Annotated in this window: 57 protein-coding genes and 6 pseudogenes (1 of these 63 cut by a window edge); 35 read left to right on the plus strand and 28 right to left on the minus strand. The window is 57.8% G+C overall.

The features are described from left to right. Positions 1–812 precede the first annotated feature (812 nt). Positions 813–1133 carry a PepSY domain-containing protein gene (locus QO002_RS05650; RefSeq protein WP_307227525.1) on the plus strand — a complete coding sequence of 107 codons (321 nt, stop codon included), beginning with the start codon at positions 813–815 and terminating at the stop codon, positions 1131–1133. A gap of 33 nt (positions 1134–1166) precedes the next feature. After that, positions 1167–1775 (plus strand): general stress protein, encoded by a 609-nt coding sequence (locus tag QO002_RS05655; RefSeq protein ID WP_307227527.1) that lies wholly within the window; start codon positions 1167–1169, stop codon positions 1773–1775. 58 nt (positions 1776–1833) lie between these two features. Here QO002_RS05655 and QO002_RS05660 read toward each other — a convergent pair whose 3' ends face one another. Then, positions 1834–2220, minus strand: coding sequence for a response regulator (locus QO002_RS05660; protein WP_307227529.1), 387 nt, complete (start codon positions 2218–2220; stop codon positions 1834–1836). Between the two features lie 92 nt (positions 2221–2312). Between QO002_RS05660 and QO002_RS05665 the strand changes: the two genes are divergently transcribed. Both QO002_RS05665 and QO002_RS05670 read left to right on the plus strand, forming a co-directional pair. Continuing rightward, a complete protein-coding gene (locus QO002_RS05665; RefSeq protein WP_307227531.1) occupies positions 2313–2507 on the plus strand; it encodes a response regulator in 195 nt (64 codons plus the stop codon). Next, entirely contained in the window at positions 2508–2702 is a 195-nt protein-coding gene (locus QO002_RS05670; protein ID WP_307227533.1) for a hypothetical protein, read from the plus strand. 72 nt (positions 2703–2774) lie between these two features. On the opposite strand, the gene QO002_RS05675 is transcribed toward QO002_RS05670, so the two are convergent. Further along, positions 2775–3116, minus strand: a complete 342-nt coding sequence (locus QO002_RS05675; RefSeq protein WP_307227535.1) for a hypothetical protein — start codon at positions 3114–3116, stop codon at positions 2775–2777. A 189-nt stretch (positions 3117–3305) separates the two neighbouring features. Here QO002_RS05675 and QO002_RS05680 point away from each other — a divergent pair. The 5 genes and pseudogenes from QO002_RS05680 to QO002_RS05695 form a co-directional block, all read left to right on the plus strand. After that, a pseudogene (locus tag QO002_RS05680) lies at positions 3306–3501 on the plus strand (hypothetical protein); the annotation flags it as partial. 76 nt (positions 3502–3577) lie between these two features. Then, the gene (locus QO002_RS05685; RefSeq protein WP_307227537.1) at positions 3578–3850 is read left to right on the plus strand and encodes a hypothetical protein; all 273 of its coding nucleotides are present in this window, start codon (positions 3578–3580) and stop codon (positions 3848–3850) included. 130 nt (positions 3851–3980) lie between these two features. Next, a complete protein-coding gene (locus tag QO002_RS30870) occupies positions 3981–4283 on the plus strand; it encodes a DUF982 domain-containing protein (protein WP_370878456.1) in 303 nt (100 codons plus the stop codon). Beyond that, a pseudogene (locus tag QO002_RS05690) lies at positions 4240–4434 on the plus strand (ATP-binding protein); the annotation flags it as partial. The gene QO002_RS30870 and the pseudogene QO002_RS05690, both read left to right, overlap by 44 nt. 314 nt (positions 4435–4748) lie before the next feature. Then, positions 4749–4952 (plus strand): hypothetical protein, encoded by a 204-nt coding sequence (locus tag QO002_RS05695; protein WP_307227539.1) that lies wholly within the window; start codon positions 4749–4751, stop codon positions 4950–4952. A gap of 164 nt (positions 4953–5116) precedes the next feature. Here the strand turns inward: QO002_RS05695 and QO002_RS05700 are convergent, their stop codons facing one another. From QO002_RS05700 to QO002_RS05715, 3 genes and pseudogenes are all read right to left on the minus strand, one after another. Continuing rightward, a complete protein-coding gene (locus tag QO002_RS05700) occupies positions 5117–5254 on the minus strand; it encodes a hypothetical protein (protein ID WP_307227541.1) in 138 nt (45 codons plus the stop codon). 448 nt (positions 5255–5702) lie between these two features. Then, positions 5703–6204: pseudogene (locus QO002_RS05710) on the minus strand (SDR family oxidoreductase); the annotation flags it as partial. A 32-nt stretch (positions 6205–6236) separates the two neighbouring features. Next, positions 6237–6584 (minus strand): annotated as a pseudogene (locus QO002_RS05715) (MFS transporter); the annotation flags it as partial. 187 nt (positions 6585–6771) lie between these two features. Here QO002_RS05715 and QO002_RS05720 point away from each other — a divergent pair. Beyond that, on the plus strand, positions 6772–7338 hold the full coding sequence (locus QO002_RS05720) for a DUF3885 domain-containing protein (protein ID WP_307227543.1): 567 nt from the start codon (positions 6772–6774) through the stop codon (positions 7336–7338). A 441-nt stretch (positions 7339–7779) separates the two neighbouring features. On the opposite strand, the gene QO002_RS05725 is transcribed toward QO002_RS05720, so the two are convergent. Beyond that, the gene (locus QO002_RS05725) at positions 7780–8067 is read right to left on the minus strand and encodes a hypothetical protein (protein ID WP_307227545.1); all 288 of its coding nucleotides are present in this window, start codon (positions 8065–8067) and stop codon (positions 7780–7782) included. Positions 8068–9022: 955 nt separating this feature from the next. Between QO002_RS05725 and QO002_RS05730 the strand changes: the two genes are divergently transcribed. The 4 genes from QO002_RS05730 to QO002_RS05745 all read left to right on the plus strand — a co-directional run bounded on the left by QO002_RS05730 (position 9023) and on the right by QO002_RS05745 (position 10739). Next, positions 9023–9358 carry an ArsR/SmtB family transcription factor gene (locus tag QO002_RS05730; RefSeq protein WP_307227547.1) on the plus strand — a complete coding sequence of 112 codons (336 nt, stop codon included), beginning with the start codon at positions 9023–9025 and terminating at the stop codon, positions 9356–9358. Then, a complete protein-coding gene (locus tag QO002_RS05735) occupies positions 9355–9786 on the plus strand; it encodes an SRPBCC family protein (RefSeq protein ID WP_307227550.1) in 432 nt (143 codons plus the stop codon). Before QO002_RS05730 ends, QO002_RS05735 begins: the two co-directional genes overlap by 4 nt. 58 nt (positions 9787–9844) lie before the next feature. Continuing rightward, on the plus strand, positions 9845–10057 hold the full coding sequence (locus tag QO002_RS05740; protein WP_307227552.1) for a hypothetical protein: 213 nt from the start codon (positions 9845–9847) through the stop codon (positions 10055–10057). A gap of 61 nt (positions 10058–10118) precedes the next feature. Then, positions 10119–10739, plus strand: a complete 621-nt coding sequence (locus tag QO002_RS05745; protein ID WP_307233186.1) for a YdeI/OmpD-associated family protein — start codon at positions 10119–10121, stop codon at positions 10737–10739. Positions 10740–10980: 241 nt separating this feature from the next. On the opposite strand, the gene QO002_RS05750 is transcribed toward QO002_RS05745, so the two are convergent. Together QO002_RS05750 and QO002_RS05755 are read right to left on the minus strand one after the other, a co-directional pair. After that, positions 10981–11148, minus strand: a complete 168-nt coding sequence (locus tag QO002_RS05750) for an alkyl sulfatase C-terminal domain-containing protein (protein WP_307233188.1) — start codon at positions 11146–11148, stop codon at positions 10981–10983. Positions 11149–11159: 11 nt separating this feature from the next. Continuing rightward, positions 11160–11999, minus strand: coding sequence for a class I SAM-dependent DNA methyltransferase (locus QO002_RS05755; protein ID WP_370878457.1), 840 nt, complete (start codon positions 11997–11999; stop codon positions 11160–11162). Positions 12000–12223: 224 nt separating this feature from the next. On the opposite strand from QO002_RS05755, the gene QO002_RS05765 reads away from it, so the two are divergent. Next, positions 12224–12658, plus strand: coding sequence for an Imm50 family immunity protein (locus tag QO002_RS05765; RefSeq protein ID WP_307227556.1), 435 nt, complete (start codon positions 12224–12226; stop codon positions 12656–12658). 82 nt (positions 12659–12740) lie between these two features. On the opposite strand, the gene QO002_RS05770 is transcribed toward QO002_RS05765, so the two are convergent. After that, the gene (locus QO002_RS05770; protein ID WP_307227558.1) at positions 12741–13235 is read right to left on the minus strand and encodes a hypothetical protein; all 495 of its coding nucleotides are present in this window, start codon (positions 13233–13235) and stop codon (positions 12741–12743) included. 117 nt (positions 13236–13352) lie between these two features. Here QO002_RS05770 and QO002_RS05775 point away from each other — a divergent pair, with 117 nt between their 5' ends. After that, positions 13353–13745, plus strand: coding sequence for a ribonuclease E inhibitor RraB (locus tag QO002_RS05775; RefSeq protein WP_307227560.1), 393 nt, complete (start codon positions 13353–13355; stop codon positions 13743–13745). A 58-nt stretch (positions 13746–13803) separates the two neighbouring features. Here the strand turns inward: QO002_RS05775 and QO002_RS05780 are convergent, their stop codons facing one another. The 4 genes from QO002_RS05780 to QO002_RS05795 form a co-directional block, all read right to left on the minus strand. Further along, entirely contained in the window at positions 13804–14205 is a 402-nt protein-coding gene (locus QO002_RS05780) for a DUF7674 family protein (protein WP_307227562.1), read from the minus strand. A 155-nt stretch (positions 14206–14360) separates the two neighbouring features. Continuing rightward, on the minus strand, positions 14361–14981 hold the full coding sequence (locus tag QO002_RS05785) for a tyrosine-type recombinase/integrase (protein ID WP_307227565.1): 621 nt from the start codon (positions 14979–14981) through the stop codon (positions 14361–14363). A gap of 183 nt (positions 14982–15164) precedes the next feature. After that, positions 15165–15851 (minus strand): B3/B4 domain-containing protein, encoded by a 687-nt coding sequence (locus tag QO002_RS05790; RefSeq protein ID WP_307227567.1) that lies wholly within the window; start codon positions 15849–15851, stop codon positions 15165–15167. Positions 15852–15874: 23 nt separating this feature from the next. Then, a complete protein-coding gene (locus QO002_RS05795) occupies positions 15875–16498 on the minus strand; it encodes an FMN-binding negative transcriptional regulator (RefSeq protein WP_307227569.1) in 624 nt (207 codons plus the stop codon). 75 nt (positions 16499–16573) lie between these two features. Here QO002_RS05795 and pdxR point away from each other — a divergent pair, with 75 nt between their 5' ends. Continuing rightward, positions 16574–18052, plus strand: coding sequence for a MocR-like pyridoxine biosynthesis transcription factor PdxR (gene pdxR / locus QO002_RS05800; protein ID WP_370878540.1), 1479 nt, complete (start codon positions 16574–16576; stop codon positions 18050–18052). Between the two features lie 60 nt (positions 18053–18112). On the opposite strand, the gene QO002_RS05805 is transcribed toward pdxR, so the two are convergent. From QO002_RS05805 to QO002_RS05835, 7 genes are all read right to left on the minus strand, one after another. Further along, positions 18113–18598 carry a DUF6644 family protein gene (locus tag QO002_RS05805; RefSeq protein ID WP_307227573.1) on the minus strand — a complete coding sequence of 162 codons (486 nt, stop codon included), beginning with the start codon at positions 18596–18598 and terminating at the stop codon, positions 18113–18115. 101 nt (positions 18599–18699) lie between these two features. Next, positions 18700–19257, minus strand: a complete 558-nt coding sequence (locus tag QO002_RS05810; protein WP_307227574.1) for a hypothetical protein — start codon at positions 19255–19257, stop codon at positions 18700–18702. A gap of 75 nt (positions 19258–19332) precedes the next feature. Further along, positions 19333–19728, minus strand: coding sequence for a (R)-mandelonitrile lyase (locus tag QO002_RS05815; RefSeq protein ID WP_307227576.1), 396 nt, complete (start codon positions 19726–19728; stop codon positions 19333–19335). A 60-nt stretch (positions 19729–19788) separates the two neighbouring features. Continuing rightward, positions 19789–20853 (minus strand): alpha/beta hydrolase, encoded by a 1065-nt coding sequence (locus QO002_RS05820; RefSeq protein WP_307227578.1) that lies wholly within the window; start codon positions 20851–20853, stop codon positions 19789–19791. Between the two features lie 157 nt (positions 20854–21010). Continuing rightward, positions 21011–22027 (minus strand): zinc-dependent alcohol dehydrogenase family protein, encoded by a 1017-nt coding sequence (locus QO002_RS05825; protein WP_307227580.1) that lies wholly within the window; start codon positions 22025–22027, stop codon positions 21011–21013. Positions 22028–22046: 19 nt separating this feature from the next. After that, positions 22047–22514: a cyclophilin-like fold protein gene (locus QO002_RS05830; RefSeq protein WP_307227582.1), complete on the minus strand. Its 468-nt coding sequence runs from the start codon at positions 22512–22514 to the stop codon at positions 22047–22049. Next, a complete protein-coding gene (locus QO002_RS05835) occupies positions 22511–23701 on the minus strand; it encodes an MFS transporter (protein WP_307227584.1) in 1191 nt (396 codons plus the stop codon). Before QO002_RS05835 ends, QO002_RS05830 begins: the two co-directional genes overlap by 4 nt. A 122-nt stretch (positions 23702–23823) precedes the next feature. On the opposite strand from QO002_RS05835, the gene QO002_RS05840 reads away from it, so the two are divergent. Continuing rightward, positions 23824–24720: a LysR family transcriptional regulator gene (locus tag QO002_RS05840; RefSeq protein ID WP_307227586.1), complete on the plus strand. Its 897-nt coding sequence runs from the start codon at positions 23824–23826 to the stop codon at positions 24718–24720. A 148-nt stretch (positions 24721–24868) separates the two neighbouring features. Here the strand turns inward: QO002_RS05840 and QO002_RS05845 are convergent, their stop codons facing one another. Next, complete coding sequence (locus QO002_RS05845; RefSeq protein ID WP_307227588.1) at positions 24869–26248, minus strand: transposase; 1380 nt, start codon at positions 26246–26248, stop codon at positions 24869–24871. A 979-nt stretch (positions 26249–27227) separates the two neighbouring features. Here QO002_RS05845 and QO002_RS05850 point away from each other — a divergent pair. Next, a complete protein-coding gene (locus QO002_RS05850) occupies positions 27228–27959 on the plus strand; it encodes a hypothetical protein (protein WP_307227591.1) in 732 nt (243 codons plus the stop codon). A gap of 44 nt (positions 27960–28003) precedes the next feature. Further along, entirely contained in the window at positions 28004–28384 is a 381-nt protein-coding gene (locus tag QO002_RS05855; protein ID WP_307227593.1) for a hypothetical protein, read from the plus strand. Between the two features lie 46 nt (positions 28385–28430). Here the strand turns inward: QO002_RS05855 and QO002_RS05860 are convergent, their stop codons facing one another. Together QO002_RS05860 and QO002_RS05865 are read right to left on the minus strand one after the other, a co-directional pair. After that, on the minus strand, positions 28431–30041 hold the full coding sequence (locus tag QO002_RS05860) for a site-specific integrase (protein WP_307227595.1): 1611 nt from the start codon (positions 30039–30041) through the stop codon (positions 28431–28433). Between the two features lie 335 nt (positions 30042–30376). Beyond that, complete coding sequence (locus tag QO002_RS05865) at positions 30377–30610, minus strand: tyrosine-type recombinase/integrase (protein WP_307227597.1); 234 nt, start codon at positions 30608–30610, stop codon at positions 30377–30379. 734 nt (positions 30611–31344) lie between these two features. On the opposite strand from QO002_RS05865, the gene QO002_RS05870 reads away from it, so the two are divergent. Both QO002_RS05870 and QO002_RS05875 read left to right on the plus strand, forming a co-directional pair. Next, positions 31345–32853, plus strand: a complete 1509-nt coding sequence (locus QO002_RS05870) for an ATPase domain-containing protein (RefSeq protein WP_307227599.1) — start codon at positions 31345–31347, stop codon at positions 32851–32853. Beyond that, on the plus strand, positions 32837–34915 hold the full coding sequence (locus QO002_RS05875) for a hybrid sensor histidine kinase/response regulator (RefSeq protein ID WP_307227601.1): 2079 nt from the start codon (positions 32837–32839) through the stop codon (positions 34913–34915). Before QO002_RS05870 ends, QO002_RS05875 begins: the two co-directional genes overlap by 17 nt. A gap of 47 nt (positions 34916–34962) precedes the next feature. Here QO002_RS05875 and QO002_RS05880 read toward each other — a convergent pair whose 3' ends face one another. Further along, positions 34963–35802, minus strand: a complete 840-nt coding sequence (locus QO002_RS05880) for a hypothetical protein (protein ID WP_307227603.1) — start codon at positions 35800–35802, stop codon at positions 34963–34965. Positions 35803–36028: 226 nt separating this feature from the next. Here QO002_RS05880 and QO002_RS05885 point away from each other — a divergent pair, with 226 nt between their 5' ends. The 3 genes from QO002_RS05885 (at position 36029) to QO002_RS05895 (ending at position 39806) form a co-directional block, all read left to right on the plus strand. Continuing rightward, positions 36029–38317, plus strand: coding sequence for a hypothetical protein (locus tag QO002_RS05885; protein WP_307227605.1), 2289 nt, complete (start codon positions 36029–36031; stop codon positions 38315–38317). A gap of 34 nt (positions 38318–38351) precedes the next feature. Beyond that, a complete protein-coding gene (locus QO002_RS05890) occupies positions 38352–39431 on the plus strand; it encodes a DUF3616 domain-containing protein (protein ID WP_307227607.1) in 1080 nt (359 codons plus the stop codon). A 186-nt stretch (positions 39432–39617) separates the two neighbouring features. Continuing rightward, a complete protein-coding gene (locus QO002_RS05895) occupies positions 39618–39806 on the plus strand; it encodes a hypothetical protein (RefSeq protein WP_307227609.1) in 189 nt (62 codons plus the stop codon). Between the two features lie 426 nt (positions 39807–40232). Here QO002_RS05895 and QO002_RS05900 read toward each other — a convergent pair whose 3' ends face one another. Together QO002_RS05900 and QO002_RS05905 are read right to left on the minus strand one after the other, a co-directional pair. Further along, positions 40233–40436 (minus strand): cold-shock protein, encoded by a 204-nt coding sequence (locus QO002_RS05900; protein WP_307227611.1) that lies wholly within the window; start codon positions 40434–40436, stop codon positions 40233–40235. Positions 40437–40642: 206 nt separating this feature from the next. Beyond that, complete coding sequence (locus tag QO002_RS05905; protein WP_307227614.1) at positions 40643–42109, minus strand: MDR family MFS transporter; 1467 nt, start codon at positions 42107–42109, stop codon at positions 40643–40645. Positions 42110–42660: 551 nt separating this feature from the next. Here QO002_RS05905 and QO002_RS05910 point away from each other — a divergent pair. From QO002_RS05910 to QO002_RS05920, 3 genes and pseudogenes are all read left to right on the plus strand, one after another. Then, positions 42661–44013: pseudogene (locus QO002_RS05910) on the plus strand (NAD(P)H-dependent oxidoreductase). Between the two features lie 13 nt (positions 44014–44026). Beyond that, a complete protein-coding gene (locus QO002_RS05915; RefSeq protein ID WP_307227616.1) occupies positions 44027–44332 on the plus strand; it encodes a putative quinol monooxygenase in 306 nt (101 codons plus the stop codon). A gap of 16 nt (positions 44333–44348) precedes the next feature. Then, positions 44349–45223, plus strand: a pseudogene (locus tag QO002_RS05920) (NAD(P)-dependent oxidoreductase). A 291-nt stretch (positions 45224–45514) separates the two neighbouring features. Here the strand turns inward: QO002_RS05920 and QO002_RS05925 are convergent. After that, positions 45515–48088, minus strand: coding sequence for an SH3 domain-containing protein (locus QO002_RS05925; protein WP_307227618.1), 2574 nt, complete (start codon positions 48086–48088; stop codon positions 45515–45517). 385 nt (positions 48089–48473) lie between these two features. Between QO002_RS05925 and QO002_RS05930 the strand changes: the two genes are divergently transcribed. Continuing rightward, positions 48474–49484, plus strand: coding sequence for an acyltransferase family protein (locus tag QO002_RS05930; protein ID WP_307227620.1), 1011 nt, complete (start codon positions 48474–48476; stop codon positions 49482–49484). A gap of 238 nt (positions 49485–49722) precedes the next feature. On the opposite strand, the gene QO002_RS05935 is transcribed toward QO002_RS05930, so the two are convergent. Further along, entirely contained in the window at positions 49723–49854 is a 132-nt protein-coding gene (locus QO002_RS05935) for a hypothetical protein (RefSeq protein ID WP_307227622.1), read from the minus strand. On the opposite strand from QO002_RS05935, the gene QO002_RS05940 reads away from it, so the two are divergent. The 6 genes from QO002_RS05940 to QO002_RS05965 form a co-directional block, all read left to right on the plus strand. Next, positions 49793–51022 (plus strand): NAD(P)/FAD-dependent oxidoreductase, encoded by a 1230-nt coding sequence (locus QO002_RS05940; protein ID WP_442417768.1) that lies wholly within the window; start codon positions 49793–49795, stop codon positions 51020–51022. The two genes, QO002_RS05935 and QO002_RS05940, sit on opposite strands and share 62 nt — an antisense overlap. 80 nt (positions 51023–51102) lie before the next feature. Then, positions 51103–51984, plus strand: a complete 882-nt coding sequence (locus QO002_RS05945; protein WP_307227626.1) for an ABC transporter permease — start codon at positions 51103–51105, stop codon at positions 51982–51984. Continuing rightward, complete coding sequence (locus QO002_RS05950) at positions 51981–52799, plus strand: ABC transporter permease (RefSeq protein WP_307227628.1); 819 nt, start codon at positions 51981–51983, stop codon at positions 52797–52799. The genes QO002_RS05945 and QO002_RS05950 overlap by 4 nt, the downstream gene beginning before the upstream one ends. Positions 52800–52885: 86 nt before the next feature. Continuing rightward, the gene (locus QO002_RS05955; protein WP_307233190.1) at positions 52886–53902 is read left to right on the plus strand and encodes an ABC transporter substrate-binding protein; all 1017 of its coding nucleotides are present in this window, start codon (positions 52886–52888) and stop codon (positions 53900–53902) included. A 66-nt stretch (positions 53903–53968) separates the two neighbouring features. After that, the gene (locus QO002_RS05960; protein ID WP_307227630.1) at positions 53969–54580 is read left to right on the plus strand and encodes a helix-turn-helix domain-containing protein; all 612 of its coding nucleotides are present in this window, start codon (positions 53969–53971) and stop codon (positions 54578–54580) included. Next, positions 54570–55583 carry the 5' portion of an ABC transporter ATP-binding protein gene (locus tag QO002_RS05965; protein ID WP_307227632.1) on the plus strand. The gene runs 72 nt beyond the window's last position, so the window shows 1014 of its 1086 coding nt (coding positions 1–1014); it begins with the start codon at positions 54570–54572; its stop codon lies off the right edge, out of view. The genes QO002_RS05960 and QO002_RS05965 overlap by 11 nt, the downstream gene beginning before the upstream one ends.

The raw sequence follows: 55583 nt of genomic DNA on the forward strand, positions 1-55583 counted from the left end.
CGGTCGCTCGGCCCGAGCTTTTGCGGCAATTTAACGACGGACTACTCAAACCATATCGGGAAACGCCAAGACGTTTGCGAAAGTTAGGATGTTCCCGACAAGTCCTTGACCATAAGTATCCATTGGCCCTCATCTGATTCCGGGAAAGGACGAAATGGGCATCTGGCCAAGTCCGATTTACTACAAAGGATGGCTGCGTCCCAACCTCTTTGCCGGGTAATCGCAGTAGCTAGTCATCGCGACAAAGAAAGGCCGCCAGAATGACAGCAAGAGATGTTCTAGCGGTCTTGGCGACAATCATATTTTTGGTTTGCCTGCTTTTAATTTACAACGCGTTCCACCGGTCGGTTTCGATAAGTGGCGCTGGATTACCTGCTTTTACAGATCAGGTTGAATGAGCCAGCTACCTATTCTGCATATGGCAGACCGGCCCTCCAAAGAGACAGCAGAAACAAAAAGCAGGCTATTCGTCGTCCTCGGAGATAATTGGACCCCCTTTTTCCGGTGAATTCTGGACGTAGAATGAACACCGAGCTGTCCGGCCTCACCGCGGAGGATTGCTGGCATGGACATCCTACCTTGCAACCGTAAGCCACGCGCCGCGAAACATGAAAAGCGCGGTAACGTTGCTGAGGGCGATCTCATATTCTCGCCACGCCATCCAAGGACACCTACTCGGTTCGCCTGCCGCTAATGTACAGGTTTCATTGAACTTTCAGGCCACCCAACCAATTCTGCGGTCGGAACAAATCGGCCCCTCGTCGGTTCTCTTCCCAAGGATCATTTGCGATCCAGGACAGGAGAGAGCCCCCATGAAGAGTTTGTTTATCACCGCAGCGGCAATCGCATTTTCGGCAACTTCGGTGTTGGCGCAGACCGCGACGCCAACGCCGAACCCTGAAGGCGATACGCCGGCAGTCGCAACACCTTCCGATCAGAACCCTACCGCGCCAGTTGAAGGCGCGAACAGCTTCACCGAGGCCCAAGCCAAGGATCGGATCGTCGAAGCCGGTTATGCCGATGTCACGGAACTAAAGCTCGACGACAAGGGCGTTTGGCAGGGAAAGGCAACCAAGGACGGCAAGCCAGTCGCCGTCTCGCTCGATTATCAGGGCAACATTGTCGCGAACTAATCACATCCAAAAAACACACCAAGGAGAAACACCATGACAAAGACAGTAACCGGACTTTTCGATCATTATTCTGATGCCACTTCCGCAGTCGCGGAGCTGAAGGCAACGGGCATTTCGGACAGCGACATCAGCATCGTCTCGAAGAATGCCGACGGCCGCTATAAGGACGGGGACAGCGATGCAGCCGAAGACGCTGGCACTGGCGCTGGGATAGGTGCCGCCGTCGGCGGTGTGGGAGGCCTACTCACGGGTTTGGGCCTCATGGCCATCCCTGGCGTTGGTCCGGTCGTCGCCGCAGGTTGGTTGGCCGCGACTGCGGCTGGAGCCGTGGCAGGCGCTGTGGTCGGCGGAGCTGCTGGCGGCCTGATCGGTGCGTTGACGGAATCCGGCGTGGATGAGCGAGACGCGCATGTATATGCGGAAGGTGTGCGTCGTGGCGGCACGCTCGTGACTGCCAAGGTTGACGAGTCGCGTGCGGCGGAAGCTGAAGCCATTCTTCAGCGATCGAACTGGGTCGACCTTTCGACGCGCCGCACGGCGTATGAGCGTGAAGGTTGGACTGCATTCGACGATGCGGCTAATCCGTACTCGCAGGCCGAAATCGAGGCCGAGCGCAACAGGTATGCAAACCGCGGTCTGTAATTCAGGACTTTACGGGGTCGTGCACGCACGGCCCCGTAAATCCAACGACCTATTTTCCCTACCCGACATTCAGTTCGTCTAATCGGTGGACCGACTTCGTTAGGTTGGAAATCAATTCAACCATCCGAGAGGGGTCGCCGGGTTTTGAATACCAGACACCTTCCAGAAAAACAGCATCGTCCACCGAGTCAGGCGTGCGGCCAGAATACACAATGAACGGAACTCCCCGTCTATTCAGCAGAGAGGCCACGCCGGCCGAATTACCGTCTTTTAGACTGACGTCTATTACCGCGGCCAAAGGCGTATGGCTCTCCAGCCACGTCAGAGCGTCAACGCAAGTCGAAACGATCAATACGTCAGAGTAGCCTCCAGCTAGGAAGCTACATTCGATGTCGAGGGAGATAAACGGCTCGTCTTCTAAGATGAGGATCGTATCAATGCACATTTGTCACTCGATGTAGTGGAATGAGACGGAAAGCGAAAAGCAAATAATTACGCGCAGTTGGAACACATTGCCGCGCCATAGATTAGTGAAACATGGATAGTGAAACCTTCGAAACCTTGCCTGGACCGATTGCTCTCGTTGTGGACGACGAGCCGCTAGTCCGTATGGACACTGCGGATATCATCGCAGAGGCGGGTTTTCATGTTATCGAAGCTGCGACGGCGGACGAAGCGTTCGAGTTCCTGAAAAAGCACAACTCGCTAAGGCTGCTGTTTACCGATATCTAGATGCCTCGCGACATGGACGGCGTAGCGCTGGCCAAGTACGTCGGCGAACACTGGCCCCATATTTTTGTGGTGGTCGCGTCCGGCGCGATTAAGCCCGCACCTGATGATCTGCCCGACACAGCGCGGTTTCTAAGCAAGCCACTCGACCAGCGTCTGGTCCTTGAAACGCTTCGGGAGCATTGTGCCGTTAAGTGAATGTAGCGTGCCGAGGCTGGCCGATAATAACAACGGCCAGACGAGGCAGCGTCCACACTTCCTAGCGGTACGTTATGAATGGGAATTCCGCATGCAACTCAGGTAGATGCCCTGTTTCATGGCATCTACGAACTGCTGCCTTTGGGCAAGAGTGTTTCCAATAGACGCTTGAAAAGCCGATTCAATAATGTATTCGATAGTATTTACGGTTGAAGGCTTGTTGCTGTGTCCTTCGTTAACAAGTTCTCCGTACCAGTAATTTCTTATTTGTTCAGGAGATTTCCCCTTTTGCCTTTCGATCATTATAGATTCGGCAACTAAAGACATCCCTTTACATGCGTCTTGAATATCTGCAAAAGACATGGTGCTGGATAGAAGCAGAAAGCTACCTGCCGTGAATATCTTCCGGATCATTCGCTACCTTCCATACCTTGCGCGTCTGGTTGGGCAGACTTGGGCGATGTGACGATAGATAGACTGCCGTTGGGGAACCCGCTTGCTCTTGGATGCCAAAGATTTGCCAGGTGATGCCAACGGGGGCTGGCGCTTTGCCGATACCGTTCTGTAGCCACTGGCCGATAATGACAATTACCAGTCAGGGGAGGTTTGGGCATTATGGCCATCCCGGGTGCTGGTCCGGCCGTTGCCGCAGGTTGGTTGGCCGCAACTGCGGCTGGAGCCGTGGCAGGCGCTGTTGTCGGCGGAGCTGCTGGCGGTCTGATCGGTGGATTGACGGAGTCCGGCGTCGATGAGCGAGACGCACATGTTTTATGCGGAAGGCGTGCGGCGTGGTGGTACTAAGTTGTCGACCTTCCGAAAGCGACTTTCGATAGCCGTACGTTGTTACGAGAACTGTTGAACCAATGGAGGCAACAATGCTGCGCCTTGTTCCAACGCTTGCGGCGATTTTAGTGCTGTGCGGGTTTTCTATTGTTTCCTCGCCTGCGGTGGCACAGGACAATCCGCCAATTCAGGTAACCTCCGGGATTGAGTATCAGTTTCTGGAGCGTTGGGATGTCGATCGGCTGAATCAGATACTGAAAGTCGATACGCCAAAGTTTGCTGGAATTCCCGTATCGTACAGTCCAGCGAGCAATGCAGTGCGGCTTTATCGCGTGGGCCCAGGATATGGCAGCCCTGATCATTGAACTTTACCGTCAGGGCGTTCAAAACGTTCAGGCGCTTCGCCGACTTATTGGAGGGTCGGAGCATATTTAGAGTGACGGATGAGGAACACGTCCCGGCGATCGTTGGTAAGCGATTTTCGGGGAGGCTGACATGCAAATTGCAAAAACAAGGAACCCGACAGACGTCAAATGGTTGAACCCTGTGCACCTGCAAATTCAGGGGTGTCCTCGGGCGCGAATAGACGGTCCAGCCCAAGCTCCGGTCTATTTGACACAGCAATGGCCGTCGCATTTCGGATACGAGCATGAACACGCAAGAACTAAATATATGTCTGCTATGGCGGGAAGACTGGATGCGGAGCAAGCCCGTAAGGCTTTTGTGGCCGCGGCCGTTAAGGCGAACGTAATTGGCAACGCTTATCACCGCGCAGCTCCCCGTCGCCAAGTGGCATGACATGATCGGAGAACCGACCATCGCAGACGCAATCCTCGATCGGATCATCCACAATGCGCACCGCATTGCCCTTGAAGGCGACAGCATGCGACGGCAAAAAACACCATCCCACTTGACCGGCGCTGAAAACGGCGAAATCAATCGCTCATGACTTCAACCAGGCAGGCGAAAATCGACCACACCATGCTGTCCCGGACTTAGTGTAACGACTGTCCGCGATTTAGTGAAACGACTGTCCCGTTCTTCCGAAATACGCAGGTCGGCGTGCGGCCAGTATTCGGGACACCCTGATCAAGCAGTTCGTGGAGGCCCAAGCACCCGTTTTCGATGACGAAATGGTTGCTCGCAACCGTGTCGGTACAACCTTAGGTCGTGGCCAGTGGCGGGTTCAGGCATAGCTCTTCTGACAACAGGAACAGTTGAAGCTCGCCTCTCGCACATCACACGACAATAGGAGATTGATCCATGGAAATAGGTATCATCGGCGTTGGCCACATTGATTTAATTTTCACTAAATTACTCTCTATGATTGCACAAAAAGAGAAGGGCGCAATGGGGGTGGAGGAAGTCTTTTGCGGGAGAGCCTTCGGCTCGACCGATCCCCTACCGGAGGCGCGAGGTTCTGCGAAAGCAGGGCCTCGCTACCCTTTTCGTGCTTGGAGAAGTTGAAGATGGTGTTGACGATGAGCCCAAGCAGCATGAATCCGCCGAGGAGGCTGGGGAGGAAATCGGCTATAATCCATGCTGGTGTAGGAATTGTCTGGGAATAGGCACGGTTCACCGTGGGCGGTGGGGACTGCCGCCGCGAAAAGCATGCAGCCGTCCCCTTAGCGTCAGAAGCAGTTGGTGTTGCAGTACTGCGTGTCGCCGATCCAGTAGCAGCTGGTGGTGCAGGTTGTGGCGGCGGCGATGTTGGCGACCGTGGTGGCCAGCAGCGATGCGAGAAATATGGTAGCAACAAAAGTCTTCATGGGGTAGTTCTCCCTGGGGCAGTCATCATCAGACCCACCATGCCCGAGGTGGGTAACCGGGCCGAAGCCCGGTTTCGACTATGGTCTCACTGCAGGTTCCGACAGCCCTTGTGCTCAGTCTTGCCGGCGTCCGCTTGAGGGGAAGGTAAATTATCGCTCCCTTCGCAGCGGCACATGGCATTTCAATGCTGAGTTAACAAGATTGCTGGCTGCCAACCGCAAATCTGTGGCAGCCAAGAACAACTATTGGCCGTGCACCGGCCCCATTCAGGAAGCCCCGGTGAGGCGTGGGGTGACGACGAAAGTTCGGCGCAGGCGCACTCAACACGGCTGAGGGCGTGATTGGCTAGTTAAGCGCCAGAGGGCCCGAGGGTGGATGTGATGGTCGCTATCGCGACGCTTTCCTGGAGCTTCGGCCTCTTCACGCGAACGCTTTCGGTCGATGTATGGATGCAGCGCGGACGGCGAATTTAGTGGCGCAGTAGACGGCGGCACACGGATCGACGACATGGCCGTAGACAGAGGAAACGTTGATTATGTGTCCGGACTTCCCCGCCTTCATGTGCGGCAGCACCGCGGCGATGCCATAAAGCGCGCCCTTAATGTTGACGTCGATCATGCGATCCCACTCGTCCATCTTTAGACGTTCGAACGGGGCAAGCGGCATCAGACCCGCATTGTTCAGCATGACATCGATTTGGCCGAATTTGCTCACCGCCGTATCCACCAGGTTGCTAACCTGCTGCCTGTCCGTGACATGTGTCTGGACCGCCCTGACCTTGTAGCCCTTTGTGGTGAGTTCGTCCGCCAGTGCATCTATGCGGTCACGCCGGCGGGCACCGAGCACCACGGTGGCACCTCGCTCGGCGAGTTGGTGCGCCGTAGCTTCTCCAAGTCTACTGCTCGCCCCAAGTAATGACGACAACTTTGTTCTCGATGCCTTGAGACATGCTGTTCTCCTGTTTCGAGGTTCTGGAAAAGGTTAAACGCGTCGGCTGGCGAGCGCTCCGAACGCGGCGGAACCCCCAAGGAGGAGGGCGGCCAGAAGGAAAGCGCTCCACCAGCCTGCGATGTCGAAGAGAACGCCGCCTGCAAACGCGCCGCCTGCAATGGACAACTGAATCAGCGCAACCTGGACACGGCCGGCCGCTTCCAATTCACCGGGGACCAACCTCGCCATCCAGGTGTTCCAGGCCACTGGGGTCGGGGTCGAGAAGAATCTCCAGAGCACAAGAAGAACTGCGGTGGCCCACGGCGAAGACCCGAAGCAGATCAGAGCGAGAGCGATCAGAGCGACCGTGCCAGGGAGGCCAACAAGCGCGGCGGTCAGGCACCAGCCTTCTCGGCGTTCGTCGATGCTTTTCGGCATAGACAGCGGAAACAGTGATAGGCTCCAATGTCTCCTATTGGCGCAACGCTGCCGTGACGCCCCAACGCCCTCTGTGAGGGTGTGGGGTACCCACGCTTCATCAAGACTGATATGGGGATCGTGATATTTGGCGTGGATTTAACGGCGAATGACAACACCAAACCTTGCAATATGGAACGCGTTTCAAACGGACTGGGAGCGTTCCCATTTCGGCCAAATTCCGATGAAGCAGGCTTTTAGGGTAAATCAGCAACTGCCGTGGGTGAGATTTCATTCGTTGCCCGGGTCGGAGCGCTACCCGGCGACGGTCCGCGAAGAGAACATAATAGTTGAAAGGGCCATTGTCCTTGGCGATGCCATGCTTGGCAGAGGCTGTGAATGCTGGCAAGTCGAATGCCGCGCCGACGCGGAGCTAGAGCAATGTAAGCACGCTGCCTCTTCGGCTTCTGCAGCGCAGACCATTGTTTACGACGAGGTAGAATGGACCTTGTACGTGGCATCCGAAATTTGGGAGCCCAGCGAAAGATTGGCCGCGCAGCTGCTCGCAATTGCCAATGAAGAATCTTGGCCGAAATTCTGGATGAGCAAAGAGAACGGTCAAATCTTCGCACCCTACGATGGGGGATTCGATCTATTCCCGATCTCAAATGACGAGGTTCAGCGTCTTCGGATAGCGCACAGGGACTGGCTATCACCGCTTCCGAGCGGACTATAGCTATTGCCACATCAACAACGGGCGAGGTCTCTGAGACGATCTGCTGACGTATCTTGACTGCAATGGCCTGCAGGGCGGCGCTACCCGCCAACGTCTCACTTTTGTATTTCGTGTTGTCGAAGTCCGCGTCGTATTCGGCGGCACGCGCCAAAGCCAAGCTCGCCGCCATCTCGAGGCCATAGGCTCGAGCCTTCGCGATCTCGTCATGCAGACGCCTGGTGGTGTAACGGGGCTGGTTGTCCCCCACCACATGATGAAGGGGTGAGGGGGCCGCGATCAGCCCGGAGCAGTCATGCTCTCCGGTTGGCATGAATTGCCGCCGTGTCGAAAGGACCCCGAATATTTGGTGCTCGATGCCCGCTTCTGGGCGCAACGCGGCCGAGTAGCCAGCCGCCGTCTGGGCGGGTGATTAGATGCCCCTAAAGCAGACAGCTTAGGCCTTTAGTCTTGATCAAAACGCCAATCGGCATGATCTCTTTTCAACCCGACATCCTCCCATATCTCGAGCGAACCAAATATCTCTGTTTCTGGCCAACGAGGATCGGGTTCCTGACTTTGACGCCAAGTCAGATGAACCTTGGCTACACGGCCATCGGCCAGCAAATAAAGTGCATCGTCTCGGTCAAACCTGCGGGCAATGAGCGTCGCATTGATCTGAAACAACGGATGACCTGGACCGACTTCCCGAACCAGCTCTGCTTCCCAAGCCAGCAGATGGGTCTCATCCATCGTGGCCCTTACGTGCTCCCAAGGCTCAAGCCATTTCAAGAAATCACCCCTGTCAATATGCACTCTACAGCAAAACAGCTAACTCACTTTGATGGGGATGTGAATGACCGCAATTTGGCGCTAAGCCGTCATCGGCGGACGCGCGCGTCCATTCCATCACGATGGGGCCACCAAGCGCCCAACCGCCCAGCTATTAGACCGTTCTGAGTCTACGCCACCTTGAGGCCCGGATTGTTAAACCGACGCGGACGATTGCCGGGCCGCCCCTACGCGGCAAAATCGGGCAATGGCCTTGAAGCGGCTGAGCCCAGAGGGGGGTATTTCCTAGCGCCTAGTCTCTGAGGGCAAAGTTGTCAAAACTATCGGCGGAAGGCAGAAGACCCGAGAGCGTTAGATCGTGTAAAAACCGGCTGTACGGAAGAGCGAGAAGCACTTGTGGAGCTATTTCTATAATCGCCGCGCGTTCACATTCCGGGTCGGTAGTGCGCGTTCTCAGGCACATGGCTGTCGTGCTGTCGACCAACCGGTAGCCATGGCCGCCGCCAATAAGCGCGACGCCCTCGCTCATTGCGAAGGAGACGCTGGGGACCACCACCACGCGAAGGCCTCCAAGCCAAATCCCCATGATCGCCAAAAACAGTATAGCCGTGAGCGTTTGCAGTAACAGGCGCATTGTGTCTACCTCGGATGACGCACCCATGGTTTGCACAATTCAAGGTGGAGGTGAAGATCGAACTGGGACTCACCGCACATGATGGTAAACAATATGTAGAACCGACCCGCACGGTACTTTTCGCAAGAGCATCTGGGGCGGCCTTTGGGCCCTAAGCAGTCTAAGTCACATAACTGATGTCAGGTGATAACAGCCAGCAAATCTCTTCTTCAAAGCGGCTTGACGAACCCATAACCCGTGAGCTATTAATTTAACCAATAGCTCACGGGTTATGGATTGCCAATGCCAGATATCGCCATCCCAAATCGGGACATGATTTTTAAGACGCTTGCCGACCCAACGCGGCGCGCCATTTTCGAAGGGTTATGCCGCAAGGGTGATCAGACTGTCGCAGTCCTGACGGCTCGGGCGGGAATTTCCCAGCCGGGAGTATCGAAGCATCTGGCCGTCCTCAAGCAGGCTGGCTTGGTGAGCGACCGCCACCACGGTCGCCAAACCCACTACAGCGCGCAGCTCGGTGCCCTCGCTCCGTTGATCGACTGGACAAACCAGATGAGAACATTCTGGGAGGGCCGGTTCGACGACCTCGAAGACTTGCTGGACAGGATGGATCAATGAGCGAAACATCGACTGCAACACGCACCGTGATCGTCGAGCGCGAGATCGCGCATCCACCAGAGAAAATCTGGCGGGCGCTCACCCAGCCTCATCTGATCTCGGAGTGGCTGATGAAAAATGACTTCAGCCCTGTCGTCGGTCACCGGTTCAACCTTCGCGGCGAGTGGGGTGGCGTTCTGGATTGCGAGGTGCTCGTTGTCGAGCCGCAAACAACGCTCTCCTATACCTGGAACTTCAAGCATGACGATCCGGCCTTCGACCTGAATAGCGTCGTGACGTTTTCGCTCTCGCCCACGACGACGGGCACTCGGCTGCGTATGGAACAGGCTGGATTCCGGCCGGATCAGCGGCAGGCATATGGTGGCGCAAAGGCAGGCTGGCCCGAGCACCTTGCAAAGCTGGAACAGGTTTTAACCGGGACAGAATGACGGGGCAGACTGAAAGTCTCTCCCGCCCATTCAGCCGTGACAAGTAAAGGAGTTGCACATGCGTTCGAATGCGTGGATTCGCTGGGTTCATCGATGGCTGTCGATTGTCTTCACGATGGCCGTCATTGCAAACTTTGTTGCCATGGGGCTCGGAGAGCCTCCGCCGTGGATCGTAGATGCGCCGCTACCACCACTTTTTGTGCTGATGTTTACCGGCCTGTACATGTTCGCCGTCCACTACGCCATCCGGTGGCGCGGATTGAAAGCATAGTCACGCGGGATGTTTCCCTCCATTAGCAGCGAGAGATTCGATGGAATTCGCAGTCCGTACCATGATCACCTCGATTGAAGATTATTTTACCAAGGGATGCGGGCGCTGCGAGCGCTTTGCCGGACCGGACTGTTCGACGCGGCAATGGGCACAAGGGCTGAACGACCTGCGCCAGATTTGCCGCGATGCGCGGCTGGTCGAGACAATAAAATGGGGGCATCCATGTTACATGCATCGAGACCGCAACATCGTCATCTTCGGTGCTTTTCGCGACAGTTTCCGCTTAACGTTCTTCAATCCGGCATTGATGAAGGACCCTCACGGCGTCCTTGAGAGACAAGGCCCGAACACACGCCATCCCGATATGATCCGTTTCGTGGACAACGCTCAGGTCGCACCGATGAAGGCCGTCATCTCGGCTTACCTGAGGGAGGCGATGGATTATGCGGAGGCTGGGATCAGGCCACCAAAGGATGTGAGTGAAATCGAGCTGCCCGATGAGCTGGTTGACGCCCTGGACTCCGACCCTGAACTTGCAGAAGCCTTCCGGAGCCTGACGCCAGGGCGGCAGAAAAGCTATGTTATCAATCTCAGTTCTACCAAGAAGCCCGAAACGCGGATATTACGCATCGCAAAATTTCGACCGCATATCGTCGCCGGAAAAGGTGCCTTGGAACGGTAGTCGACATTTCCATGAGAGATTCTGGCGCAAACATGCCTCGCAAGTCCACTGATTGCGCGTAAATAATTACCACCACGGCACTGGCGGCGGGCACCGGCCCGACGTCAGACATTTCACTGCACCGAGGCACGTTCCAACATTTTTCTAATAATTCATCACACCCAAGAGTTCGGCCGGGACCGGGGGATTAACCGTCCCGGCCGAACTTTGCAGACGAGGTTGGAGGCCGGCCACGAGGCTTTTAAGGGGTGACGATGTTGAACCAGAACTCGAAGTTATCGAGCATTGAGACAAGTTGGGTAAGCTTTCCAGCATCTCCGGTAATCTTGACCTTCCCGTCTGACACCGCGGCGTCGAGCTTGGTCTCACCGAGCACGATGCTGTTCAGCGTATCGCGCGAGAGCGCAATCGGGCTGCTGGTTAATAATCGGCAAGGCGAAAGACTGAGACGTGAGAACGTGACTCAGACGTGAATGGCGTTCCCGTCCAGTCAGCGTGCCGACACTCGAGTTCGAATCCTGCAAGTTGACCCATTAGGTCTAGTTCTGCTGGCCAAATGTAGCGGTGAGGAGACCGGAAAACCTGTGCCTGCTTGGTGTCGTCAAATCGGAAATGGTGCGAAATGACCTGCTGAAGCACCACATCGTAGGTGTCGAGGCCAATATAGCCAGGTTCCGAATGCCAGACCACTGCTTGTTCGCCCGGTGTCAACTTGCGAAGCTCGGGCACCCATAGCTCCACAACGAAACGACCGCCAGATCGAAGATGGAGCGCTGCGTTACAAAAGCAGCGGACTTGCTCCGCTTGAGTCAGCAAGTTCGAAATTGTGTTGTATACAAGATAGACTAGCGAAAAGCTTCCGGGAACGACGGTCTTAGCCATGTCACCAAGTGTGACAGGGATGTTTTCTTCGCCGGCTTTTGTACGCATTTGAGCAATCATGGCGGGAGATTTTTCGATCCCGACGACGGAAATTCCCCGCTCTCTGAGCGGAACAGCCACCCGGCCAGTTCCGATGGCGAATTCGAGAACCGGCCCACCTTCCGCAAGTTCAACAAGTCGATCAACTGTGGGTCCCAACACGCTCGTCGAAAACATTCCGATGCCGGGCGTATCGTAAGACCTAGCTGTTTCGTCATCCCATATGTCACCATCCATGGTATTGGACGTTACAGCACGAACTTCCTGGTTGTCGAGGTCGGGCGAGACAGGTGGCTCTCGGAGTGGTGCCCGACCTTCCAGATCGCCTATATTATCCAAGCCGTCGAAGTCCCTCGCCAGCCTTCGCGGCGTTCGTCACTGCTTTCCGGTATCGACCGGGAATGCGTTAGGTCGCACACTACAACGTCTCCTACTGGCGCTTTTGGACCATGACGCCTTCCCGGCGGCCCGTTGCGGTCGTGAGGGCGCTGCCTGTCTGCGCGCGTTGCTAAACCCCTTCAGGTTGCTACGGTGCGACTCACCGATTTTGCGTGGGGTAACGTATGATTTACGGAGATGTGCCGGGAGGAGATGAGCTGTTGGCATGGTTCGGAGAGGTCCCAACTTTCCACGATGCCGAGATTATCAGCCTGTGTCTCAGCAGAACCGGAGCTAGCGAACTGAAGGTACACGGCTGGATCATGACCGACGGAGTCGATCCGAATGGGTATATTGTGCTCGACAAGCACGCTGTCGTGACTTTCAGGTTTGAAGAAGTTATGGACCTTCAACTAGATGGTTTTAGCGGCCAGAACGTCCTCGCAGGCCTTACCCTTCAACGTGCAACGGACCGAGGCCGATTCGGCTACTACGCGATGCCAGAGGATGCCGACGACATCGAGATTGAACTCCTACCTTGTTACGGCTTGGACGGCTTCATCAGGGCAAAAACGGTCGCGATATCATTCGTTCCAGGACGACCGGCTAAAGCGAGATGACGATCATGTGGCTTTGGTTGGATCAGTTTTACGTCCGCTTATGGGCCAAAAGCAGTCATTGCCGTATCGCCTCGCGACCGAATTAAGTTGGGGATCGCACGAGCTCTCGCAGATGCGTAACAGACTTCGCGGGAAATTCTCCTTCGCCCCATAGCTTCGCATAGCCCATGAGACCATGCTCATCCATGACGCGGTCGGCAGCCTCAAGGACAGCAGCTCCAAAAGCTACAATCTCACACATTTCGTCGACTAACACCTTTCCAGCCTCAATTGGCTTGTCGGACCAGAGTTCGTCGAACTCGATTATGCGAATTCTGATACTTTCGCCGACTTTGTCGATAACCCATCGATACTCCCCAGGCTCTTCCCAGAAATGCGCCTCCAATTGAGTTTCCCCGGACATGACAAGACATGCTGCATCGACAAGCTCTTTGAGAGCATCCCCCAAGTAGGAGGCCGTAATCGTGACAGAGGAAAACGCAATGGCCACATCGCATGACGCCCATCCGATTGTGTTGGCTCTAAGCTGGAAATTGATGTGTACGACGGGTACCTGCGGTAATATCGAATCTGCCATTGGAATTTGGTACACCATGAGGGTGTGCGACGACAAACAAGGTTTACAGGATGGGCAGGTTTTAGGCCCTCAGCGGACTTGCTCTTATGACGACGAAATGTCAGGTGGGTGTCTCAAATGAATTGGAAAATCTTACGCTGCGCATTCGTATTCGCGGCGTTAACATCCGCAAACGGTGCTGAAATGACAAGTGAATTTGCCAAGAATGAAGAAGTTCGGCTGGATTTGCGGAAACAGGGTGACGACGGCAGAACACCAAGACTACTCCAGCACTACGCTTATTTTCCAAGCGCTGACGCAGAAAAGGCTTACGCCGATTTTTTGATATCGAAAGCCTATCAAATTGAGCGCGAAAGCGGTGATAGCCCTGGGGATAATCCTTGGGGAGTGATCTTCACGAAGGTTCAGGCACCCATCGACATCGATGATGAAACGGCCAATCTTGGATTGAAGGCAAATAGCCTCGGCGGTGAATATGATGGCTGGGAGACAGACCTTATCCGCAAGTGACTGCCGTTTTTGGCGCGAAGCTGCCGATCGCTTGACGCCTTCCGGCCCATTGCAGATGTTAATTTCGCACTGCGGCGGCGGACCAGAAGTCCTCAACCCTTTGCCACCAGATTGCCGTCTCTGGCAGAAGCCATTTGCGGAATTGTTCAGGAACTGTCTGATCATGAAGAGCCGGGTTCTGAAGGTCTTCAAGCAGTCCTATGGTGGCGGCAGTTCTGGCTTCTTCATCGCCGTGAATGTGCCACTTCTCCACTAATTCGAATATCTCCTCGAACCCGTCGGTGTCGCCGTTCTTGAGCCGATCGATTAGATACGATGCTAGTTCGCCTAACACCGCGTACGGAAGTGTTTGATGGGTTTCTATGCCAGCAAATGACAAAGCTACGGATTTCTCGCGGAAGTCGGGAACGATGCGCCAAAGCGGAGCGAACATTTCACTGATGCTAAGCGGTGCGGTCATATTGGTCTCATCCTGAACGAAACAGTACGGTAGCAGCCAGAGCCTGATGGCTGCAATTGGCGCATGGGTGACCACCGGCGTTCGCCGGTGGTCAGGATGTCAGGATGTCAGGATGTCAGGATGTCAGGATGTCAGGATGTCAGGATGTCAGGATTCTATAATTCAATCTGCTCAGCAATCCTTAGGGCGTCATCCACTTCGACGCCAAGGTATCGGACGGTGCTTTCAAGTTTTGCGTGACCCAGCAGAATCTGGACGGCACGAAGGTTTCCAGTCTTCTTGTAAATCTGCGCAGCCTTGGTTCTCCTCATGGAGTGGGTTCCGTAGGCGCTGCTTTCCAACCCGATAGAGGCGACCCATCGATGCACAATCCGGGCATATTGCCTTGTCGACAAATGCCCCGTTGTTTTTCGGCGGCTCGGGAACAGATAGCTGCCCCCATTCCTTCGTATGAATGGAAGCCACGCAACGATTGCGGTCTTCGTTTGTTCAGTGACCTCAAACTGCACAGGCCGCTTCGTTTTTTTCTGGATAATGGTCGCGCGATCTCGCATCGAACTACCAGACCAAAGGTCCTCAATCCTTAGTCTGACGAGGTCGCATGCACGGAGCTTGCTGTCGATGGCGAGGTTGAAGAGTGCCAACTCCCGGATCGCTCCGCTCATCTCAAGGCGAACGCGGATGGACCACACGTTCTTGGGCTGAAGTGGGCGCTTCTGGCCGACCAGAATGCCTTTGTTCCACGGATATCGAGTACGAAAAATGGCGGTGTCCATGGCCAAGTCTCCGCCACACCTCCCACCTCGTCGCCCGTGATGGGCAGTCCAAAACTATCATAGTTCGTCACCTGTCAGGCCCATTTCAGTCATGGGCCGAACCGTCGCGGATAGGGTCGTCGACGTAGGTCGTCCAGCGCCGCGCTTGAGTGCATCAGTGTCGGATCAAAGCGAAGCGCCGGATCAAGGCAATGCAATCCTTGTCGACACAATGGTACTCCCAGGCATGAGCGTCCTGAGACCGTCGGCCAGCATCGATGTCGCTTCAAGCAGTGCGTGCTCCGGCATCGTATCCATGGCCTCGAGAACGAACCACATGCGGCCGCCTGTGTCCTCGATACGGGTCCGCGTGCCCTGACGCCAATTCCAGCGCCGACACGTCACGCCCGAATCGTCACGCCAGATGACCTCTCCCGGTTCAGGATGCTCGAGCACTGCCTCTCCGTTCATCACCGTTTCGAAATCCTCGCTGCCGTCGGCGATGGACAGGAACGGATGCCCGAAATAGGCATCCGCATTCTCGCCGCCAACAGGAATGGCGTAACGGAGGCTGACGGCATTGTAGAGATCGACGACGGGGTTGATCGGCTGCATGCGGCCGTCCTTGAGAACGCGCTTGCGCAGCGCCTGCGCCGAACAGGGCGTCCGGTTTGGCTTCGCGCCGAAACGCTGATAGGCTTCCGCCCAACTTGCCAGATGGGCATCTGCCCATGAAGGCCCGCCGCTGGTCACGAACGCACAGGCGTCGCTCAGAATATCGTGATCCTGATTTCCTTCGGCGGCGGCGGTCGCATCGACGATAATGCTCACTGCCCTGAAGCCGGGTGCTATTGTTGCGATGCGGTCGTCGATTGTGGGAAATTCGAACATCTGGCCTCCCTTCCAGCCCGTAGTTAGGTCGGAACCATGGCGGCAACGGCAACGTCATGCCGCTCACCACGTTCCTCGATACCGCGCTTGACGCCCTTGCGATCTTCTTCGGGGCGGTTCTGGCTCATCTTCCGCTTTCCATTCAGATTGACGATCGGCATGCGGATGCCGACGATCCCGCGCAATTGCGCCTTGATGTAATTCTCCGGAGCGTCCGTTACGGCCCAGGGCGCTTTGCGCGACGATTCATGCAAGTTTGTTAGACGGCTGACGACATCGAGCAGCCGATCGGTATCGTCGAAAAAGTCGACTGGACCGGAGGCGTGCACCGCGGCGTAATTCCACGTTGGAACTACCTTTCCATGCTCAGCTTTCGTTGCGTACCACGAGGGTGTCACATAGGCGTCCGGCCCCATAAATACCGCCAGTCCATCTCCGAGGACTTCCGCCTGCCACTGCGGATTCGGCCGAGCGAGATGCGCATAAAGCACCCCCATATCGCCTTCGGTTTCGTCAAGAAACATCGGCAACGGCGTGGCCATCGGGCCACTCGCAGTTGCGGTGATGAAGTTGGCGAGATGACACTGGCGAATCATCTCATAGAGCTGGAGCCTGTCGGCGACGATGAATGCTGGAGGCGTGTACATGAAGGTCTCCCTTGACTTGGCTCTGTTATCGCATCCAACTCGCATGAGAGGGAGTGCCAGTTCATGACCAAAATCATGGTCCAGTTTGACCGAGACGGAGAAAACATCCGAACCTCGCGCGCCATCTACCTCGGATTGCGGGACCAGATCGCAACGGGTGTCTATGCTGTCGGAGACAGGCTGCCGTCGACGCGGGCATTGGCGGAGGAACTCGGCGTTTCCCGCACGACCGTGACGGCCGCCTTCGAGCAGCTCACTTCGGAGGGCTATGTCCATGTGCGGCATGGCGCGCGAGCCGTCGTCGCGGGCAATGTCGCCGCCAGTAGCGATATCTCCAGGCTCACACGGCCCAGCTCGACAGGGAGACTGTCGGCCTATGCGGCTCGCGCCATGGAACTACCCTCCATTGTCCCGAGCGCAACAGGACCGCTCGACCATGACTTCCGGTATGGGGATGTCGCGCCCGGCGACTTCCCGAAACTGGCATGGCGGAAGTCATTGGGGTCGGCGGTTCTCGCCCATCGGGACAAGCTGAGCTACGGACATCCCGCCGGCAGTCCAGCCTTGCGGCAGGCTTTGCAGGGATATCTGTGGCGGGCACGTGGCATCAGGTGCACAGCCGAGCAGATCGTCATCGTCAACGGTTCACAGCAGGCGTTGGACCTTTGTGCGAGGGTCCTTGTCGATCCGGGCGACAAAGTGCTGTTCGAAGAACCCTGCTACGCGATGGCCCGCAACGTCTTGGTCACCCTTGGAGCCGTGCCCACCGCCATCAATTGCGATGAGGATGGTTTGGACACGTCCAGCCTGCCTGATCCTGCTGGCTACGCGCTTGCCTGCGTCACGCCGAGCCATCAATTTCCCCTGGGAGGCGTTCTTTCTATCGGTCGTCGGCGGCAACTGGTGGAATGGGCCACGGCCGGAGACGCATTTATCGTTGAAGACGACTATGACGGCGAATACCGTTACGATGTACGCCCGATCCCGCCGCTCTATCTCGCAGGCCGCGGACGGGTGATCTATGTCGGGACGACCTCGAAGATTTTGTCTCCGACATTGCGCCTGGGCTATCTCGTCTTGCCCGAGCCACTCATCGAGCCGTTCGTGCTGTGCAAGCAAATCATGGACCGGCACACTTCCATGTTTGAACAAGAGGCGCTCGCCAAGTTCATCGAGTCCGGTGGCTACGAGCGGCATGTGCGAAAAATGAGACGGGCCAACGCCGAGCGTCGGGGCATCTTTCTGGATGCCATGGTCGCGGCCTTCGGGGAAAAGATCGAGATCATCGGCACGTCGGCGGGTCTTCATGTGGTTGTCTGGTTCAATGAGTTTGGCCGTCGGGACGAGCAAAACATTGCGGACACCGCCCGGCACAACGGCATTGGAGTCTATCCAGTCTCGCGGTTGTACTCCAATCCGGTGGAGCGACGTGCCGGGTTCATCTTTGGATATGCGTCCATGCCCATTCGCCAGATACCAAGCGGTGTCGATAGACTTCGCCAAGTCATGGCGCAACAGGCTGCATCCAGCGCCGTCTTCGACGCGGGGGCATGACCGCTCATGGCGGGCGCTTTTGGGCCATTACGGGTTTCGGCCGCCCAAAGCGGCCTTCGTTCAGGTGTAGGCGAGAAGCCGCCCCGAAAGTATCACGCCGATCCACGCCACCATGGACACGACTGCCGCCGCACGAGCAGCGATCGGCGTCACCGCGGCTTCGGCCCACTCGTCGACCTGACGGTAGACGCCGTAGTGGAATATCGGGACGTTTAAACCAGCCAGGATCAGAAGACCGAGCTTCCATGGCGCGGCTCCGGTGTTGGCGACTACTGTCGCCTGCGCGCTGAGCAGGACGATCCCGGTGACGAAGGCTATGGCAAGCCCCACATGCGAAACGGGCAACAGATGCCGCGCCGCCGTGGGCACGCTCACGACGCGGTTTGCAACGCCCAGGAGGCGGAGGTCAAATGCGAAGGCGGGGCCGACCAGAAGGGCGATGCCAAGGATGTGGATGGCTTCAAGCACTGGGTAGAGGTACTGGGCATTCCGCACCATGTCGCCCAGCGCTGAGCCCTGCAGCAGCATAAGCAATGAGTTGAGCATTCAAGTGCACTCCGTGCGATAAGGTCGGCGCATTGCGTGGAAGATCGACATCGCCGACCTTCCAATATTCATGTGCGAATTTGCCCAGAAGCGTTGGCTGCCTATTTCGGCAACGGTGCCCGTACCGGAAGTTCGTTCCCAAGCACTTGGTTTACAGGCACAGCATCGTCGCCGTACCAAAACACAACGGGACGGAACAGGCCGTCATCCGTGCGGTTGATGTAGCCGACCGCCTGGAAACGCTCGCCGACCTTCAAAGCACGCGCAAGGCCCCACCTCCCAGACCACGCTGGCGGCGCGATGATTACCTCAAGCTCCTTGTGGGGGCCGCCGTAAGCGAACGCGGCATTCACCCTGACACTGTCCTCGGGATCGCTCAACTGCTCCGGTATCGTCAGATCGGGCGTGTCTCCGGGCAGATTGCCGTCCAAGATCACATCGAACTGCGAGTGCGGGTTGCCCCAGACGCCATCTGACGAGACCGTGCCCGAGATGTAGACGAGCCGATCGGTCTGGAAGCCGGGCCACCCGTGGTGCGCCGACGCGGGAGATACTGGCATCAACATGGCACCCAGCGCAACCGCGGCCGAAATCCCGACTTTGGTCACCAGGCGCAAAGCCCGGATTGGCTTGGCGAGAAGTGAAGTCATGCTCTTCATTCTATTTGTCCTTGCGTTTAATCCGCTTCGCATCAGGCCGAGACCGACCGCTGCCTCGCGGCCAAGACCGTTGCTTCAGCCTTCGAATTGCTCCTGGGTGACGTGCTCCATCCAGTCCACGACCTTGCCGTCGAGATGTTCCTGGATGGCGATGTGGCTCATCGCCGTTGTCGGTCCAGCGCCATGCCAATGTTTCTCGCCCGGCTCGAACCACACGACGTCACCGGGGCGGATTTCCTGTATCGGTCCACCTTCGCGTTGCACGCGTCCCAGTCCGCTCACCACGATGAGGGTCTGGCCGAGCGGATGGGTGTGCCAAGCCGTTCGAGCGCCGGGCTCGAATGTTACCGTTGCGGCGGCACCGCGCCTTGCTTCGTTGGCGTTGAACAGCGGGTCGATCCTTACCGAACCCGTGAACCAGTCGGCCGGACCTTTGCCGGACGCCTGGCCGCCGAGGAAAATGATATCCATGGTCAAATCTCCTTTGTGGAACCGAACCGACCGCCCGAACGGCGACCGGCTCGGTCGGCATTACGCCGCCAGGTGCTGGTTGAAGAACTGAGCCAGCTTGTCGAACGGAATTACATCCGTCTTGTCATAGAGGTCGGTGTGGCTCGCGCCCGGGATGACCATCAACTCCTTCGGCTCGGCCGCCGCTTCGAAGGCCGTCTTGGCGAAATAGAGGGAGTGAGCCTTTTCACCGTGGACAAATAGAATCGGGCGCGGGGAAATCTCCGCGATGTAGGACAGGATCGGCATGTTCATGAACGAGAGCGGGGTTGTCTGCGTCCAGGCGTTGCCGGAGTTGACGGCGCGCTTGTGGTATCCACGCGGCGTGCTGTAATAGTCGTGATAATCGATCATGAACTGCGGCGAGTCTGCCGACACAGTAACGTTGTAGGCCGGCTGATAGGCAGGGCCGCCCTTTTCTGCGTCCGCCCAGCGCTGGCGGCTCATCTGTTCCAGAGCCTGGGTGCGCTGTTCCAACGTAACGCTGTCATTGTAGCCCTTCGACATGACGCGGGTCATGTCGTACATCGTGCTGGCAACCACGGCCTTGACCCGCTTGTCGGCGGCGACGGCGTTCAGAGCCATGCCACCCCAGCCGCAGATGCCGATGACACCGATGCGCTCACGATCGACTTCAGGGCGCAGGCCGATATAATCCACCGCCGCGCTGAAATCTTCTGTGTTAATATCAGGCGAGGCGACATTGCGGGGCTCACCGCCACTTTCGCCTGTGTAGGACGGGTCGAAAGCAAGCGTAATGAAACCACGCTCAGCCATCGTCTGCGCGTATAGGCCGGAGGACTGCTCCTTGACCGCGCCGAAGGGGCCACCCACGGCAATCGCCGGCAGGCGGCGATCACCGCGGTTCTTCGGAAGGTAGAGGTCGCCCGACAGGGAGATGCCGTAACGGTTGTTGAACGTAATCTTCTCGTGGTCGACGGCTTCACTCTTGGGGAACGTCTTGTCCCAGCCAGCACTGTCCTGAGCGAATGCGGGTGCGCCGACTGCGGTCGCGACGCTCAATGCGGCGACGCCAGTTCCGGTCAGCTTGAGAAAGGTACGGCGAGCTTCGTTATGGTCTGACATGTTTGCTTCTCCTTGATGACAGTTACTTGCAGTGTGAGGTTCGATCCGGACATGAGGGCGCGGGTGCGGAAACCGGAGGTCTCCACATCGCAATCCGGGGTCTTGGGCGTAATCGGCAGCCAGCGGGCTCGAATCTCCCGCTGGCGACCGGAAGGCGCTAGAGGCGCAGCAGGGTCTTGATCGCGCGGCGTTCGTCCATGGCTTTGTAGCCTTCGGCGACGTCCTCCAGCGGAAGCTCGAGGTCGAACACTTTGCCGGGATCGATTTTGCGGCTCAGGATCAGGTCGAAGAACTGCGGCAGGTAGCGTCGCACGGGGGCCGGACCGCCTAGCAGGTTCTTTTGGGCGAAGAACAGCATCTGGCCGTCAAGCGACACCCCATGCGGAACGCCGACGAAGCCGATCGAGCCGCCCGGCCGAGCCGCGTTGACAGCCTGCATCATCGATTCCTGCGTACCGACGCATTCCAGAACCGAGTCAGCGCCGATGCCGTTCGTCAGTTCCCGAATCTTGGCGGCACCTTCGTCGCCGCGCTCGGTGATGATATGCGTCGCGCCATATTCCAACGCCAGTTCCTGACGCGGCTTGTGCCGGCTCATTGCGATGATCCGCTCGGCACCCAACTGCTTGGCGGCGAGGACGCCCATGAGGCCGACCGCGCCGTCGCCAACGACAACGGCCGTGCAGCCTGGCTGGACACGCGCGGCATCCGCGGCATACCAACCCGTGCCCAGCACATCTGATGCGGCGAGCAGGCTCGGTATCAAGTCCTCGGGCGGCATCTCGGCGGTCGCCACCAGCGTGCCGTCGGCATTCGGGATGCGCGCGATCGGCGCTTGCCCGCCAGACATGAACTGACGATTGACGCAGGACGACGGCCAGCCGCCGAGGCAGTTGGGGCACTTGCCGCAGGACAGCACGAACGAGCCGACGACGAACTGGCCGGGCTTGACCGTCGACACGGCCGATCCGACCTCGACGACGACACCGCAATACTCATGACCCATATGGGCAGGTTCATTGACGGGCTGGAGTCCGCGATACGGCCAAAGGTCGGAGCCGCAGATGCAGGACGCCGAAAGCTTGATGATCGCGTCCGTGGGCTCGATGATCCTGGGTTCTTCGACTTCCACGCAGCGGACATCGCCGGGGCTGTAGAGAACTGTTGCACGCATGATCGTGTCCTTCCTTTGATTATTCGGCGCGCTCGATGCGTAGGGGAAACTCGCCGCGGGTTAGCATCGGTTCGATCCCGCCCTCGACGCGCCCGAGCCGGATCAAACCGCTGGAATAGCGATAGGATGCATAGAAAAGGATGACGTCACCCCAAGGCGCGTAATAGCAGACGTCGCCGGGCTGCTCGTTTCCGAATGGACCGCTACCGTCCTCCGTCAATTTCCGCGGCAGGTAGGCAATCTTCTCATTGTTGGAATAGTCCTCGATCTTTAGGTCGAGCGGCAGCATCGATGCGAAGTCCCGTGCCGAGGGATTGTCGTAGAGGGTCGCGTTGACGGTGTGCCTGTCGAAGCTGAAGCGGACTTTCATATTTGTGGGCTCCTGATTCGCGGGGTCGCGGCCCTGCTGGCCGAATGCCAACGGCGGGAACATGATGGTGGCGAGGCTGCCGGCCAACACCGTTCGGCGATGCAATTGCGATGTCATACGGCGTTTCTCCGGGCGTTGCGCATGGCGGCAAGCGCGAGAATGGATGAAGCCGCCAAGATAAGGGTCGCAAGAGCGAATGGACCCCACCATCCGATGGTGTCGAACAAATATCCACCGCCCGCGGCTCCAGCCGTGATGCCGAGTTGGATGACGGCGACGCTCAGCCCGCCGCCGGCCTCGGCGTCATCGGAGATGTGCCTGCTCACCCAGGTACCCCAGCCCACGGGCGCAGCGGTGCCGAAGAAACCCCAGGTAACGAGCAATGCCGCCACGAGCAGAGACGCTGAGGTGAGTGCGACCATGCCGATCGAGAGCAGCGCCATTATGGCGGGAATGCCGATCAGGAGGCTGAACAGGCGTGTGCGCAAGGCTCTGCCGATGGCGATCGTGCCAAGTACGCCCGCAAGGCCCATGAGCAGAAGCACAAGGGAGATTGCCTCGATCGAGAAGCCGCCCGCAGTTTCGAGATAGGGCCGCAGATAGGTGAACAGTGCGAACTGGCCCATGAACAGGAACATGGTCGAAGCCATGCCCAGAAGGACCTGACGGCGGGCGAGGATTCGCAGCACATTGCCGCCGGACTTCTGATAACGAGGTCGCATTGGCGGCAGGCTGATCCATTGCCAAACAAGCGCCAGCAACGCGATGGGAACGACCAGGAAGAATGCGCTGCGCCAGCCGACATATGCACCCAGCAGACTGCCGAGCGGCGCGGAGATCGTGGCCGCCAGTGCGTTGCCGCCGTTGATCCAGGCGAGCGCCCTCGGGACCTCGTTCTCCGAGACCAGGCGCATGACGATCGATGTCGACATCGACCAGAAGCCGCCGATGGCAATTCCGAGCATGACCCGGCCAAGCATCAGAACCGGATAATTTGGCGCGAACGCCACGATCGTTCCCGACACGACGAGCAGCGATGTGAAGCCGCTGGCGACGAGGCGACGGTCGATGCGGCGGGTTAGGTGAGCAACCACCAGACTGGTGAGCACGGCGAACACGCCGGAGATCGAGATCGCCTGTCCCGTTTGCCCCTCGGTGATCGCGAGATCGTGGGCCACAAGCGGGAGCAGGCTCACGGGCATGAACTCCGATGCGATGAGGACGAACGCGGCCAGCGCCATCGAAGATACCGCACCCCACGCTCCTGCTATGCGGACGGGCCGTTGATCGTAAGTCAATGCCATAGGTTCGATTCATCCTCATCATTGCTTCGTTACGATCGGAATATACGCCGTAGTCATTCCAATGATTAGATGCCATAATCCGAAAGGACTTATCGACGTTGAATATGAATGGGAGTTGGCGGTTGGAGCGGCAGGACCTTAACGACATGTTGTCGTTCATCGCAGTGGCCGAGCAACGGAGCTTCACCAAGGCTGCCGCAAAGCTTGGGACGTCGCAGTCTACGCTGAGCCATACGATCAAACAGCTAGAGGGCCGGCTGGGCCTCAGATTGCTGACGAGGACCACACGCAGTGTTTCACCGACGGATGCGGGGGAGCGGTTGCTCAAAGCCTTCGTACCCCGTCTTCGGGAGCTTGAAGGCGAGCTCGAAGACCTGATGTCGGCCCGTGACAAACCTGCCGGGGCGGTCAGGATCACTCTTTCCGACCACGCCCTGGCTACCGTCGTTTGGCCGAAGGTGCGGCCGCTTCTTCTGGATTATCCCGATATCAAGCTTGAACTCAACATCGACAACGGGTTCAGGGACATTGTCGAAGAACGCTTCGATGCGGGCGTTCGTTTGGGCGAGAGCCTCGACAAGGACATGATCGCCGTGCGCATTGGTCCGGATTGGCGGCTCGTTGCAGTTGGCGCACCTTCGTATTTCATGAACCATCCCGTTCCCGAAGTCCCGCAGGACCTGGTGGAGCACGTCTGCATCAACACCCGGCAATCCCGATCGGGCGGCCTCTATGCATGGGAGTTTGAGAAGGCCGGCCGCGAACTCCGTGTCCGGGTCGATGGGCAGATCACGCTGAACAGCTCGATCGCCCAAGCCGAGGCGGCCGCGGCAGGCTACGGAATCGCCTACGTTCCCGAAAACCTCGTGGAGCGCCAGATCGCGGAAGGCGAGCTCGTCCAGGTTCTCGACGATTGGTGCCCGATGTTCACGGGCTACTACCTCTACTATCCTAGTCGACGTCAGAACTCGGCAGCGTTCCTGCTGATCATGAACGCTTTGCGGTTTCGGGCCGAGTGACTTCGTGATGCTAGGATGACTGCTATTGGCGGATATCGTTGAAAAACTCGACGGATTATCCGCTCACACGCCCTTTTCGGTCTTTTGGGCGGTGCACTATGCTGCGATCTGCCCACGCCTTAGCGCAGGGTATCGGTCGATGCCGCCCTCAAGCGGCGATGGCACCGCATGGCGGCATCTGAGGCCTGAGTTTGGCCAGCCTCCTCAGGTTCTGTGCGGTTGCGGCAAGCAGGAATTCGTCTCTCGCACCACACGGCCCTCGAAGCCTTAAACGTGCCATCCGTAGTATGCGCTTGAGGTGAGCGAAGAGCATTTCGACCTTCTTTCGACGATGCCGTGACTGCTCATACTCCGGTGTCTTGGCAATCGCTCGGGCGACATCGCGTGCATCCTCGTTGAGATCGCGCGGTACTTTGCGCATAGGCATGTTCGGGCAGCATCGAGGCTTCAGTTCACACTGATCACAGTCCTTCTTGCTGGCACGATAAAGCCGGGTTCCCTCGGCCGTGATCCCCGATCTGGGTGGGTCGTAAGTGCGTTGGAATTGTTTCAGCTCCTTTCCGGCAGGGCAAAGGTATTGCTCCTTCTCGGCTTCCCAGGTGAAGTCGGAACGCGAGAAGGTGCCATCCGTCCGCTTCGACTTGTCGAAGACCGGAATGTGCGGCGCGATCTCCTTCTCGTTGACCAACCAGGCGAGGTTGTCGGCAGAACCGTAGGCACTGTCGGCCGCGAGGTAATCGGGCCGCAAGCCGAAGCGGTTCTCGGTCCTGCCGAGCATTGTGCGGGATGCACCGACCTCCGCCTGGCGGATCGCCCGTGTCGCCTCCACATCCAGAATGACGCCGTGGTCTGTATCGATCAGATAGTTGGTCGCATAGGCGAAGAAGGCGTGGCCTTTGTGGGCACCGGTCCATTGGGCGGCCGGATCAGACGAGGAGATGAACTTCGGCGTGACCGGCGAGGCAGCGCCGAAAGCAGCATCATCGAGAACAGCCAGATATTCCTGTACCGAGCGTCCCGCATCTTCTTTGGCTTCCCATTCCGATCCTGGTACCGAGCGCTGCTTGTTTGCATCCGCCGCGATCAAGCTGGCATCGACTGCAAATCCTTCCGTACCAACCAACCCTTGAGAGAGGCAGCGCTCCACTACCGTTTCGAACATATGCCGCAGGATGTCGCTTTGCCGGAACCGGCCATGGCGGTTCTTCGAGAAGCTTGAGTGATCAGGGACCTTGCCGTCCAGACCGAGGCGGCAGAACCAGCGATAGGCGAGATTGAGGTGGACCTCTTCGCAAAGCCGTCGCTCCGAGCGAATGCCCATGGAATAGCCGATGATCAGCATTCGCATCATAAGCTCGGGATCAATCGAGGGGCGACCCGTGGCGCTGTAGAAAGGCTTCAAGTGCGCTCGTACGCTGTCGAGTTCGAGATGGCGGTCGATCCCGCGCAGCATGTGGTCGGCAGGAACGTGATCATCAAGGCAGAAGTCGTAGAAGAGCTGCGCTGGAGCTGTCTGGCATCCCATCATCACTCAATCCCCCGCAAATCAATGCGACGATTGAATCATGACATCCCAATGCCGACAACGGTTAGTTTTTCAACAGTATCGGCGCGAAGCTGCCGAGCGTTTGACGCGTTGTGATCGGTTGGCGAAACGGTGAACGATATTCCTGTGCGCATGCGCCAGACTCGCATGCCAACCCAGCAAAAGGAATCCCATACCGAACTCTTATGTCAGGCGGTAACCACTAGCTTGTCGAGGAGGCGCGTGCAGAGGCGGTTTTGGGTGTCGGGCTGCGCATTGCTCCGGTTCATATCGTTCCCCTCAAGTATCATGAACTCGGCGGTTTTAATTCTTCCGGGTTCTGTATTGGTCGGCGGCAAATCGGCCGGCGGCGGCGTTGACGAGACCGCTCCAAAATCCGGCCAAGCCGCAGACGCGATCGATGACGTGATTCGCCGGCTTTGCGTTGAAGGGGCCGCGGAATTGCCGCACATTGTCGTCTTTGTTTCTATCGTTGCTAGCGGTTAGCCGGCCGGAAGCACACCGACAATTACAGGAAGGCGTCGTCGTCGAGACGGGCGTCGTATAGCCCCCGGGCCGATGCATTGATGCATCCGGTTGCCTTCGTGCCGCTGCGCCCTTGGAGACTTCAGCGGTACGAGGTTGTGGCCGACGCCGAGATCGTAAATGAAGGCTTCGTCCTCCGGACCGAGGACGACTTCGCCGCCGGTCTTACAATGACGAAGACCCTTGTTGGGCGCTTGTGGGGCCATCAAGCTTGACTGCGCCCGATACTGAGGGTGCGAGGATCGTTTCCAGTATGGTAATGGATGGGTTATACTGCGGGTCATCATGCGCGGGCCTCCTATCGCGATAACTTCCAAGCCGCCGGGTCGCCGCACCGCTTACCCTTTATGCCAATGAAAAATGGGTTTTCGTCTCTTAAAATTGATGGTTTCGGGCATAACGTCTAGGAATTTGCGAGACAATTGGCGGAAAAAACATGACCACAAAGATGCATGCCCACAACAAGTCAGTTGCGCTAGCTGTTTGGACGGCCTTCCTACTGATGGGGCTACCCAGTTCTTCGTTCAGCGAAACATTTGAGCAAACTCAGAAATTCTGCAAAATTTCTCAAATGTTGATCCCGATCTTTCTTGATGGCGGCAAAATATCTGGTGAAAGTGTTTGCAAGGCAAGTGGCGTCGCAAGCTATAACTGCACCAGCAACATGAGCCTCGGACAAGGCATCTGCATGGCAAGCGGCGTTGCAAGCTATAACTGCACCAGCAACATGAGCCTCGGACAAGGCGTCTGCATGGCAAGTGGCGTCGCAAGCTATAACTGCACCAGCAACATGAGCCTCGGACAAGGCGTCTGCATGGCAAGTGGTGTCGCAAGCTATAATTGCACTAGCGGCATGAAATATGCTCAAGGCGTCTGTATGGCAGGTGGGGTCGCGAGCTATAATTGCACAAGCGGCATGACGCTGGGAGCCGCCGTATGTATGTCGGGCGGCGTCGCAAGCTACCAATGTTCAGGTGCAGGCCATGACGACCTCGGTGAAGGGATATGTCTTGCTCTGGGCGGCTCTAGCACGCAATGTTCAGGGATGCCTGTTCATCAGGCCGTATGCGGTTTCACAGGAAACTGCAAAGGTGATGACGCGTTATCAATCGCCGTGTCCATGGTGGAAGCCTGTGGGCCTAAAGTCCTGCATTTCGGCATCGAATAGACAAATATCGCAACGATCTGAGTGTATACGCGAGTTTAAGGTCTATGAAAGAAGCTCACTTGCCTGAAATAAACTTAAAAAGTGACGGCACGCTGAGTTATGATAACGGCTTAGTGACAGCCGTTATTGAAGACCATCAAGATGGCTGTGTGATCCTTGAGTTTTGTTCCCGCTTTCCCGGCCAAGGAAATGCCAAGCGAACTCTAAACTGTCTAAAAGATACCTATGGCCCATTAATTGTAGTCGATCCAGGCACTGAAGAATATGCGCCTGAGTCTTTTAACTTTTGGCGACACATCGTACGGTCGGGGCTGGTGAAGATGATGTTAGATACCCAACGCAATCTTCTTTACAAGGAGGGGGAATGGCTCAAAGAGGCCATTGACGAGACAGCGTATCCTGCGTTGTTTGCTGAACTGACTTAATATAAAAGGCATTTGTTACGTGCCGTGAGTGGCTCGCGGAGGCGGCTTAGGCCGCGTCCTCGTTGGACATTGTAAGCTTCTTCTGGCGTGCGTACTCACCGAGAACGGCATCGCACCAGACTTTGATAGCTTCGCGCTTGAGAGCAAGGTGCTGCGCACCGCCATAGGCCAATTGCGTCACCTTTGCCTGTCGCTGCCGCAAGAAGTCGGCGCGCTGCCGTTCGGTGGCGGAGACCGCCATAGCCTCCTTTTCCTTTACCTCGTGGGCTAGGATGACGGATGCGCCGCCAGGAATACCCGCCTCGTCGAGAGCCTTAGTGATGGCGCGACGCAGGTCCTGAAGGCTCCACCAGTCGATACCGGCCTCGGCCAAGAGGTCCCGCCGTTCAGTCCGCCGGGGAATGACTTTCGTTCTTTCTCGTTCTACGTCCTGAAGCAGTTCGTCCCGGCCTGCGAGACGGTAGAGGACACGATACACGCCCGAGGCGGAGACGTGGACGTCTCCTTTCTTGCGTTCTGAAGGAAAAGCCCATTCTTGCGTACTCAAGCCGTGCTTCGCTTTTGACCTGAACCGATCGACCATTTCCCAAGCCTCAGCGGGGATAGGAAGCGCGTGCGCGCGCCCGGCCTTCATGACATCCTTGGACCATGCGGCCAACCTCCATCCCACGACCTTGTCGTCGACAACGTCGTGGCCGAGTAGGCTCATCCCCGCGTTTGCACGCTGACACGTCAGTACAAGCCACCAGAGCCCGGAAAGGGCTGCGTGTCCTACGCCCGCGATCCTCTGGGCGCGTCCCGGCAGGGGCTTGTCGAGATACTGCTCGGCGAGGAGCAGCGTAGACACGATCGCCTCGATTTCGGGCCTTCGGTCACGTGGCCTGATCTCGTAGGGAGCAGTGACCATATTCCACCATGCGTCGCCGACCAGACCAGACTTGCTCGAATTGTTCTGGGCGCACCACGTCATCACCGCGCGGAAGTACGTAACGACCTTCATTGCGCCAGCCGGTGACTTTCCAACGGTCCGCCTGACCTCGTCACGAACATCTTCGATGTCGCCCCGTGTGATGTTCACTGCATGGGTATCCATCAGTTTTGTGAATGCGGGCCGATTGAATGTCAGCTTGTAGTCCTTGACCGTATTAGCTCCGATGCGGTCCGTCTCTCTGGTCGCCGGATCGGTCTTTGCCCGAATTGTTTCCTCAACACACTCCCGCAGCGTCCATGTCGTCGGCCGCGCAGCTTCAATAGCCTTGCGCGTTGCTTCTTCAGCTTCGCGCTTGACGATCTCGGCGGCCGCCTTTTTGACGTCGCCGCTCCCAACTCCATTGCCATGGTAGACGCCGAGGAATGTCTTCACGTCCTCCTTGGTCTTCCCGTCGTTGAGCATGGACCTGACAGCTCTTGCCAGCCCTCGGACCTTTGACAACGCGGTGAGCGTCCTGTCGCCCTGGGGATACACGTAGCCGATGGTGACAGATGAGTTGCGGAACCTTACAACCCACGCCGCAGTCCGCCCCTGCATCTGTAAGCGCAAGCCAGTTTCATTGGCATCCGGGAGCGTGGTGATGTCGCTCCCGAAGCCTTCCCTCTCGGCTTTATACGCTGCCTGGCGGACGTGGTGATCCTCTATCGCAAACTTCACTCTGCCCATGTTGTCCGTATCCCCTTGGAAACCCCTGCCACTCTCTACCGTCTCTCTACCGTTTTAAAATTGGTTGACAAGGGCTTCAGTGGCAAGATTTTTTGCCTTAGATAAGTCTAATATTCAGGCTCAAAGTGTTAGCAATGTCCTTGAACGAAAAGGGATTTATCAAATAGCATCGTTGACAGGCAGGGGGCTGTCAACCTATTTGTATTTCTAGACAGCAGGATTGAAAATCCGCGTGTCGGTGGTTCAAATCCGCCTCCGGGCACCATTTTTAGCCCTTGTTATGTTTCGAGTTTTTCACGTTTTTCTTGGCTCCTGATTTTTCTAGTTTGACAATTTCAAACTGTCGGTTTGACAACTTTCGTTTTCCGTTTGTTCAATTCAGCCTCGAAATCGGTGACCGCAGACGTCGCTCGTGTCGTCATGTCGGCCCATCTCGAATAGTGTTTTGCCATCGCTTCGGTGGCGTGGCCGAGCATCAGCGCGATCGTGCCGTTGTCTTTGCCCATTTCTGCCAAGATGGTCGCTACCGTGTGCCTGAGGCCCTTTAAAGTAAGGCCCGGCTGGATCACCTTCGGTCTCCAGTTTGCCTTTCACCTTTGCCCAGCTCGTACTGAAACCGTTATAGGTCCAGGGACGGCCCAGCTATTGGCGCAGAGCGCGAGGGCGTTGTGTTTTGGTGCGCGGGCTATCGCACTTTCAACGGGCTCGAACAGCGGTAGATAGATAGGGCGCCCCGTCTTGTTTCGCCGGGTGTGAACATCTCGACGCGTATACGGCCAAACGAACGTTCGAGCAGCGCCGGTTGCTTCAGACTATCCACCAGATGCCCGATACGGCCCTCGATCCTCGCCATTCTATAGAAGAGATCTTGGGCCGGCCGGTCACTCTCTACGAAGGTCTGAGGGGCGATACCCGACGGGAGCGGGTAAGGGAACTACCGGCCAAGGTGGAGCTCGATACTTCTTTGGCAAACCGCTACCCGCTTTCGCTGTCGGGCGGTCAGAAGATAGCTGGTGATTTGTTTGCCCTCGCACGAAAGGCGCAATTCTCTCCATCGCGATTTGAAGGTGTGACGGTTAGTGGACGCGGTGTTAGTGCCATTGCACGCCACCGTGTTGGTCATCACATTTGCAATCGGCCTGATACCGTCGTCACTGTTTGTTGTCAGGGCCGGCTCGTAGTGCGTCTCCTTTCCACTGAAGTGGGCTGGCTCCTTAGATGACAACGATAATGACAATCGGTTGAACCGCAGTCTTTGTTTTCCGAATCTTCGTCCTATTTTCTCCTGAAATCAGGAGGTAAAATGAACGAAGTCTCGAACGATAAGGCGCTCACCGGTGTTGTCGGGCTCGACGATATATTGTCAGGTGGTCTCACGCGTCGTCACGTGTTTCTCCTGGAAGGCTCGCCCGGCACAGGTAAAACCACGATCGCCTTGCAGTTCCTTCTCGAAGGCGCGGCTCTGAAGGAGCGGTGTCTCTACATCAGTCTTTCGGAAACGGAAGAAGAGTTGCGCGACAGTGCCCGTTCTCACGGCATCGAATTTGGCGACACGATCGAGATTTTCGAGCTCGTTCCCCCTGAAAGCCTTCTTGATGCGGACCAGCAGCAGAGCCTTCTTTATTCCTCGGACCTCGAACTCGGCGAGACCACGAAGCTGATCTTTGAGGCGTTCGAGCGGGTGAAACCGCATAGGGTGGTGATCGACAGCCTTTCGGAAATCAGGCTTCTGGCGCAGGGCTCGTTGCGCTATCGCCGCCAGATTCTGGCGCTGAAGCATTTCTTCTCGCGATCGGATGCGACTGTTCTGCTTCTCGACGACATGACCTCCGACAATCTCGACAAGACCGTCCACAGCGTGGTTCACGGCGTCATTCATCTGGAGCAGCTCGCGCCGGACTATGGAGCGGAGCGCCGACGGCTGCGGGTCATCAAATATCGGGGCCAGTCCTTTCGCGGCGGCTACCATGATTTCGTTATCAAGACTGGCGGCGTGTCGGTGTTTCCGCGACTGCGCGCGGTCGAGCATCGAACCGGTTTCGAGCGGACGACGCTGAAAAGCGGTATCCCGGAATTCGACGATCTGCTCGGCGGCGGTATCGAGCGAGGTTCGAGTACGCTTCTGATCGGCCCGGCTGGAACGGGCAAAAGCCTGTTTACGCTTCAGTTCGTAGATGCGGCAGTCAGGCGCGGGGAAAAGGCGGCGGTCTTCATCTTCGACGAGGAACTCGGGCTGCTGTTTTCCCGGACGAAGACGCTTGGGCTCGATCTTGAAGAGCTTCGCGACAATGGCTCCATTCATATCGAACAGCTGGATGCTGCCGAACTTTCGCCCGGCGAGTTTTCGCAGCGGGTCAGGGATCGCGTTGCAAGTTTCGACGCAAAGACCGTCGTGATCGACAGCATCAACGGCTATCAAGCATCGATGCCGGAGGAGAATGCCCTCATCCTCCACATGCACGAATTGCTGCAGTATCTGAACCGCCAGGGCGCCAACACCTTCCTGACGGTGGCGCAGCATGGCCTTGTGGGAGACATGAAATCGCCGGTGGATGTCACCTACCTTGCGGATACGGTCATCCTGCTGCGGTATTTCGAGGCCATGGGCAAGGTTCGGCGGGCGGTGTCGGTGATCAAGAAGCGGACGGGCAAGCACGAGGATACCATCCGGGAATTCCGCATTGACAGTACCGGTCTGACGCTCGGCGAGCCGCTTTCAGGCTTCCAGGGCGTGCTTCGCGGGGTGCCGACCTTCGTCGGGGAAAGGCAGCCGTTGCTTCCGACTGCAGACAAAGGTGACGACAATTCCTAATCGCGTTGCCATCGCTCTTATCCATGCACCTCTCGGACGTGACGCGCAGATTGCTGCCTCGTTGCTTGAGGAAGCAGGTATTCGCTCGCAGATTTCGCCGGATCTCGCGACCTTCGTTGGCTGGTTGAGGGACGATGTGGCTTTCGCTGTCGTGACTGAAGAGGCGCTGCGATCAGCCGATCTTCGGGCGATTTCAAGCTGGATAGAAGCGCAACCAAGCTGGTCCGATCTTCCCTTCATCGTGCTCACCAGCCGAGGTGGTGGTCCCGAGCGCAATCCAGCCGCAGCGCGCCTGTCCGAAGTTCTGGGCAATGTCAGTTTCATCGAGCGGCCGTTCCATGCAACAACCTTCATCAGCGTTACGCGATCGGCATTGCGCGGGCGGCGGCGGCAATATGAGGCGCGGTTGCGGATAGAAGCGCTCGACGAGGGCGAGCGACGCCTTCAAACGGCGATCGAGGCAGGACGGCTTGGCACCTGGGAACTCGATCTCGCAACCTATGGGCTGACGACATCGACGACCTGCAAGCAGATTTTCGGCAAGGATCGGGACGACATTTTCAACTATCAGGATCTGCTCGACAGCATTCATCCCGACGATCTTGAGCGCATGCAGGCTGCGGTGAAGGCGACTGTCGAGACGGGCAGGGACTATTCCATCGAGTACCGGACGATCTGGCGCGACGGTTCTGTCCACTGGGCGGAGATTCATGCCCAGCTTTATCGGGATAGATCGGGCAGGGCGATCAGGCTGGTCGGCGTTTCCGCCGATATCACCGCCGGCGTGAAGGCAGACGAGCACCAGCGGCTGATAAATGAAATTCTGGAGGAACGGGTTGCCGAGCGCACTCGCGACCTCAAGCAGGCCCATGCCGTGGTGATGGCGGAGGTGAGCCAGCGCGAGCGCGCGGAAGAGCAACTTCGCCAGGCGCAGAAGATGGAGGCGATCGGCCAGCTGACGGGCGGGGTGGCCCACGACTTCAACAATCTTCTCATGGCTGTCCTGAGCAATCTCGATCTTTTGCGCAAGCATGCCGGGGACGACCCCAGAGCGACACGGCTGATCGACGGCGCCTTGCAGGGCGCGCAGCGCGGCGCCTCGCTGACGCAGAGACTACTTGCCTTTGCCCGTCGGCAGGATCTCCATGTCGGCCCCGTCGATCTGTGCAGGCTTGTTGTCGATATGGAGGATCTGCTGAGGCGGACCGTCGGATCGAACATTCTGATCGAGACCGTGGTTCCGGATGCGCTTCCGGCCGTATCGGCGGACGCAAACCAGGTAGAATTGGCGCTTCTGAACCTCGCAGTGAACGCGCGTGATGCGATGCCGGATGGCGGGACGATCCGCATCGACCTCAGGGAGGTCGATCATGTCTCGACCTCGCAAGACCTTGCGGCGGGCCGCTATGTCGTTCTGTCCGTTGCGGATCAAGGACATGGCATGGATGCGGAGACGCTGCAGAAAGCCATCGAGCCGTTTTTCTCGACGAAGGAACTGGGCAAGGGAACAGGGCTCGGACTTTCCATGATCCATGGGCTAGCCTTGCAATTGCACGGAGACTTCAAGCTGGCGAGCACAATTGGCCAGGGCACGACGGCCGAACTCTGGATCCCGGTCTCGGCAACATTCGCCGCAACCGAGGCCGAACGGACAGAGGCCGTGCCGAGAGAGGCGGAACAGGACTCTGCTTCGAGACGCATATTGCTCGTCGATGACGACATGCTCATCGCCATGAGTTCGGCCGATATGTTGACCGATCTGGGGCATGAGGTTGTCGAGGCGCACTCCGGCAAGGAGGCGCTTGAATATCTCGGGAACGGGGCCGCATTCGACCTTATGATCACGGATTACTCGATGCCGGGAATGACGGGGGGCGACTTGACTAAGGCGGCCCGCGAACGTTTTCCCGATCTACCGATCCTCATTGCTTCGGGATATGCCGAGCTGCCGCCGGGCGTCGATCTCGATGTCGCAAGGCTCGGCAAACCGTACACTCAACAGGATCTCGCGCGCGAGATCAGCAAGCTGAGTAAGGGCCCATCTTCAATGAGACCACGGTGACCGCGTAGAGGTCGACGGCAACCTTCTCCGTCTTCGTTTTCGCGGAGTCACGGCTGCCGAAGCGTCGCCACGCGCAATCCGATCAACAGCATGATGTAGATGAAAATCGATCCCGCGCTCATAACGAAATACTGCGTGATCGCGCCCTTGGTGGCCTCATCGAACTCGGAGGCAATGCCAAAAATCAGCCCGTCCAGCAAGGCAGAAAACATGCCCGCGAAGGAAATCCCCAATAGCAAGGAGTCATTGCGGGAGTAGAACATCCAGGGGGTGGATGCAACCGAGAGAGCGGCGGCAGCGGGGAGTATCATGAGTTGCAGGGTGCCGCCGTAAGTGCCGGGGCTCGTCGCGAGCACCTTGACCATGCCATCCAGAAATCCCTCGTTGAATCCGCCTGAGGACAAAGACAATAGACTGCTGAGCAGGATCATCACGAATGGAAGCGCCGCCGCAGAGGCGAGGATCGTGAGCATGGTAGACGAGAATTGCCTGCTGTGCTGTGAATACAGGTCGCGCTGTTCGGTGTCCGTGCCATGCACCTGCTGCAAAACCGGCGTCTTCTCCTCTACGGCTATATTCTTTTGCTGGGTTGTTTCGGTCGGATGCCCGTTTCGGATTATGGCGAAGGATCTGAGCCCTTCCCTGGCCTCGCTCAACAATGCAGAGCGCTGTCCCCCCTCATCGTTGCCGAGGGACAGGGCGGCCGACACCTTCTCGATCAGAGGACCGATTTCCGGTTCGGGATATGCCGGGGCATTGGCGGCCACTTCCCCAAGCAACAGGTAGAGTGTGCGAAGCGTCGCCTTTTCCTCGGGGTCGAGGTTTTCTTGCGCCAGTTTGGGTTCGATTGCGGACAAGGCCCGACCGGCGGCCTCCTGCACAGTCATATCGCACCTCCAAGGCATCACAACCTGGTTCAGCTCTCGCAAACAAGCTGCCGCCGCTCTTTTCAGGACGGCGCGCGCTCTCACCTGAGCCCGGACGAACAATATGATCAACGGGGAGGCTTGTCGATATGTTCTGCAGTTTCCGATTGCAGTGCGTTGGCCGCTACCATTACTATCGAAGGGGTTGCTCATGTACGCGGGAATATCCGGCAAAGGACCTCGGCGCATGTTCGTTCTTGCCATCATGTTTGTTTATGCGGTCGTCGATCCCGCTCGCGGCTTTCCTCTGGATTCCGCACGCATCTTTGACCAATCACTCTACGCCGCCCCCGCGGTTCTCTTCTGGGCCTTTCTCGTTCACCGGGGGAATGCCCGCGACAGGTATCAGTGGTTGTCGCTCTTGTTTTTCATTTACGTTCCACTGGTTTCATTGGCGATATACAATGCCTTCTTCGGGACAGTTTCTCTTTTTCTGTTCGGCGATATTTCTGATGTCACCGAGCTTCTCGAGTATCTCTGGTCTGCCCTTCCATCTGTGGAGCTTCTAGCAACGCTGGGCATCGCAGTCCTCGCTGCAGGCTGGGGGTTCAGGTTATTCGTACCCACCTTCAAAGACGGACAAGGAGAAGATCCGGAGACAGCCAGGCCTTTGACGCGGCGGGCACTGAAAATACTCGCATGCGTGGTCGTGGTCTCGCTCTGGTTCGACCGACTGCCAAATCTTCTCGTCGACTTCACAAACACCGATAGCCAGGCGAATTACGATCTGGTTTTCGCCGCAGCCTGCATTCTCTTCGTCATGCTGGTTGCCCTGGCGGCAAATGCACTGCTCGCGACGAATACATTCCGGCTGGCGCGGCCCTACATATTCATGGCGGCCTTTACGGTATGCTATCCCCAAGTTGAGAAGCTGGTGCGCAGCATTGCGGCCTCCGCAATGACTGTTCCCGTGCCCGTTGCACCGGGCGTGGAGGCTCAGCCGCCTTCATCCGATTTTATTGATCCGGCCCCGTTGCCTTTGCCAGAGACGGACTGGAATGAATACTGGTACATATTGTTCCGGCAACGGCATCCGTGGACACTCGATGTGACATGGACAGAGAGCCTCTTGCTGTGTCTCATCATCATCACCTCTGCTCTCATCACCTTCGCACTGCTTCGACTCTGGATACCGCCCGACAGCGGGCAAGCCGAGGATGCACGCAACACGGATGCCTCCGGCGAATGGCCGAACGACGCATCCTTCACCGGGATGAACGACATGAACGAAATCGCTAGACTGGACGTGGCCTCAGCAACCGCGGAAAGCAAGGAAACGTTCAATCGCCTGACGATCGTTCTGGTCACGACCAGCGTCGTCGTCCTGTGTTTCACGGCCGTGCTGCTTTTGGGGCAAGGATTTTCGCCGCTGCCGGTGGTGCTTGGCACACTCCTGAGCATACTTTTGGCATGGTTGCCCGTTCTCATCAGCCACAGCCAAAGCAGCACGCGCCAGCAGCAATTCCAGCGGCTCGGCAGTCTGGCGGGCCATCCTCTTTCGCAAACGGCCTACTTCCGGGCCGCGACGGCAATCTTGAAGGCCCAACGACCGGTTTCGCTCAACAGCGTCTATTCACTGCCTATAGCGACGCTGGCGACCATACTGACGATAGGCTTCCTCGTCATATTCCTCGCGACAAGCATGACGGACGTTTTCAAGACGCAAAGCTTTCTTCTGGGTGGGTTTGAGGCTCTCAACCTGAAGGATGAGGCGGCACGCGTTCGGTATCAGCAGGAGACCTTCGTCTGCTTCGCCGTCGCGTTTCTCGGCAGCTACACGTCCATGCTCTTCAGCATCCTGTTCCGCACGCAGAATATCGATATACAGCCCGCCACGTTCTATTATTATTCTGTGCGACTGATTTCATCGACGATAGTCGCGATCGTTCTGCGGCATGTCTTCGGCGCCCTGTCGCAAGATAGCCCCAGCGTTCTCATTCTCGCAGCATTCATTGTCGGATTTGCGCCCGATCTATTCATCGCCACAATGGCGCGGCGCGCATTCCAGTTCCTCAAGATGCTTGGCAGCCAGCGTGATCCTTCCGAGGAGTCCGTCCCGACCAATCTCAATATGCTGATGCTCGAGGGGATGAGCCGAGACAAGATCGATCGGCTGAGCGAACTCGGCATCGATTCCGCTCAATATCTTGCGTGCCAGAACCCCTTTCTTCTCTGGCCCCGGTTACCCTATGAACTGACGCTGATCGTCGACTGGATCGCGCAGGCGCAACTCTATCGATGGGCCAAGGAGGATCGATTGGTTGCGATGCGCGGCATTGGTATCAACAATATTATTGAATTTCATGCCTTGCTCAGAGCACCTGACCCGCCCGATAGCCTGCTTCAGACCCTCCGCTTGGAGCGCGCGACACTCGCGACCTATCGGGAGAGCCTGGAGACGGATCCATCTTTCGCAAGGTTGCAGGCCGTCCAATCCGTTCTGAAATATTCCGGCATTGAGGAAGATCGCTTGTAGGCCGGCATGATGGACCCACTGCAAGGAATGCAGGATGCATACGCAAAATAGGTTTGTTGCCGGAGCCGACATGTCGGAAAAATTGGATCGCATCTCTTTGCAATATGGCCGTGCGGCATCAGACGAACTGCTCGGTAACCTGTCCGGTATCGCGGTGAATGGCGATACGATGTGGACGGTTTCCGATGAGGGAAGAACGATCGAATGCCTGAAGGCTGACGGAGATGGGTTCGTGTTGCGGCAGCAATATCTGATCGACGACCTCGGTGTGGACTTGCCGGGGGCTCCGAACGCCAAGGACATCAAAGGAGATGAGCTCGATCTGGAATCGATCGACTTCCACGATGGGTTGCTTTGGCTTTGTGGCTCACATTGCAATGTCCGAAAAAAACCGGTGCGCGAAGGCCAGCTTAACCCGGAAATACGAAGTCGTCCAAGCCGACATTTCCTCGCAAGAATTAAAGTGAAGTCGGATGGATGCTCGCTGGGCAAGATTGCGATAGCACCGAGAATTGGCCCGGGTTCCATTCGAGCGGTGCTCGCGAAAGATCCATATATCGGACCATTCGTCGATCTGCCCAGCAAGGAGAACGGGCTCGACATTGAGGGGATCACGGTGTCGGATGATAAAACGCTTCTGGGCCTGCGAGGTCCTCTTCTCGACGGCTTCGCAGTGGTTGTTCATCTTCAGTTGAGCAATCGTCTTTCGATCAAGGAATATGCCCTTTCATTTTTTGACCTTGGCGGGTTGGCGATACGTGACCTCACCTGGATCGGTGGCGGTGTTCTGATCATTGCCGGCCCGGTAAGCGAGGCTGCAGGGCCGTTCGCGCTTTATGAGTGGGACGGTAGGACAAGCTCGACGATTCAGCATCCCCGTCAGATCTATCAATGGCAACATGGTTCTGAAAACGCTGGTTCCTCTGAAAATCCGGAGGGGCTTTGCCGGCTGGATCGCTTTGGCAAGCCTGGGTATGCGATGATATATGACCACCCTCGCGCCGATCGTGCCACCGGCTCCGTTTACTTCGCCGATTGGCTGTCTCACGAAGCCTTAGATACCTTAGGTGGGGCGAAACTTTATTGCGCGCCTACTGTTGTGAAGGCTGATTGATCAGTCAATTCAACCCCATCGGACGGTCGAGCATGGGGCGGAGCTTGGTTATGGCAAGCTCGATCGGCTCCGGCCCAATGCGGACGGGTTCCTTGACATGAGGTTCTGTCGGCCTCAGGGGGCAGACATTTCATTTGCCTCTAATTTATACTTTAGTATTATATTGGTTGGATGGAGGATCCTGCCATGGACAATACCAAACTGGAAAAAGTCGAAAGCGACGTCGAACAGCGCGTCTGGTCCATAGACGCTTTCGCAAAACGTCATCGTCTCGATGACGAAGAAAAACTTCGGCTCACCTGTCTATTGGGTGTTGTGGCGACAGAGTCTGAACTCCTCAGAAACGCCAGACGCAATCCGCGTTGGCGCCATTAAAGCATGTGCGCAAAAGTGTGCAGCGGTTTTGCGATAACGACTTGCGCAGGAATAAAGAGCTAAAGCGTGGGCAGCGAATCTGAAAGATCGCGACACGCGTTAGCGAATTCCGTCCCGCGGCGATCAATCGGCCAATACCGACAGTGGATCTTGCTGGTCGATGCGGCCGCATAAATGTGCTGGGTCTCGATCCCAGGTCGCGACCATCCAGGCGCCGGTGTCTTCCCTGATGATCAACAGCATAGCTGGTCGTATGGATCAGTGTGGTCGGCAACAGCGTGCTGTCCACGCAAACACTCGCGAAGCAAGGCATCGCTAAATTCGGCAATTGCTCTGGAGCGAGCTATTTTTACGACGAAATATCGAGTTTGTCCGTTCGAGGATCAGCAATCTCCATTGCTGATCCTCGAACGCAAGGCAATGCGATCAAAGTGGGTGAACGTTCTCGGCCTTGGACTTTCCGGTTTTACGGTCCTGGCCGACGTCATAGCTCACTTGCTGTCCCTCGCGCAGCACGCTGCCGCCTTGCAGCGCAGATACGTGTACAAACACATCGGCTCCGCCGTTCTCGGGCGTGATGAAACCGAATCCCTTGTCTGTGTTGAAAAACTTTACCGTGCCAGTAGCCATTTCGAATCCCTATGTTAGCCGCAAGCGTTCCTGCGACCCGCAAACTAGAGTTCTAAGGCGCTTACTTCAACCGTCATCTTCTGGCTCTCCGTCAACTGTGCACAATCACTCCGATTGACCGGGCGCCGCATGGACGAAGAGGGAGCTGGTTTCAACTCCAATTCTCGGCCTCTCTATCGACGCCAGTCATGACCGGATGGCCCGGTTCAGGTCTCTTGCGGCGCCTCTCCAACGGGCTGGGGCCGAGGAACAAACAGGCAGGCAGGGACGATCAATGCGGCGATCAGGAGCATGGCGATGAAGGTGGCGTGCAGTGCCTGCTGCAAAGCAAGCCGGATTGCCTCTCCGTCCGCCAGAACGACGCCGGTGCCATTCAGGAGGCTTCGTAATTGTTCCGGCGTAATCGGCTGGCCGTTGGTGGAGTGCGCCAGACCATAGGTAAGCACTGCACCGAGCACGGCTGCGCCGAGCGTGCTGCCGAGGTTGCGCGAAAAAACATTGGACGCTGTGGCGCTGCCACGTTCGGACCAGCTCACGCTATCCTGGGTGAGAATCAGGGCGCTGATATTGAGCAGTCCCATGCCGAAACCCATTATCAGCGAACCGGCGCCCGCCAGTGCGGCAGAACTCGAGGGCGTGAGCAGGACGAGAAGGCACGTGCCAACCGGAATGCAGAGGCTGCCTGTGATCATGATGGGCCGCAGGCCGAATCGGGCAAACTGGCGCGATGCGATTGTTGCCCCGCAGGGCCAGCCAAGGAGCAGCATGGTCAACGCGAAGCCCGCTACGAGCGGTGTGCCGTTGAGAACCGTCTGCACATACATTGGCAGGAATGTCGTCAAGCCCATGATCGACATGCTTGCAAAAAAGACAGCCACGTTCGCGAATGCTATCGGTCGCTTCAGCCACAGGTCGGGCGCGACCATCGGCACCTCGGCGCGACGCTCCTGCCAGATGAAGGCGACAAGGGCTGCGATGGAGACGAGCAGGGCAATCATGGCAGAGCCGGAAATCGTGGTCTCCATTTCGGTCAGGGCAATCATCAGGGCGGAGATGGAGACCGCAAAGAGTGAAGCGCCAAGAATGTCGATGGAGACGACACGTATCCGTTTCTCCTCATGCAGGAACAGGACGAACCCCAAGGCCGCGAGAAGTCCGACCGGTACGTTGATCCAGAAGACCCATGCCCATGGAAGATTGTGAATGATAAGGCTGCCGAGAAGCGGCCCGACCACGGCGGACAACGCCCAGACGCTTGCCAGGTAACCCTGAACCTTGCCACGCTGATTGCCGGGAAACAGATCAGCAACCACGGTCATTGCAACAGGTTGTATCGCCCCCGCCCCGATCCCCTGCAACAGACGAAAGGCGATCATCGACGGCATCGACCATGCAAACCCCGCAAGCACGGAAGCAAACAGGAAGAGCGCGATGCCTATGAGGATCATCGGCTTGCGGCCATAAATATCCGCAAGCTTGCCGAAGACCACGGTCGTCGCCGTCTGGGTCAGAAGGAATGACGAAAAAACCCAGGAATACAGATTTATCTGCCCGAGCTGTGCCGCGATCTGTGGCATTGCCGTCGAAACGATCGTTGCCTCAATGGCGATCATTGCCATGCTTGCCATGATCGCGGCGACGACGAGGCTGCGATGGGAGCTTCTTTCCGACATGGAGGGGCTTTCAGGCTAGGTGCGTGACTGAGAATGGCACTTGGCGCCGAGGAGGGGATAATTAGTCGAGCCCTAACTACTCTTCGGTTCCCAAGCGTCAAGCAGCGATGCGATTTTTTGCCACACGGAGGCCAGCCGGCATTCAGCTTATGCCCGCCCAAAGCATGTCACCCAAAGGTTTGCTGCGGTTTTGCGATAACGACATGCGGAAAAACAGAGAGCTGAAGCTGGGGAAGCGAATGTGAAAGATCGCGGCGCGCTTTAAGGCAAATCGTTAAAGCCCAGGAGGGCAGTAATTGTAGATTTTCTAACGTATTTTCTTGTTCTCCTAAATTGAGCTAATTCCTCTTCAGTCCTACGGTGTGTGTCACAAGCCGCTGTGGGAGGCGGCTGAGAGAGGCGCGGCGGCTTGCTGCGTTTCCGGAGGAGAACCATCGATCAGCAGATCCTGTTTGCCGGAAGGGCGGCCCTGCCCATTTGCCGGAAGGTTTTGTGCGTCGATGATCCGGCCGGGCGCTCTTCAAGTGTTTTCCCCAGCCGAGGATGTTGAAATGAACCTTTACTGCTTTCGCTTCGCGCCCGCCAATGGGCGCCCCGTGCGGGTAGGCCTGATCGGCGCGGGCAAGTTCGGGTCGATGGTGCTTGCCCAGGCACAGCGCATTCAAGGCCTGAATATAGTCGCGATCGCCGATCTCGATGTCGGCAAGGCGAAGGAATCGCTGCAGCGCCTCGGCTGGCCGAAGGAGCGCTATGCCGCGAACAGCTGCGGCGATGCGATCAGGACCGGCGGAGCCTTCGTCACCGACGATGCGGGGGCGCTCTTCGAATGCGGCGAGATCGAGTGCATCATCGAGGCGACCGGGCATCCGATTGCCGGCACGCGCCATGCGCTCGGCGCCATCGAGCACAACAAGCATGTGTGATGGTCAATGTCGAGGCAGACGTCATGGTCGGCCCGATCCTGGCGGAAAAGGCGCGCGCCAAGGGCCTTATCTATTCCATGGCTTATGGTGACCAGCCGGCGCTGATCTGCGAGCTGGTCGATTGGGCACGCGCCAGCGGCTTCGAGATCACCGCCGCCGGCAAGGGCATGAATTTCGAACCGCGTTACCGCTATTCCACGCCGGATACGGTGTGGGGACTGTTCGGCTGGACGGAAGAACAGGTCGCCGCAGACAACCTAAATCCGAAGCTTTACAACTCCTTCACCGACGGCACCAAGGCGGCGATCGAAATGGCAGCCGTGGCCAACGGCACGGGCCTCGATTGCCCGGACGACGGTCTCGCCTTTCCGCCGGCCGGCCTGCACGACCTTGCCCGCGTCTTCCGCCCGGCAGCCGATGGCGGCCGCATGGCCCGCTCGGGTCTCGTCGACATTGCTGCCAGCCAGGAGCCGGATGGCCGCGAGGTCCTCAACAACATCCGCTACGGCCTTTGTCACCTTCAAGGCCCACAACGAATATACCCGCGCCTGCTTCAAGCAATATGGCCTGCTGACCGATCCGTCGGGCTGGTACGCCTCCATGTGGCGTCCCTTCCCCATCATCGGTCTCGAAACCTCGGTAAGCGTACTTTCTGCGGTGTTGCGCAACGAGCCGACCGGCTCATCGAAGGAGTTCCGCGGCGATGCCGTCGCGACTGCCAAGAAGGACATGCAGCCGGGCGAAATGCTGGACGGCGAGGGCGGCTATGCAGTGTGGGCAAACGCCATCCCGGCGACGCGCAGTCTCGACCTCAAGGCGTTGCCAATCGGGCTTGCGCATAACGTCAAGCTCAAGCGGCCGATCAAGAAGGACCAGATCGTCTCCTTCGACGATGTCGAGCTTGTCGCCGATCTCGATGTCGTGTCCTTGCGCCAGCAGATGGAAGATCGCTTCCGCCCGGCCCGGATTGCGGCCGAATAACCCGGAGACGAAGATGAGCACACCAGCCTTTGTCGTGATTGCGGAGTTTCAGGTGAAGCCCGGCAAGTTGGGGGCCTTCCTGGAGGCTGCCCGGGACGATGCGAAACACTCAGTTGCCGACGAGCCCGGTTGCCGGCAGTTCGACGTCGTTTGCCTGGAAGGCACCGACGGCACGGTGGTCTTCTATGAGGTTTATGACAGCCGGGCCGCCTTCGACGCCCATCTTGAGACGCCTCATCTTGAGCGCTTCCGCCAAGCCTTCCCACCGCTCATCGTCGAGAAGCGGCGGGTCCGCTTCGCCGAACGACAGAACCCTTGAGCGCGAAGGAGACATTATGAGCGACGCGGTAACCATCGCCGTTCTCGGCACCGGCATCACGGGCGCGCCCATGGCCGGCCGGCTAGCGGATGCCGGCTTCGCTGTCACGGCGTGGAACCGGACAATGGAAAAGGCCGCGTCCCTCGCTGAGAAGGGCATCGTCATCGCTGGCGGCGCTGTCGAGGCCGCCGTCGCTGCCGACGTCGTGATCTGCATGGCTGAGTTCGGGCCCGGTCTGCGAGGCGGTGCTGGCAGGGGAAGACGGCGTCATTTCCGGCATGCGGCCCGGTGCGGTGTTGGTCGTTATGAGTTCCATTCCGGTCGAAACGGCCGCGGGGCTCGCGACTGCCGCTGCGGCCCGGGGCATTGCGTGTCTCGATGCGCCGGTCTCCGGCGGCAAGAAAGGGGCGCGGGAAGGTACGCTCGCCATCATGGCGGGGTGGTGATGGTGCCGTTTTCGAACGGCTGCGCGGCGTTTTTGCCTGTCTTGGGCGGCCGACCCACGTCGGCCCGGCTGGCAGCGGTGCGCTGACCAAGCTCGCGAACCAGCTGATCGTCGCCTCGACGATCTGCGCCGTCGCCGAAGCGCTGACGCTTGCCGAAAGCGGCGGCGCCGACCCGGCAACGGTGCGTGAGGCGCTTCTCGGCGGCTTTGCCGATTCGACGGTGTTTCGCCAGCACGGGCTGCGCATGGTGGAAGGCAACTTCCAGCCCGGCGGTCCCGCGAAATATCAGGTGAAGGACACATCTACCGCGATCGCCTTCGCCAGAACGCGCGCATTGAGGCTTCCGGTCAGCGAGGAGGTTGACCGGCTCTTCCAGGCCATGGTGGATCATGGCGACGGAGACCTTGATCACAGCGGCGTCATTCTCGAACTGCAACGCACCTAGACTCTTTTGTTTTTCGTTTGTCTTTTCGGGAAACCGTTTTCCACTTTTCCCTGACAAACTCCAGGGCTGCCTGCGACGCAGTTGCGTTGTGTAGGTCGGGCCGAATTTCAGCATTCGCCGGGTTCCAGAAGCAACCATCCGCGCCGGGAAACGACGCTTCTTATGACCGCCGGCTTGCTCATGTCAGGCCGACGGTTCTCACCGCAAACAAGTTCCAGCCCATTTCAAGGTCATCCTTGATTAAGCACGGCAATCCGGTGCCGCAGATAGTATATCAACATTTCCGCGCCATCACCGTCGACCACCGCCGCCTCCGCCTCGGAAGGTGACGCCACCACGCCCACCGCCACCGCTGAAGCTGCGACCGCCACCGCCGCCGCCATTGAAACTCCGATTGCCACCCCCGCGACTTCCTTCAAACCGGTCGAAGTTGCCTGACGACGGCCGATTATAGGTGTCGAACTGGTGAGACCGTTGATTTCCCACCTGGCGTCCGGCGCGGTCGATGGCGAGATGGTCGGGCGCGCGGTCCCGAGTCCGGCTTGCGGCAGGTCGCTTCGCCGGTCTGTTGTTGGCGGGCCGATTGTCGACGTTGGGCCGCTGCTGGATATTGTTAAGCGCGTCCGGATGCTTTGCGGCAAAATTTTCGCCGGGTTTCTTCAGGTTTTCGCTAGAAGGCTTCTCGACCGGTGTCCATCCGCCGTCGGTATGCTTCTGCCACTGCCCGTCCTGACGGCGATAGACACTGCCGTCACGGCCGGCATAAAGGTCGCCGCCCTTTTCACCGGCAACGAAGCCACGGTCGCCCTCGGAACTGCGCCAGCGCACCGCGCCGGAATCGCCGTTGGAACCACCGCTGACGCGGGCGTAGTTTGCGCCGTTCTTCACACTCACCGACCCCCACGAGCCGTAGACATTCTCGCCGCCCCGGACAACCGCGCCGTTGCCCGTACGCGGATTGTAGGCCGCGACGAACCCACGTTCGCCCGCCGGCCCGGCAACTGCGCCACCGCGCACATAGGTCCCTGTGCGCGGATTGTAGGCCGCCCCGCCGATAATCCCGCGATAGGGACCATAGGCGTAGCCGTAGCGGCCGAATGCCCCGATCGCCGGATTGTAGAACACGTCAGCTCCGTAGGTTATCGGCCGGGGATAGAAGGGCCAGTCACCGTCGTCCCAGCCCGTGTCCCAGTAGTCGTCATAGTACCAGCCGGTGCCGTAGACATAGCTGCCCCAGGCGAGATAACCTCCGAGATAACCCATCGTATAACCATACCAGACGGCATCGTCCTCGGTGTTGTAGATGCGCACATAGGTGGCGTTGTAGACCGGTGAGGATGGCGGGATGGTGTAGACCTCATCGGGAATCGCCTGTGCCACCACGAACGGGCCGGTCGGTGTATCGCCGACGAACCATATGCCGTCCTTGAGGACGAAATACTTGTCCTTGACCTTGATCACCAGTTCGTTGGTGTTGACCGCGTAGGACATCTTCGTGCCCTCGATCGGCTCGAATTTTGGCTCACCGCTGTAGACGACATCGACTTTCACCGATCCGTCGAGCGCAACCCGCGCCATCTTCGGAATGCTTGCCTTCAGCCGGGCTTCAGCGCTTTCGGAAGTTCCCGGCACCGAAGAGCGAACAGTGTAATAGGGCACATCATCCGGTATGTTCTGGAAGTCCGCCGGCAATGTCGGCGTGGCGAATGTCCAAGGTCCGTCAAGCGAGGCGGCCGAGAACCAGCGCCCGGAAAGAAGCACGTACCAGTGCGCATCGGCGTCGCGGTAGAAAACATCGTTCTCGCTGTTCGAAGCCCATTTCAATCCCGTGCCCGTCACCGCCTCGAGTGCTGGCTCTCCCGTGAACTGGACAAGTTCGGCCGGCTTGTCCGAATAGATCACCTTTGGCGGCTGTCCGCCTTCGAACGGTTGGGGCGGGATTGCCGCGTGTGCATCCTTCCAGCTGTCGTCGTCGGGCAGCCTTGACAGAAGCGGCGGCAGAGTGGTCGTCACCACCCAGTTTCGGTCCAGCTCCTTCGAGGTTAGCCAGGATTTTTCGGCGCGCAGATAGTAGGTGTTGTCCGCGTCCGTCTTGAATAGGTCCCAGTTGGTGTTGACTACGAAATCCAGCCCTTCGACGCCCTTTACCGGCGAAAAGACGGGCTTGTCTCTCGTCTGCACAAGGATCGCCGGCGTCTTGCTGATGAAAATCGGCGGCGGGTCGGCCTTCAGGCCCTGAACGTCATCGACACGCTTGTAGTCGGCGATGCTCGCCGCCAGTCGCTCCTCGCTGATCGTCAGCATCCCGGTAGGCACGAGTTTGCCTACCTCCAGCGATAGCTCGGTGAGATGCGTGCGGTCGAGCGTCGAAAAGTTGATCTCCGTGACTTTGACATCGCTGATGACAACGTCGTCGGAATCGCTATCGGAAACTGTCTGGCCGCTGACCCCGATGACGCCGAAGATCGGGGTCGAATCCTTGGACGCCCGGTATTCGGAAGCGACCAGCGCTGAAAGCGTGGTGAAATTCTCCCAGTCGGTGATTTGTGGCTGATAGAGGGTTATTTCCCCGCCCGATTCCATGGTGTAAGTGCGTGGCCAACGCGGCTTGTCGGCTTCGATCTCGTTGAGATATTTTCCGTTGACGAACCCCGTTTTGCTGTCATAGCGCACGGCGCACCACGCTCCGCTGGCGTCGCACTCGATAAGATCTACCTGCGTACCCTGCTTGATCGTTTCAAATCTTGCAAAACCCGTCCCCGGCCCTTCCCGGAAATTGACGTTCGCCGTCGAAACCGCGGGACCGGCAGCGACCGGTCCGGCAAAAAGCGTCACCGTCATCAGCAAAAACACCGATCCTCGCATGTCCCATTCCTCCCGTGGCCTATGCGTCGATACGCCGGCCGTCGAAACATGCCGCGTTCCCGCATTATATACAAATAATTCCCTCACGACCCGCGGCAAGTACGTACTGTTGGTATCGGATTGAATCTTGCTGGAAAATTTGAGGTTACGAGCCCCCCGCTATCCTCGCCGTGTCGGCGGCCTCGTGCTGATACAGCGGGGACCATCAGGGCGTCGCCAATCAGGACCGTGCGTCCGCGGTACCAGAAGTTCTCAACGAAGATCATTTCCGGCGGCGGAGAGATGTATTGAGGCGTATTGATCGGCATATATGGAGAATTGTTCATGTTTAATTTTCCAGTGGGCTTTTTAATACCCCGATCGTCAATTTAAATTTGGGCGAAAGATGAAAAAGCAACACTTCGAGACGCTAGACGGCATGCGCGGCATGGCGGCAGTCGCGGTCGTCCTATACCATATGAATGCAGTGCCCTTTCTGCGAGCGCCGTCAGGCTATCTCTCTGTTGATTTCTTCTTTGTTATCAGCGGTTTTGTCATCGCATATTCCTATCGCAATCGATTGCTCACGACTCTGTCGTTTGTCGATTTCATAAAAATCCGCTTTGTGCGATTATACCCAATTCTCTTTCTGGGTTTTGCATTGGCTTCGTTGCGAGGTGCAGCGATGATTTTCGCAAACCATCCAGATGCACCATCGTTCCAAGAGTTATTACTCGGAAGTACTATAAATCTCGTTCTGCTTCCCATGCCTATCGTTGGAAGTTGGATGTTTCTCAACGTGCCGGTTTGGTCGCTGATGTTTGAGGTGATTGCCAACTTTGGCTACGCACGATTTGTATCCGTGGCGTCCAATAAAAATTTGATGATCGTGACATTTATTGCTGCGGCATGTTTGATTCCGGTAGCCATTTCCGGCTTGTTCGCAACCGGCGCGACGATAAATTCCTTCCATGTAGGGTTTATCCGAGTTGTATTTTCCTTCTCGCTTGGACTTCTGATATTTGGATCCTTCGACAAGCTACCCGTCTTCCAGATTAACCCGTATATTCTGGTATCGTTACTGTTCTTGGCGTTGGTTATTCCTATTAAACATCCCGTTTACGATCTGCTATTCACGCTCTTTCTCAGCCCGTTTTTCCTTGTTGCCGGCGCTCATTCCCGGTCATTCTTTCCCGGTAAGTGGCTGGGTGAGTTATCATATCCTCTGTACGCCACTCATTTCTCGTTGATCTCAATAGGAAGCCTGCTCGCTCATCGACTAAAAATCGAACAATGGGTGGGGGTGCTTGCTGTAGTTCTCATCTTCTGCCTCTTGGTCAGATTGCTTACGAGGATTTATGATCAGCCTCTTCGGAGGTCCCTGCAAATATTATTGTCTTCTCGATTGATTGCCTGATTTCATCCCAACAGGCCCCAATACTTTGTTCTTTCGTGAAGTCTGCGGATGATACGGTTGGCTCGGTCGAGCAGATCTGCGGCCTTCCTGCGGTCGGATTGTTCTTCATGGCCCGCCTCGGATTTGTTTAGTTTTCCACTTTCCCGAATTGTTCACAGTCATCACGGCCGCGGATGTGCGTGGTGCGTTTTCTATTTCATAAATTTGAAAATGAGATAGAAGTTTTCAGAAAACACTGTCAGAGGTCGAAAATGCCGCTATGTCCTGAAACTCGCTCTGCCTGGATAAAGGCCGATGGCACCGGATCAATCCACACGCCGATGTCTTCCTCGGAAAATGTCGATGTCACGATCATTGGGGCAGGGTTCATGGGGTTGTCCACCGCGCTTGAGCTTGTGCGGCAGGGCAAATCCGTCAGGGTTTTGGAGGCAAATGAAGTCGGAACCGGTGCATCCGGGTTAAATGGTGGTCAGGTCATTCCCGGCCTGAAATATGATCCCGATTGGCTCATCGAGTATTTTGGCCCCGCGCGCGGCGAGGCAATGATCGCGTTTGCCCAGTCAACTGCGGACAGCGTCTTTGATCTCATCGATCGCGAGCATCTCAGTGTTCCCAGGGTGCGCAACGGCTGGATCCAGGCCGCACACACTGAAAATGCGCTTAAAGCAGCCCAGCGCCGTGACGGGCAGTGGCGCGCCCGTGGAGCTGACGTGCGCACGCTTGATGCGCAGGAGATCGAATCGCTGACAGGTGCTCGTGGTTATCTCGGCGGATGGCTGGATCGGCGCGCCGGCATCATCGATCCCCTGGCCTTCGTCAGTCAGATGGCGGCCGCTGTCGTGCGGGCGGGTGGCCTGGTCACCGAGCGCACGAAAGCGCTGTCCGTAAGGCGGGAAGCCGGCGGCTGGACCGTCCAGGCGGAAGGGGGGCGGTCGGTCCGGTCCCGGTTTGTGGTCGTTGCCACGAACGCCTATAGCGACGATTTTGTGCCGGGGCTTGCGCGCACCATCGTGCCGTTACATTCATTCCAGATCGCAACAGAGCCGCTTCCGGACAGGCTGCAAAAGATCATCCTTCCCGGAGAGCAGGCGGTTTCCGACTCCCGCAGAATCCTCGTTTATTACCGCAAAAGTGCGGACGGCCGGCTGGTGCTTGGCGGCAGGGGACGTATGGCCGAGCCGAAAAGCCAAGCCGATTGGAAGCATCTCGAACGCGCGATGCGGCGGCTCTATCCCGAGGTCGCGGGCGTTCCGATTGCAAGGCGCTGGTTTGGCCGTGTTGCGATGACCCCCGACCATTTGCCTCATATCCATGAGCCGGAGCCTGGATTGCTCACTGTCGTCGGTTGTCAGGGGCGCGGTGTCGGCATGATGACGGCGCTCGGCCAGCGATTTGCCTGTTACATCGAAACGGGGGATCGGACCGTGTTGCCATTTCCGGTCACCGCCATCCTGCCCATTCCATTTCACGCTTTCCGCCAGGTCGGCGTCGCCGCGATGATTGCCTGGTATCGGCTGCTGGATGCGCTTGAAAAATGAGGCAAGGCAAACGTCGCGCTTGACATTTTTCATAAAAATGAAAATTATGAAGTTAATTTCACAATGGTGCGGGCGATCACATGAACAATGAAGGCGTTTCGCTCCGGGCATTTGACAGGACGCGGATCTTCCGCGGTTTCATGCTGACGCCGGGCGCGATCGTAACTCTCGTCCTCGTGCTCTTCGCCCTCTTCCTCGTCGTGTTCCTGTCAGTTCGCGTCAATGACGATTCCTTGCTCGGTGCTGGCGTGTCCCTCCAGAACTTCGTTACGATCTTTACCGAGCCGCTTTACGGGCTCGTGGTGTTGAGGTCTCTGACGATCGCAGGGTTGGTCACGCTTGCCACTGTCGTCGCCGCCTATCCCGTTGCCTATTATCTGGCGTTTCACGCCGGTCCACGCCGGAGCCTGATCCTCTTTCTTGTCACGCTGCCGTTCTGGACGAGTTATCTCCTGCGCGTCTTCGCCTGGAAAATCGTCCTTGCCTACAATGGAGTGCTGAATTCGGTGCTGATGCTCACCGGACTTTCAGCCGAGCCATCGACCTTGTTTCTCAATACGCCGGCGGCGGTCGTCCTCACGCTTGCTCATGCATACGCCCCCTTTGCGATCCTGCCGATCTTTGTTGCGCTTGAGACCATACCGAAATCTCTGATGGAGGCGGCGTCCGATCTCGGCGCCAGGCCCTTCACGACATTCCGGCGTGTCATACTGCCGAATTCGATGCCGGGGGTGCTGTCGGCAGCCGTCGTCGTGTTTGTCCCGACCGTCGGGGATTATGTCACCCCGGCCATGATCGGCGGACCGACCAGCACGATGATCGGCTCTCTGGTGCAGGCCCAGTTCGGAAAGGCAAATGATTGGCCCTTCGGCGCAGCCCTGGCCGTCATGGTCATGCTGGTCATTCTGGCCGTTGTTCTGATCGTCCGCCAGGCCGACCGGCTGTTTGGGAGCCGCACATGAGCCGCCGGAACATAAAAACTGCGGGCAGCGGGTGGCTGCGTTGGTATGTCGGGCTCTATCTTGTCTTCCTGTATCTGCCCGTCGCCCTGATACCGCTCTTTTCGTTCAACGATTCCGTTCAGGCTGCCTTTCCGCTGAAGGGCTTCACCCTCGCCTGGTATGAAACGCTGATCGGAAACGAGACATTGATCGGCGCGCTGATAACGAGCCTTTCGATCGGGCTCGCCGCCGCGGCCATTGCGACCCTGTGTGGCATCACCATTGCCTACATGGATACGCAGGTCCGCTCCTCCGTCGCCAGGCTTATCTCCGGTATCGCTCGACTGCCCATTCTCATTCCTGGCGTTGTGGTCGGCATTTCGCTGCTGATCCTTGTGAACCTGCTGGGGTTCGGTCCCTCGCGGCTCGCGATCGTGCTTGGCCATGTTCTCGTCTGCCTGCCCACGACGGTCATCATCATGCGCGGGCGCTTCGCATCCATTCCGCGCAGCATTCCCGAGGCTGCGGAAGATCTCGGGGCAGGGGAGATGATCGTTTTCCGGCGCGTCATGCTGCCGCTGGCGCTGCCTGCAATTGGCTCGTCATTCATGCTCGCCTTTCTCACCTCGTTCGACGAATTCATCGTCGCTTTCTTCCTGGCTGGTACGCAGCCGACCTTGCCGCTTTATATCTGGAGCCAGCTGCGTTTCCCCAAGTCGCTGCCCACCGTGATGGCCCTTGGTACCGCCATCCTTGTGGTGTCGATTATCATCGCCGGCTGCGCCGAGCTTTTGCGGCAGCGTGGACTGTCGAGATCAATGTCTTCCCGTGCCTGAAACAAGAATAATCAAAGAGGAGAACTGCTATGAAACATGATCATCGAGGCCGTTTCGCCAGACAGACATCAGGTGCCTTGACCGCGATGGCTCTTTTGCTGTCGCTCGGCCTGCCGGCCGAGGCTGCCGACAAGCTCACCTACTTCACCTGGTCAGGCTATGAGCTTCCCGACTTTCACAAGGCATTTGATGCAGCCCATCCCGACAGCATCGATATCTCCGTCTTCGGCGACGACGATGATGCTTTCACCAAGGTAAAGGCCGGGTTCCGTCCGGACGTCGCACATCCGTGCTACGACAAGATTGCCCGCTGGAACAAGGAGGGCCTGCTGCAGCCGATCGAGACCGCCAGGATCAAGAACTGGGACTCGATCTTCCCGGTCTTCCGGAACCTGCTTGATATTCAAGCCGGTGATGGCAAGGTGTGGATGGTTCCCTGGGATTGGGGCAACACGTCGATCCTCTATCGCACAGATCTCGTGAAGGACCCTGAAAAGAGCTGGAACCTTCTGTGGGACAAACAGTATGCCGGCCGTATCGCCACGATCGATGCCGTGCATGATACGCCTGTCGTCGCCGCGCTGCTGGCCGGCGTCAGCCCCTTCGACATGACGCCGGAGCAGCTCGACAAGGTCGCAGACAAGCTGCGGGAACAGCGTCCGCTCGTCTCGGCCTATACGACCGACATGACCTCGGTCGAACAATCGCTCGCCAGCGGCCAGCTGGTCGCGGCAATGACCTGGAACGCATCGGCGGTTGCCCTGAAGAAACAGGGCGTACCAGTGGAATTCATGAAGCCGAAGGAAGGCATGCTGACCTGGGCATGCGGTTTCGTCATGCTGAAGGATGCGAAGAATATCGATCTTGCCTATGACTTCATCAACAGCCGGCTTGAGGCGGAATCGGGCAAGGCGCTGATCGAGAACTACGGTTACGGCGCATCGACAACGTCCGCCTTCGCCGCCGTTCCCCAAGATGAACTGGAAAATCTGCAGCTCCCGTCCGATCCTGAAACCATGCTCAAGTCGACCGTCTTTACCGGTCCGATGAAGCAGAACGACGACCTTGCGAAGATGTTCGAGAAGGTCAAGGCAGGGGGCTGAGCTTGCTATCCGTGGCCCGGATGCGATTGTCCGGGCCATTTTCCAATGTATCGATGTGGAGTGCCGATGGACGCGGATGATGTGACGAGCAAAGCCGAACGGGAGGCCGATGAGGCCGATGTTCGCGTAGGACGGCGCGTGCGGGCCCTGCGGCTCGAGAAGAACCTGTCTCTGGCGGATCTTGCTTCCAAAGCCGGAATATCGATCGGGGCGCTGAGCCAGATCGAGCGCGGCATGTCATCCCTGCGTGTTCGGGTCATCTGGCCGCTGGCCGCAGCCCTCGATGTGGAACCATCCGCGCTGATTGCCGATGGCAGCCAGCCTGTCAACGACCTCTATTGCGTGCGGGCAAACATTCGCCGTCCCCTGCCAGTCCATTCCGAAGGGATCACCAAGGATCTGCTGTCACCACCCGGTGCATTCCTGACCGGCATGTTGGTGACTGTCGAGCCCGGCGGCGGCACGGATGCCTATGCTCACACTGGCCACGAATTCGGTGTCGTAACGACCGGCGAGGTCGAACTCGTGGTCGATTCCACGCGCTACATGTTGAAGACCGGGGACAGCTTCGCCTTCAAGAGCACGTTGCTGCATTCCTTCAGCAATCCGGGAACGGAGCACTGCACCATCGTGTGGGTGAACACCACGAAGCCTTCGGAGACGCGTGATGGCGACTGATGCTCTGCTTCGTCTGGATAGCGTGTCCAAGCATTTTTCAGGCGGCATTGTCGGCCTGAACAACATCAATCTTTCGATCGCAGAAGGGGAATTCCTGAGCCTTCTCGGTCCCTCGGGCTGCGGCAAGACCACGACGCTGCGCGTCATTGCAGGCTTCGAAGCCCCCACCGAGGGTGAAATCCGGCTTGATGGAAAAGACATCACGCCGCTTCGTGCTTTCGACCGGCCGGTCAACACCGTGTTCCAGGACTACGCGTTGTTTCCGCACATGTCGGTTGCCGAGAATGTGGGCTTCGGTCTTTCGCTGAGGAAGATTGCCGCTTCTGAGCGCCGCAAGCGCGTTGCCGCAGCGCTCGATATGGTCGGCCTTGCTGACAAGATTAACCAGCGGGTGCAGGCACTCTCCGGTGGTCAGCGCCAGCGCGTCGCGCTCGCTAGGGCGATTATCTGCGAACCTCGAGTCCTCCTTCTCGACGAGCCCCTCTCTGCACTCGACGCGCATCTGCGCGAGCAGATGCAGGTGGAACTGAAACGCCTGCAGCGTGAGCTGGGCACGACATTTGTGATGGTCACACATGACCAGACCGAAGCTCTGTCCATCTCCGATCGCATCGTGGTGATGAACAAGGCGGCAATCGAGCAGATTGCCTCGCCGTCGGTACTTTACGACCGGCCGGCAACAGCCTTCGTCGCCGGGTTCATCGGCACGAGCAACCTGCTGAAGGTGCGCCTGGTCAGTCGCGATGCATCGGTCTTGCGCTTCGCCGCAGGGACACTTTCCCTTGACGTGCCTTCGAACGGAAACACCGACTTGCAGCCGGGCGATGGCGCGACGCTGGGCGTGCGCCCCGAGGACATTCTTGTTTCGTACGAACGAGCCGAAGGCTCCGTGGGTGCGAGCGTGGAAAGCGTCGTTTTTCATGGACGCAGCCTGCGCGTGCACCTTCTCACCGAGGACAAGGACAGCCTGACGGCCGACATACCGCGGCAGGCAGAGCCTGCC

Source organism: Pararhizobium capsulatum DSM 1112 (assembly GCF_030814475.1).
GTDB classification, from domain to species: domain Bacteria; phylum Pseudomonadota; class Alphaproteobacteria; order Rhizobiales; family Rhizobiaceae; genus Pararhizobium; species Pararhizobium capsulatum.

Excerpts from the sequence above, each read along its gene's own strand:
- QO002_RS05700 (WP_307227541.1), bottom strand. The coding sequence starts at position 5,254 with ATGAAGACTTTTGTTGCTACCATATTTCTCGCATCGCTGCTGGCCACC.
- pdxR (WP_370878540.1), top strand. The coding sequence starts at position 16,574 with ATGGTCCAGTTTGACCGAGACGGAGAAAACATCCGAACCTCGCGCGCC.
- QO002_RS05730 (WP_307227547.1), top strand. The coding sequence starts at position 9,023 with ATGCCAGATATCGCCATCCCAAATCGGGACATGATTTTTAAGACGCTT.
- QO002_RS05915 (WP_307227616.1), top strand. The coding sequence starts at position 44,027 with ATGAGCACACCAGCCTTTGTCGTGATTGCGGAGTTTCAGGTGAAGCCC.
- QO002_RS05780 (WP_307227562.1), bottom strand. The coding sequence starts at position 14,205 with ATGACCGCACCGCTTAGCATCAGTGAAATGTTCGCTCCGCTTTGGCGC.
- QO002_RS05790 (WP_307227567.1), bottom strand. The coding sequence starts at position 15,851 with ATGTTCGAATTTCCCACAATCGACGACCGCATCGCAACAATAGCACCC.
- QO002_RS05670 (WP_307227533.1), top strand. The coding sequence starts at position 2,508 with ATGCCTCGCGACATGGACGGCGTAGCGCTGGCCAAGTACGTCGGCGAA.
- QO002_RS05765 (WP_307227556.1), top strand. The coding sequence starts at position 12,224 with ATGATTTACGGAGATGTGCCGGGAGGAGATGAGCTGTTGGCATGGTTC.
- QO002_RS05900 (WP_307227611.1), bottom strand. The coding sequence starts at position 40,436 with ATGGCTACTGGCACGGTAAAGTTTTTCAACACAGACAAGGGATTCGGT.
- QO002_RS05770 (WP_307227558.1), bottom strand. The coding sequence starts at position 13,235 with ATGGCAGATTCGATATTACCGCAGGTACCCGTCGTACACATCAATTTC.
- QO002_RS05870 (WP_307227599.1), top strand. The coding sequence starts at position 31,345 with ATGAACGAAGTCTCGAACGATAAGGCGCTCACCGGTGTTGTCGGGCTC.
- QO002_RS05830 (WP_307227582.1), bottom strand. The coding sequence starts at position 22,514 with ATGACATCGCAATTGCATCGCCGAACGGTGTTGGCCGGCAGCCTCGCC.
- QO002_RS05820 (WP_307227578.1), bottom strand. The coding sequence starts at position 20,853 with ATGTCAGACCATAACGAAGCTCGCCGTACCTTTCTCAAGCTGACCGGA.
- QO002_RS05880 (WP_307227603.1), bottom strand. The coding sequence starts at position 35,802 with ATGACTGTGCAGGAGGCCGCCGGTCGGGCCTTGTCCGCAATCGAACCC.
- QO002_RS05725 (WP_307227545.1), bottom strand. The coding sequence starts at position 8,067 with ATGGATGAGACCCATCTGCTGGCTTGGGAAGCAGAGCTGGTTCGGGAA.
- QO002_RS05740 (WP_307227552.1), top strand. The coding sequence starts at position 9,845 with ATGCGTTCGAATGCGTGGATTCGCTGGGTTCATCGATGGCTGTCGATT.
- QO002_RS05885 (WP_307227605.1), top strand. The coding sequence starts at position 36,029 with ATGTTCGTTCTTGCCATCATGTTTGTTTATGCGGTCGTCGATCCCGCT.
- QO002_RS05960 (WP_307227630.1), top strand. The coding sequence starts at position 53,969 with ATGGACGCGGATGATGTGACGAGCAAAGCCGAACGGGAGGCCGATGAG.
- QO002_RS05735 (WP_307227550.1), top strand. The coding sequence starts at position 9,355 with ATGAGCGAAACATCGACTGCAACACGCACCGTGATCGTCGAGCGCGAG.
- QO002_RS05950 (WP_307227628.1), top strand. The coding sequence starts at position 51,981 with ATGAGCCGCCGGAACATAAAAACTGCGGGCAGCGGGTGGCTGCGTTGG.
- QO002_RS05860 (WP_307227595.1), bottom strand. The coding sequence starts at position 30,041 with ATGGGCAGAGTGAAGTTTGCGATAGAGGATCACCACGTCCGCCAGGCA.
- QO002_RS05785 (WP_307227565.1), bottom strand. The coding sequence starts at position 14,981 with ATGGACACCGCCATTTTTCGTACTCGATATCCGTGGAACAAAGGCATT.
- QO002_RS05855 (WP_307227593.1), top strand. The coding sequence starts at position 28,004 with ATGAAAGAAGCTCACTTGCCTGAAATAAACTTAAAAAGTGACGGCACG.
- QO002_RS05930 (WP_307227620.1), top strand. The coding sequence starts at position 48,474 with ATGAAAAAGCAACACTTCGAGACGCTAGACGGCATGCGCGGCATGGCG.
- QO002_RS05955 (WP_307233190.1), top strand. The coding sequence starts at position 52,886 with ATGGCTCTTTTGCTGTCGCTCGGCCTGCCGGCCGAGGCTGCCGACAAG.
- QO002_RS05720 (WP_307227543.1), top strand. The coding sequence starts at position 6,772 with ATGACAACACCAAACCTTGCAATATGGAACGCGTTTCAAACGGACTGG.
- QO002_RS05845 (WP_307227588.1), bottom strand. The coding sequence starts at position 26,248 with ATGATGGGATGCCAGACAGCTCCAGCGCAGCTCTTCTACGACTTCTGC.
- QO002_RS05685 (WP_307227537.1), top strand. The coding sequence starts at position 3,578 with ATGCTGCGCCTTGTTCCAACGCTTGCGGCGATTTTAGTGCTGTGCGGG.
- QO002_RS05775 (WP_307227560.1), top strand. The coding sequence starts at position 13,353 with ATGAATTGGAAAATCTTACGCTGCGCATTCGTATTCGCGGCGTTAACA.
- QO002_RS05650 (WP_307227525.1), top strand. The coding sequence starts at position 813 with ATGAAGAGTTTGTTTATCACCGCAGCGGCAATCGCATTTTCGGCAACT.
- QO002_RS30870 (WP_370878456.1), top strand. The coding sequence starts at position 3,981 with ATGCAAATTGCAAAAACAAGGAACCCGACAGACGTCAAATGGTTGAAC.
- QO002_RS05660 (WP_307227529.1), bottom strand. The coding sequence starts at position 2,220 with ATGTGCATTGATACGATCCTCATCTTAGAAGACGAGCCGTTTATCTCC.
- QO002_RS05895 (WP_307227609.1), top strand. The coding sequence starts at position 39,618 with ATGGACAATACCAAACTGGAAAAAGTCGAAAGCGACGTCGAACAGCGC.
- QO002_RS05825 (WP_307227580.1), bottom strand. The coding sequence starts at position 22,027 with ATGCGTGCAACAGTTCTCTACAGCCCCGGCGATGTCCGCTGCGTGGAA.
- QO002_RS05890 (WP_307227607.1), top strand. The coding sequence starts at position 38,352 with ATGCATACGCAAAATAGGTTTGTTGCCGGAGCCGACATGTCGGAAAAA.
- QO002_RS05850 (WP_307227591.1), top strand. The coding sequence starts at position 27,228 with ATGACCACAAAGATGCATGCCCACAACAAGTCAGTTGCGCTAGCTGTT.
- QO002_RS05795 (WP_307227569.1), bottom strand. The coding sequence starts at position 16,498 with ATGTACACGCCTCCAGCATTCATCGTCGCCGACAGGCTCCAGCTCTAT.
- QO002_RS05905 (WP_307227614.1), bottom strand. The coding sequence starts at position 42,109 with ATGTCGGAAAGAAGCTCCCATCGCAGCCTCGTCGTCGCCGCGATCATG.
- QO002_RS05815 (WP_307227576.1), bottom strand. The coding sequence starts at position 19,728 with ATGGATATCATTTTCCTCGGCGGCCAGGCGTCCGGCAAAGGTCCGGCC.
- QO002_RS05810 (WP_307227574.1), bottom strand. The coding sequence starts at position 19,257 with ATGAAGAGCATGACTTCACTTCTCGCCAAGCCAATCCGGGCTTTGCGC.
- QO002_RS05745 (WP_307233186.1), top strand. The coding sequence starts at position 10,119 with ATGATCACCTCGATTGAAGATTATTTTACCAAGGGATGCGGGCGCTGC.
- QO002_RS05655 (WP_307227527.1), top strand. The coding sequence starts at position 1,167 with ATGACAAAGACAGTAACCGGACTTTTCGATCATTATTCTGATGCCACT.
- QO002_RS05835 (WP_307227584.1), bottom strand. The coding sequence starts at position 23,701 with ATGGCATTGACTTACGATCAACGGCCCGTCCGCATAGCAGGAGCGTGG.
- QO002_RS05945 (WP_307227626.1), top strand. The coding sequence starts at position 51,103 with ATGAACAATGAAGGCGTTTCGCTCCGGGCATTTGACAGGACGCGGATC.
- QO002_RS05675 (WP_307227535.1), bottom strand. The coding sequence starts at position 3,116 with ATGATCCGGAAGATATTCACGGCAGGTAGCTTTCTGCTTCTATCCAGC.
- QO002_RS05665 (WP_307227531.1), top strand. The coding sequence starts at position 2,313 with ATGGATAGTGAAACCTTCGAAACCTTGCCTGGACCGATTGCTCTCGTT.
- QO002_RS05805 (WP_307227573.1), bottom strand. The coding sequence starts at position 18,598 with ATGCTCAACTCATTGCTTATGCTGCTGCAGGGCTCAGCGCTGGGCGAC.
- QO002_RS05695 (WP_307227539.1), top strand. The coding sequence starts at position 4,749 with ATGGAAATAGGTATCATCGGCGTTGGCCACATTGATTTAATTTTCACT.
- QO002_RS05925 (WP_307227618.1), bottom strand. The coding sequence starts at position 48,088 with ATGCGAGGATCGGTGTTTTTGCTGATGACGGTGACGCTTTTTGCCGGA.
- QO002_RS05935 (WP_307227622.1), bottom strand. The coding sequence starts at position 49,854 with ATGAACCCTGCCCCAATGATCGTGACATCGACATTTTCCGAGGAAGAC.